At 50.1% G+C, this 57,671-nt stretch carries 52 protein-coding genes and 4 pseudogenes (2 of these 56 only partly in view); 45 read left to right on the top strand and 11 right to left on the bottom strand.

Annotated elements, in window-relative coordinates; all coding sequences use genetic code 11:
• From parC to ftsP, 3 genes are all read left to right on the top strand, one after another.
• On the top strand, window positions 1-239 hold the end of the coding sequence (parC, locus tag OGY33_RS14060) for a DNA topoisomerase IV subunit A (protein ID WP_003828391.1). The gene continues 2,020 nt to the left of window position 1, outside the view; 239 of the gene's 2,259 nt are visible here — the last part of the coding sequence; its start codon lies beyond the left edge, outside the window; it ends in the stop codon at window positions 237-239.
• A 195-nt stretch (window positions 240-434) separates the two neighbouring features.
• The gene (gene plsC, locus OGY33_RS14055) at window positions 435-1,172 is read left to right on the top strand and encodes a 1-acylglycerol-3-phosphate O-acyltransferase (protein ID WP_003024540.1); all 738 of its coding nucleotides are present in this window, start codon (window positions 435-437) and stop codon (window positions 1,170-1,172) included.
• Window positions 1,173-1,243: 71 nt separating this feature from the next.
• Window positions 1,244-2,656: a cell division protein FtsP gene (ftsP, locus tag OGY33_RS14050; RefSeq protein ID WP_032945022.1), complete on the top strand. Its 1,413-nt coding sequence runs from the start codon at window positions 1,244-1,246 to the stop codon at window positions 2,654-2,656.
• 16 nt (window positions 2,657-2,672) lie between these two features.
• Here ftsP and OGY33_RS14045 read toward each other — a convergent pair whose 3' ends face one another.
• A complete protein-coding gene (locus OGY33_RS14045; protein WP_020996330.1) occupies window positions 2,673-4,148 on the bottom strand; it encodes a TrkH family potassium uptake protein in 1,476 nt (491 codons plus the stop codon).
• A gap of 199 nt (window positions 4,149-4,347) precedes the next feature.
• Between OGY33_RS14045 and OGY33_RS14040 the strand changes: the two genes are divergently transcribed.
• Window positions 4,348-6,519: a YgiQ family radical SAM protein gene (locus tag OGY33_RS14040; protein WP_003024532.1), complete on the top strand. Its 2,172-nt coding sequence runs from the start codon at window positions 4,348-4,350 to the stop codon at window positions 6,517-6,519.
• Window positions 6,520-6,622: 103 nt separating this feature from the next.
• On the opposite strand, the gene OGY33_RS14035 is transcribed toward OGY33_RS14040, so the two are convergent.
• The 4 genes from OGY33_RS14035 to yqhD form a co-directional block, all read right to left on the bottom strand.
• Entirely contained in the window at window positions 6,623-7,078 is a 456-nt protein-coding gene (locus OGY33_RS14035) for an HIT family protein (RefSeq protein WP_008785817.1), read from the bottom strand.
• 44 nt (window positions 7,079-7,122) lie between these two features.
• Window positions 7,123-8,577: a DASS family sodium-coupled anion symporter gene (locus OGY33_RS14030; protein WP_003828381.1), complete on the bottom strand. Its 1,455-nt coding sequence runs from the start codon at window positions 8,575-8,577 to the stop codon at window positions 7,123-7,125.
• A 188-nt stretch (window positions 8,578-8,765) separates the two neighbouring features.
• Window positions 8,766-9,593 (bottom strand): 2,5-didehydrogluconate reductase DkgA, encoded by an 828-nt coding sequence (dkgA, locus tag OGY33_RS14025; protein WP_032945014.1) that lies wholly within the window; start codon window positions 9,591-9,593, stop codon window positions 8,766-8,768.
• Window positions 9,594-9,817: 224 nt separating this feature from the next.
• Window positions 9,818-10,993: an alcohol dehydrogenase gene (gene yqhD, locus OGY33_RS14020; RefSeq protein WP_286571857.1), complete on the bottom strand. Its 1,176-nt coding sequence runs from the start codon at window positions 10,991-10,993 to the stop codon at window positions 9,818-9,820.
• Window positions 10,994-11,187: 194 nt separating this feature from the next.
• Between yqhD and OGY33_RS14015 the strand changes: the two genes are divergently transcribed.
• Entirely contained in the window at window positions 11,188-12,087 is a 900-nt protein-coding gene (locus OGY33_RS14015) for an AraC family transcriptional regulator (protein ID WP_136392350.1), read from the top strand.
• A 93-nt stretch (window positions 12,088-12,180) separates the two neighbouring features.
• Here OGY33_RS14015 and yghB read toward each other — a convergent pair whose 3' ends face one another.
• A complete protein-coding gene (yghB, locus tag OGY33_RS14010) occupies window positions 12,181-12,840 on the bottom strand; it encodes a DedA family general envelope maintenance protein YghB (protein ID WP_003024510.1) in 660 nt (219 codons plus the stop codon).
• Window positions 12,841-12,971: 131 nt separating this feature from the next.
• Window positions 12,972-14,159, bottom strand: coding sequence for a cystathionine beta-lyase (metC, locus tag OGY33_RS14005; RefSeq protein WP_149608030.1), 1,188 nt, complete (start codon window positions 14,157-14,159; stop codon window positions 12,972-12,974).
• Between the two features lie 250 nt (window positions 14,160-14,409).
• Here metC and exbB point away from each other — a divergent pair, with 250 nt between their 5' ends.
• Window positions 14,410-15,144, top strand: a complete 735-nt coding sequence (exbB, locus tag OGY33_RS14000) for a tol-pal system-associated acyl-CoA thioesterase (protein WP_003024507.1) — start codon at window positions 14,410-14,412, stop codon at window positions 15,142-15,144.
• Window positions 15,145-15,150: 6 nt separating this feature from the next.
• Entirely contained in the window at window positions 15,151-15,576 is a 426-nt protein-coding gene (gene exbD, locus OGY33_RS13995) for a TonB system transport protein ExbD (protein ID WP_008785812.1), read from the top strand.
• A gap of 77 nt (window positions 15,577-15,653) precedes the next feature.
• Here the strand turns inward: exbD and OGY33_RS13990 are convergent, their stop codons facing one another.
• Together OGY33_RS13990 and OGY33_RS13985 are read right to left on the bottom strand one after the other, a co-directional pair.
• Window positions 15,654-16,061, bottom strand: coding sequence for a hypothetical protein (locus tag OGY33_RS13990; protein ID WP_008785811.1), 408 nt, complete (start codon window positions 16,059-16,061; stop codon window positions 15,654-15,656).
• Between the two features lies 1 nt (window position 16,062).
• A complete protein-coding gene (locus OGY33_RS13985) occupies window positions 16,063-16,467 on the bottom strand; it encodes a hypothetical protein (protein WP_048215539.1) in 405 nt (134 codons plus the stop codon).
• A gap of 104 nt (window positions 16,468-16,571) precedes the next feature.
• Between OGY33_RS13985 and OGY33_RS13980 the strand changes: the two genes are divergently transcribed.
• A complete protein-coding gene (locus OGY33_RS13980; protein ID WP_008785809.1) occupies window positions 16,572-17,075 on the top strand; it encodes an ESA_00282 family adhesion-associated protein in 504 nt (167 codons plus the stop codon).
• Between the two features lie 68 nt (window positions 17,076-17,143).
• Here OGY33_RS13980 and OGY33_RS13975 read toward each other — a convergent pair whose 3' ends face one another.
• Complete coding sequence (locus OGY33_RS13975) at window positions 17,144-18,184, bottom strand: aldo/keto reductase (protein WP_048215540.1); 1,041 nt, start codon at window positions 18,182-18,184, stop codon at window positions 17,144-17,146.
• 155 nt (window positions 18,185-18,339) lie between these two features.
• Between OGY33_RS13975 and yghX the strand changes: the two genes are divergently transcribed.
• The 11 genes from yghX to hybG all read left to right on the top strand — a co-directional run bounded on the left by yghX (window position 18,340) and on the right by hybG (window position 28,207).
• On the top strand, window positions 18,340-19,227 hold the full coding sequence (gene yghX / locus OGY33_RS13970; RefSeq protein ID WP_191238999.1) for a YghX family hydrolase: 888 nt from the start codon (window positions 18,340-18,342) through the stop codon (window positions 19,225-19,227).
• 215 nt (window positions 19,228-19,442) lie between these two features.
• Complete coding sequence (locus OGY33_RS13965) at window positions 19,443-21,083, top strand: methyl-accepting chemotaxis protein (protein WP_048215542.1); 1,641 nt, start codon at window positions 19,443-19,445, stop codon at window positions 21,081-21,083.
• A gap of 84 nt (window positions 21,084-21,167) precedes the next feature.
• The gene (locus OGY33_RS13960; protein ID WP_048215543.1) at window positions 21,168-21,455 is read left to right on the top strand and encodes a DUF2623 family protein; all 288 of its coding nucleotides are present in this window, start codon (window positions 21,168-21,170) and stop codon (window positions 21,453-21,455) included.
• A gap of 188 nt (window positions 21,456-21,643) precedes the next feature.
• The gene (hybO, locus tag OGY33_RS13955; protein ID WP_003024486.1) at window positions 21,644-22,762 is read left to right on the top strand and encodes a hydrogenase 2 small subunit; all 1,119 of its coding nucleotides are present in this window, start codon (window positions 21,644-21,646) and stop codon (window positions 22,760-22,762) included.
• Between the two features lie 2 nt (window positions 22,763-22,764).
• A complete protein-coding gene (gene hybA, locus OGY33_RS13950; protein WP_003828357.1) occupies window positions 22,765-23,751 on the top strand; it encodes a hydrogenase 2 operon protein HybA in 987 nt (328 codons plus the stop codon).
• A complete protein-coding gene (hybB, locus tag OGY33_RS13945; protein ID WP_003828354.1) occupies window positions 23,741-24,919 on the top strand; it encodes a Ni/Fe-hydrogenase cytochrome b subunit in 1,179 nt (392 codons plus the stop codon). Before hybA ends, hybB begins: the two co-directional genes overlap by 11 nt.
• Entirely contained in the window at window positions 24,916-26,619 is a 1,704-nt protein-coding gene (hybC, locus tag OGY33_RS13940; RefSeq protein ID WP_003828353.1) for a hydrogenase 2 large subunit, read from the top strand. The genes hybB and hybC overlap by 4 nt, the downstream gene beginning before the upstream one ends.
• Window positions 26,619-27,113, top strand: a complete 495-nt coding sequence (locus OGY33_RS13935) for a HyaD/HybD family hydrogenase maturation endopeptidase (protein ID WP_191238118.1) — start codon at window positions 26,619-26,621, stop codon at window positions 27,111-27,113. The genes hybC and OGY33_RS13935 overlap by 1 nt, the downstream gene beginning before the upstream one ends.
• Window positions 27,106-27,594, top strand: coding sequence for a hydrogenase-2 assembly chaperone (gene hybE, locus OGY33_RS13930; RefSeq protein WP_008785804.1), 489 nt, complete (start codon window positions 27,106-27,108; stop codon window positions 27,592-27,594). The genes OGY33_RS13935 and hybE overlap by 8 nt, the downstream gene beginning before the upstream one ends.
• Window positions 27,587-27,928: a hydrogenase maturation nickel metallochaperone HypA gene (gene hypA, locus OGY33_RS13925; protein ID WP_003828349.1), complete on the top strand. Its 342-nt coding sequence runs from the start codon at window positions 27,587-27,589 to the stop codon at window positions 27,926-27,928. Before hybE ends, hypA begins: the two co-directional genes overlap by 8 nt.
• 30 nt (window positions 27,929-27,958) lie before the next feature.
• Window positions 27,959-28,207 carry a hydrogenase maturation factor HybG gene (gene hybG / locus OGY33_RS13920; RefSeq protein WP_003024459.1) on the top strand — a complete coding sequence of 83 codons (249 nt, stop codon included), beginning with the start codon at window positions 27,959-27,961 and terminating at the stop codon, window positions 28,205-28,207.
• A 94-nt stretch (window positions 28,208-28,301) separates the two neighbouring features.
• Here the strand turns inward: hybG and yghU are convergent, their stop codons facing one another.
• Entirely contained in the window at window positions 28,302-29,168 is an 867-nt protein-coding gene (gene yghU / locus OGY33_RS13915) for a glutathione-dependent disulfide-bond oxidoreductase (protein WP_191238119.1), read from the bottom strand.
• A 218-nt stretch (window positions 29,169-29,386) separates the two neighbouring features.
• Here yghU and OGY33_RS13910 point away from each other — a divergent pair, with 218 nt between their 5' ends.
• The 26 genes and pseudogenes from OGY33_RS13910 to OGY33_RS13785 form a co-directional block, all read left to right on the top strand.
• The gene (locus tag OGY33_RS13910) at window positions 29,387-31,675 is read left to right on the top strand and encodes an FdhF/YdeP family oxidoreductase (RefSeq protein WP_128316963.1); all 2,289 of its coding nucleotides are present in this window, start codon (window positions 29,387-29,389) and stop codon (window positions 31,673-31,675) included.
• Between the two features lie 153 nt (window positions 31,676-31,828).
• A complete protein-coding gene (gss, locus tag OGY33_RS13905) occupies window positions 31,829-33,691 on the top strand; it encodes a bifunctional glutathionylspermidine amidase/synthase (protein WP_079934132.1) in 1,863 nt (620 codons plus the stop codon).
• 467 nt (window positions 33,692-34,158) lie between these two features.
• Window positions 34,159-34,656, top strand: a complete 498-nt coding sequence (gene tssB / locus OGY33_RS13900; protein ID WP_191238120.1) for a type VI secretion system contractile sheath small subunit — start codon at window positions 34,159-34,161, stop codon at window positions 34,654-34,656.
• A 65-nt stretch (window positions 34,657-34,721) separates the two neighbouring features.
• Entirely contained in the window at window positions 34,722-36,251 is a 1,530-nt protein-coding gene (gene tssC / locus OGY33_RS13895) for a type VI secretion system contractile sheath large subunit (RefSeq protein WP_048225521.1), read from the top strand.
• 23 nt (window positions 36,252-36,274) lie between these two features.
• On the top strand, window positions 36,275-37,612 hold the full coding sequence (gene tssK, locus OGY33_RS13890; protein WP_137378082.1) for a type VI secretion system baseplate subunit TssK: 1,338 nt from the start codon (window positions 36,275-36,277) through the stop codon (window positions 37,610-37,612).
• A gap of 5 nt (window positions 37,613-37,617) precedes the next feature.
• Window positions 37,618-38,259 (top strand): type VI secretion system protein TssL, short form, encoded by a 642-nt coding sequence (tssL, locus tag OGY33_RS13885; RefSeq protein WP_003828335.1) that lies wholly within the window; start codon window positions 37,618-37,620, stop codon window positions 38,257-38,259.
• Between the two features lie 3 nt (window positions 38,260-38,262).
• On the top strand, window positions 38,263-39,927 hold the full coding sequence (locus OGY33_RS13880) for an OmpA family protein (RefSeq protein ID WP_191238121.1): 1,665 nt from the start codon (window positions 38,263-38,265) through the stop codon (window positions 39,925-39,927).
• Between the two features lie 16 nt (window positions 39,928-39,943).
• Window positions 39,944-40,435: a type VI secretion system tube protein TssD gene (tssD, locus tag OGY33_RS13875; RefSeq protein WP_003024437.1), complete on the top strand. Its 492-nt coding sequence runs from the start codon at window positions 39,944-39,946 to the stop codon at window positions 40,433-40,435.
• Window positions 40,436-40,596: 161 nt separating this feature from the next.
• Window positions 40,597-43,221, top strand: a complete 2,625-nt coding sequence (tssH, locus tag OGY33_RS13870; RefSeq protein ID WP_191238122.1) for a type VI secretion system ATPase TssH — start codon at window positions 40,597-40,599, stop codon at window positions 43,219-43,221.
• Between the two features lie 76 nt (window positions 43,222-43,297).
• A complete protein-coding gene (locus OGY33_RS13865; protein ID WP_191238123.1) occupies window positions 43,298-43,945 on the top strand; it encodes an Ssp6 family T6SS pore-forming effector in 648 nt (215 codons plus the stop codon).
• 491 nt (window positions 43,946-44,436) lie between these two features.
• The gene (locus tag OGY33_RS13860) at window positions 44,437-45,129 is read left to right on the top strand and encodes a hypothetical protein (RefSeq protein WP_191239000.1); all 693 of its coding nucleotides are present in this window, start codon (window positions 44,437-44,439) and stop codon (window positions 45,127-45,129) included.
• Window positions 45,130-45,135: 6 nt separating this feature from the next.
• Entirely contained in the window at window positions 45,136-45,537 is a 402-nt protein-coding gene (locus OGY33_RS13855; RefSeq protein WP_191238124.1) for a hypothetical protein, read from the top strand.
• A gap of 272 nt (window positions 45,538-45,809) precedes the next feature.
• Window positions 45,810-45,959: pseudogene (locus OGY33_RS13850) on the top strand (S-type Pyocin family protein); the annotation flags it as partial.
• An 87-nt stretch (window positions 45,960-46,046) separates the two neighbouring features.
• A pseudogene (locus OGY33_RS13845) lies at window positions 46,047-46,483 on the top strand (DUF6392 family protein).
• Window positions 46,484-46,589: 106 nt separating this feature from the next.
• The gene (locus tag OGY33_RS13840) at window positions 46,590-49,079 is read left to right on the top strand and encodes a type VI secretion system Vgr family protein (RefSeq protein ID WP_191238125.1); all 2,490 of its coding nucleotides are present in this window, start codon (window positions 46,590-46,592) and stop codon (window positions 49,077-49,079) included.
• 28 nt (window positions 49,080-49,107) lie between these two features.
• The gene (locus OGY33_RS13835) at window positions 49,108-51,387 is read left to right on the top strand and encodes a hypothetical protein (protein ID WP_262411164.1); all 2,280 of its coding nucleotides are present in this window, start codon (window positions 49,108-49,110) and stop codon (window positions 51,385-51,387) included.
• A 14-nt stretch (window positions 51,388-51,401) separates the two neighbouring features.
• Complete coding sequence (locus OGY33_RS13830; protein ID WP_191238126.1) at window positions 51,402-52,283, top strand: formylglycine-generating enzyme family protein; 882 nt, start codon at window positions 51,402-51,404, stop codon at window positions 52,281-52,283.
• Window positions 52,280-52,516 (top strand): annotated as a pseudogene (locus tag OGY33_RS13825) (hypothetical protein); the annotation flags it as partial. The gene OGY33_RS13830 and the pseudogene OGY33_RS13825, both read left to right, overlap by 4 nt.
• A gap of 175 nt (window positions 52,517-52,691) precedes the next feature.
• Window positions 52,692-53,126, top strand: a complete 435-nt coding sequence (locus OGY33_RS13820; RefSeq protein WP_149608020.1) for a hypothetical protein — start codon at window positions 52,692-52,694, stop codon at window positions 53,124-53,126.
• A complete protein-coding gene (locus OGY33_RS13815) occupies window positions 53,123-53,875 on the top strand; it encodes a hypothetical protein (RefSeq protein WP_149608019.1) in 753 nt (250 codons plus the stop codon). The genes OGY33_RS13820 and OGY33_RS13815 overlap by 4 nt, the downstream gene beginning before the upstream one ends.
• A gap of 223 nt (window positions 53,876-54,098) precedes the next feature.
• Window positions 54,099-54,419, top strand: a complete 321-nt coding sequence (locus tag OGY33_RS13810) for a hypothetical protein (RefSeq protein WP_188110111.1) — start codon at window positions 54,099-54,101, stop codon at window positions 54,417-54,419.
• Between the two features lie 14 nt (window positions 54,420-54,433).
• Window positions 54,434-55,315, top strand: coding sequence for a formylglycine-generating enzyme family protein (locus tag OGY33_RS13805; RefSeq protein WP_191238127.1), 882 nt, complete (start codon window positions 54,434-54,436; stop codon window positions 55,313-55,315).
• A pseudogene (locus tag OGY33_RS13800) lies at window positions 55,312-55,620 on the top strand (SUMF1/EgtB/PvdO family nonheme iron enzyme); the annotation flags it as partial. The gene OGY33_RS13805 and the pseudogene OGY33_RS13800, both read left to right, overlap by 4 nt.
• A 121-nt stretch (window positions 55,621-55,741) precedes the next feature.
• The gene (locus OGY33_RS13795) at window positions 55,742-56,008 is read left to right on the top strand and encodes a PAAR domain-containing protein (protein ID WP_079934142.1); all 267 of its coding nucleotides are present in this window, start codon (window positions 55,742-55,744) and stop codon (window positions 56,006-56,008) included.
• Between the two features lie 4 nt (window positions 56,009-56,012).
• Window positions 56,013-57,197: a KPHS_23130 family T6SS system protein gene (locus tag OGY33_RS13790; RefSeq protein WP_149608017.1), complete on the top strand. Its 1,185-nt coding sequence runs from the start codon at window positions 56,013-56,015 to the stop codon at window positions 57,195-57,197.
• Window positions 57,169-57,671 carry the 5' end (the start) of an ImcF-related family protein gene (locus OGY33_RS13785; RefSeq protein WP_191238129.1) on the top strand. Its footprint extends 2,884 nt past the window's final position, so 503 of the gene's 3,387 nt are visible here — the first part of the coding sequence; the start codon lies at window positions 57,169-57,171; the stop codon falls past the right edge of the window. Before OGY33_RS13790 ends, OGY33_RS13785 begins: the two co-directional genes overlap by 29 nt.

The following is a 57,671-nucleotide window of genomic DNA, read 5'->3' as shown; positions in this document are numbered from 1 at the left end:
TCCCTTCAGCGGAAGCGGCGAAAGGCGAGGATGGCCTGGCGCAACTTTACGTGCTGCCGCCGCAGAGCACGCTGACCATCCACGTCGGTAAGCGCAAAATCAAACTGCGTCCTGAAGAGTTGCAGAAAGTGACCGGAGAGCGCGGCCGTCGCGGCACGCTAATGCGTGGTCTGCAGCGTATCGACAGCATTGAGATTGACTCGCCTCGACGCGCCAGTCACGGCGACAGCGAAGAATAACGCTACCGTCCGGCTCTCCCTGTTAAAGCCCAGGGAGAGCCAACGTTAAAAATTCCCGTGAAACCGTTGTTTATTCGTGCGTTGCGATTAACAATACGCTTTTCCAGAGAGCCGCCCTTAACAAAGCCCTAACCTGATACCGCGTGATGAATCAGGTGACGTAAAATGCCAGGCTCTTAGGCCTTAGAGGTTGTTATGCTATATATTTTTCGTTTAATTATTACTGTTATTTACTGCGTTCTGGTCTGTATTTTCGGTTGCATATACTGTCTGTTCAGCCCACGAAATCCAAAACACGTTGCAACGTTCGGCCATATGTTTGGCCGCCTGGCTCCCCTTTATGGCCTGAAGGTCGAGTGCCGCATGCCGGCAGACGCGCAGAACTATGGTAATGCTATCTATATTTGTAACCATCAGAACAACTATGACATGGTTACCGCTGCGAATATCGTTCAGCCGCCGACGGTGACGGTAGGTAAAAAAAGCCTGCTGTGGATCCCTTTCTTCGGGCAGCTGTACTGGTTAACCGGTAACCTGTTGATTGACAGAAACAACCGCGCTAAAGCGCACAGCACCATTGCTGCCGTGGTGAATCATTTCAAAAAACGTCGCATTTCTATCTGGATGTTCCCTGAAGGGACGCGTAGCCGCGGTCGCGGTCTGCTGCCGTTTAAAACCGGCGCGTTCCATGCAGCGATTGCTGCTGGTGTCCCGGTCATTCCGGTGTGCGTTTCCACAACCTCGAACAAAATAAAACTCAATCGACTCAATAATGGTCTGGCAATTGTCGAGATGTTGCCACCGGTGGATATTAGCCACTTTGGGAAAGATCAGGTTCGTGAACTGGCAGCGCATTGCCGCACGCTGATGGAACAAAAAATCGCAGAACTCGATAAAGAAGTTGCTGAGCGGGAAGCCGCCGGTAAGGTTTAATCCGCGCAATTCGGGTTTTTTACAGGAAATGACTTCCTGCGTGTTAATAGCCAGTTTTTTATGGAGTTTATATGTCATTCAGTCGGCGTCAGTTCATTCAGGCATCGGGGATCGCACTGTGTGCAGGTGCTGTTCCGCTGAAGGCTAATGCTGCCGGTCAGCAACAACCCTTACCCGTGCCTCCGCTGCTGGAATCCCGCCGGGGGCAGCCGCTATTTATGACGCTGCAACGTGCGCACTGGTCCTTTACACAAGGCACGCGCGCACCTGTATGGGGAATTAACGGCCGCTATCTGGGACCGACAATCCGTGTCTGGAAAGGGGATGACGTCAAGCTTATCTACAGCAACCGTCTGACTGAAAATGTCTCGATGACCGTCGCCGGGTTGCAGGTACCAGGCCCGCTGATGGGCGGCCCGGCGCGTATGATGTCTCCTAATGCGGACTGGGCGCCAGTGCTACCGATTCGCCAGAATGCCGCCACGTTGTGGTATCACGCCAATACGCCAAATCGTACCGCCCAGCAGGTTTACAACGGTCTTGCCGGGATGTGGCTGGTTGAAGATGAAGTGAGTAAGTCACTGTCTATTCCAAACCACTATGGCGTGGATGATTTTCCGATCATTATCCAGGACAAGCGCCTGGACAACTTTGGCACGCCGGAATACAGCGAGCCCGGTAGCGGTGGTTTTGTTGGCGATACGTTACTGGTCAACGGGGCGCAAAGCCCGTATGTCGAAGTCTCCCGCGGCTGGGTGCGCTTGCGTTTGCTGAACGCGTCAAACTCGCGTCGTTACCAGCTGCAAATGAGCGATGGCCGTCCGCTGCATGTGATTTCCAGCGATCAGGGTTTTTTACCTGCGCCTGTTTCGGTGAAGCAGCTCTCGTTGGCTCCGGGCGAGCGTCGTGAGATCCTGGTGGATATGACGAATGGTAATGAGGTCTCTATCACCTGTGGTGAAGCGGCCAGTATTGTCGACAGGATCCGCGGGTTCTTTGAGCCTTCCAGTATTCTCATCTCCACGCTGGTGCTGACTCTGCGTCCAACGGGCCTTCTGCCGCTGGTGACCGATAGCCTGCCAATGCGCCTGCTGCCAACGGAAATCCTCAGCGGTTCGCCGATTCGCAGCCGTGATATCAGCCTGGACGACGATCCTGGCATCAACGGTCAGCTGTGGGACGTCAATCGTATGGATATTACTGCCCAGCAGGGCTCCTGGGAGCGCTGGACGGTGCGGGCGGATATGCCCCAGTCCTTCCATATTGAAGGTGTTTCGTTCCTGATCCGTAATGTGAATGGCGCGATGCCGTTCCCGGAAGACAGAGGCTGGAAAGATACTGTCTGGGTTGATGGCCAGGTTGAATTACTGGTTTATTACGGACAGCCTTCCTGGGCCCATTTCCCGTTCTACTTTAATAGCCAGACGCTGGAAATGGCGGATCGTGGCTCAATCGGACAGATGTTGGTGAACCCGGCGCCGTAATGCGCCGGGGTATTCGTTACGCCCGCCAGAACATGCGCGAGAACAGGATCAGAATGGGGTAAATCTCCAGACGCCCCATGATCATGGCCGCGCACATCAGTAGCTTTGCTTCCTCGTTTAAGGTGCCAAATGTCGTGGCGGTGACGCCAAATCCCAGCCCCATATTGTTGATGCAGGCGGCGACGGTGGCGAAAGAGGAGAAGAGATCGTAGCCCATCAGATTGAGCGCCCAGATAAAAAAGCTGGTGAACAAAACGTAGAGAAAGAAAAAGCTCCATACCGAACGCACCACCCGATCGCTTACCACGCTATTGCCCACTTTGATGTTAAGCAGGGCACGGGGATGCGCGAGCTGGTGTAACTCCTGACGGCACTGCTTGAACATAATCAAAAAGCGTAGCACCTTAATCCCCCCGCAGGTCGAACCCACACAACCGCCGAAGAAACTGGCGCTGAGCAGCATGAAGATCGTGTGCGAAGGCCACTGCGCGTAATCCGCCGTCGACAGGCCATTATCTGTCAGCATCGAACTGGCCAGAAAAAAAGCATGCACCAGGCTGTCCGTTAATCCGTACATGCCTGCCCGCCAAACTTGCCAGGTGGCGATCAGAGTGACAACCAGAGCGATAAGCAAAAAGAAACGCAATTCGGCATTGCGACGAAAGGGTTTGAAGGTACGTTTCACGATAGCAACGTACCAGAGGGTGAAGTTAAACGCAGACAGCAGTGAAAATATCCCGGCGACAAGCTCAATGGCATGGCTGTTATAAAAGCCGATGCTCTCGCTGCGAGTGGAAAATCCGCCGAGAGAGACCGTCGACAGCCCGTGGCATAAGGCGTCGAAAAACGACATCCCGGCAGCCCAGTAGGCCAGAGTACAAATAAGACCCAGAATGACATAGGTCATCCACAGCGTGCGTGCAGTATCAGCAAGTCTTGGCGTGAGGCGTTCTTCTTTAAAAGGGCCCGGCATTTCAGACTGATACAGCTTCATGCCACCAATACCCAGCAGCGGCAATACCGCCACGGCGAGGACGATAACACCCAGACCGCCAATAAAATTGAGCTGAGCCCGATAGTACAGATACGACTTCGGCAAGGCGCTGACGTCATCAATCACCGTTGCGCCTGTAGTGGTAATCCCAGAAACTCCTTCAAACAGGGCATCCGCAAAAGAGAGGTTTAAGCCATCGTCCATCCACATCGGCATCGCGCTGATAAACGAAAACAACAGCCAGAACAGGACGATAATGACGAAACCATCCCGGGTGCGCAGTTGAATCCCCGCATGTTTGGTTGCCAACCACGCCCCGCCGCCGAGGGTGAAGAAAGTCATAAACGTGCTGAAAAAGGCGAACAAGCTCCGCTCTTTGTTTAACAAAGCGATGAGCATCGGTGGCAGCATAGAAAAGCTGTAGAGAAGAACCAGAAATCCGCACAGGTGAACAACAACCCGTAACTGGGAAATATGCAGTGAATCGTTGAGTCGCAATGAAAAATCCCCCGCCGAAAAAGAGTTATCTCAGCTGGCCGGCATGGTCTTAATTATGATTGATAAAAATGATCGTCGTAAAATTTAACAATTTATATAACTTTCTACTGGTCTGGTTCAGACTCCACTTCATTTCTTGCCGACATACAGCGTATAATCCTCGGCCTTTGATTATTTTTTTACCATTTTTGGAAGCATTATGAGCGCAATATCCCTGATCCAGCCGGACAGAGACCTTTTCTCCTGGCCGCAGTACTGGGCTGCCTGTTTTGGCCCGGCACCGTTTTTGCCGATGTCACGCGACGAAATGGACCAACTTGGCTGGGATAGCTGCGACATCATTCTGGTTACCGGCGATGCATACGTCGATCATCCCAGCTTTGGCATGGCAATTTGCGGACGTATGCTGGAAGCACAAGGCTTTCGCGTAGGGATTATCGCCCAGCCGGAGTGGAACAACAAAGACGATTTTATGCGTTTGGGTAAACCGAACCTGTTCTTTGGTGTGACCGCAGGCAACATGGACTCGATGATCAACCGTTACACCGCCGATCGCCGACTGCGCCATGACGATGCCTACACACCGGACAACGTTGCGGGCAAACGTCCGGACCGCGCCACGCTGGTCTATACCCAGCGCTGTAAAGAAGCATGGAAAGATGTGCCGGTTATTCTCGGCGGTATTGAGGCCAGCCTGCGCCGTACCGCGCACTATGACTACTGGTCCGATACCGTTCGTCGCTCTGTTCTGGTGGATTCCAAAGCCGACATGCTGATGTTCGGCAACGGCGAACGTCCGCTGGTGGAAGTGGCGCATCGTCTGGCGATGGGCGAAACCATCGATCAGATCCGCGACGTGCGTAACACTGCGATTATGGTTAAAGAAGCGCTGCCGGGCTGGAGTGGGGTGGATTCCACGCGCCTCGACACGCCGGGTAAGATTGACCCGATCCCGCATCCGTATGGTGAAGATCTGCCGTGTGCTGACAACAAGCCGGTCGCACCGAAAAAGCAGGAAGCGAAAGCGGTAACCGTACAGCCGCCGCGCCCGAAACCGTGGGAAAAAACCTACGTGCTGCTGCCGTCCTTCGAAAAAGTGAAGGGCGATAAAGTGCTGTATGCGCATGCGTCGCGTATCCTGCACCACGAAACCAACCCAGGCTGTGCGCGTGCGCTGATGCAAAAGCACGGCGATCGCTACATCTGGATCAACCCGCCAGCCATTCCGCTCTCTACCGAAGAGATGGATAGCGTTTTTGCGCTGCCGTACAAACGCGTGCCGCATCCGGCGTATGGCGACAGCCGCATTCCGGCCTATGAGATGATCCGTTTCTCGATCAACATTATGCGTGGCTGCTTTGGCGGCTGTTCGTTCTGTTCGATCACCGAGCACGAAGGCCGCATCATCCAGAGCCGCTCTGAAGACTCGATCATCAATGAAATCGAAGCCATTCGCGACACCGTTCCAGGTTTTACCGGCGTGATTTCCGACCTCGGCGGCCCAACGGCGAACATGTATATGCTGCGCTGTAAGTCACCGCGCGCGGAGCAAACTTGCCGTCGTCTGTCATGCGTTTACCCGGATATCTGTCCGCATATGGACACCAACCACGAACCGACGATTAACCTTTATCGTCGTGCGCGTGATTTGAAAGGCATTAAAAAGATCCTCATCGCTTCGGGCGTGCGTTACGACATCGCGGTTGAAGACCCGCGTTATATCAAAGAGCTGGCGACCCACCACGTTGGCGGCTACCTGAAGATTGCGCCAGAGCATACCGAAGAAGGCCCGCTGTCGAAGATGATGAAGCCGGGGATGGGCAGCTACGATCGCTTTAAGGAATTGTTCGATACCTACTCTAAGCAAGCGGGTAAAGAGCAATACCTGATCCCGTACTTTATTTCCGCGCACCCGGGTACGCGTGACGAAGATATGGTGAATCTGGCGTTGTGGTTGAAGCAACGTCGTTTCCGTCTGGATCAGGTGCAGAACTTCTATCCATCGCCGTTGGCGAACTCCACAACCATGTATTACACCGGGAAAAACCCGCTGGGTAAAATTGGTTATAAGAGTGAAGACGTGGTGGTGCCGAAAGGTGATAAGCAGCGTCGTTTGCATAAAGCCCTGCTGCGTTACCACGATCCAGCCAACTGGCCGTTAATCCGCCAGGCGCTGGAAGATATGGGTAAAAAGCATCTGATCGGCGGTCGTCGCGAATGTCTGGTCCCGGCGCCTACGCTGGAAGAGATGCGCGAAGCGCGTCGCCAAAACCGTCATACTCGCCCGGCATTGACCAAGCACACACCGGTGGCGCATCAGCGCCAGACGCCTGCCGCAAACAAAAAACGCGGGAAAGTGGCAGGGCGCTAATCTGCCTTGCCCGGTGGTGAAACGCTTATCAGGCCTACGAATAGCACGATTTTGTAGGCCGGATAAGGTGCTTGAACCGCCATCCGGCAGAGAGACTCAGTATTTATGCTTCACGAATTCTGGCCGCTAATGCGGCCAGTTTTGCATCATCCGCTCGTTCATGATCGTGTGACGAAAGATATCCTTCATACTGCTCGAAAAATTTGTTCTGCCGCGCTTCAATCGGTTTCCAGTGGGTTAGATCGCCAGTACCGTGCATGGGGCTTAATTTGCTGTGCACATGGTCTACGCCGAAACCTTCGAAGAACATCCCCGTACGACTGACATCCGGGAAAGCTTTATCCAGTTTCTTAGCCACTTTTTGGGTCGCCAGCATCAGATCAGCCAGTGCCTGCGGCGGCATATCGAAGGCATAGCTGGGATAATGCTTTTTCGGGATCACCACGGTGAAACCGTCGGTGTTCGGGAAAATCGACAGAAAAGCCAGATGATGCTCGTCTTCCCAGACCTTATGGCAGGGTGCTTTACCTTCAACTATTTGACAGAAAATACAGGTCATTCCTTTTCTCCGCAGGTAAGGTGATTCGTCAGGACGCAGTCAGTTTAGTACAGACCCAACACCTTCCACCACATCAGACCCACGGTGATAAACACCGCCTGGTTAAACAAGCTGATGATAAATCCTGTACGCCACCAGACGCCTGTTGGAACGTACCCGGCACCAAACAGGATTGGACCGCGAGCGTGGGTGTACTGGGTGAGCGAGCAGTACAAACTGCTGGTGAAGGCCAGCATTAATGCCGTGGGGGCTGCGGGAATATTCAGATGCAGGCCGACACCAAGGAAAACGGCGTACAGCGCGGCAATCTGTGCATTACCGCTGGCAAAAAAGTAGTGGGTATAGAAGTAGGCAGCGTTCAGCAGCAGCAGGACGATCACCCAACTGGTACCGTGCATAGTACTGCTCAGGCTATCGCCGATCAGATTGCCAAACCAGGTGGTGAAGCCCAGTTTTTTCAGTTGGTTCGCCATCATCAACAGCGCGGCAAACCAAATCAGTGTGTCCCATGCGCCTTTCTCGCTCTTCACATCTTCCCAGCTCAGAACGCCGCTTAGCAATAAAATGGACAGTCCCACGAACGAGGCAGTGGTGGCGTCGACGCCTAACGTATCGCCAAAAATCCACAGCACCAGCAGTACGCCGACGGTAGCCAGCATCAGCCATTCGCCGCGAGACATACTGCCCATTTCCGCCAGCTCTTTGCGCGCCAGGTTAGGGGCGTCCGGCGTGTGTTTAATTTCCGGGCGCACGATCCAGTAGACCAGCAGTGGAACCAGCAGTAATGACACAAGGCATGGCAGCAGAGCCGCCATAAACCAGCCGCCCCAGGTCAGCGTGACGCCCGCATTGGCCGCCAGTTTCACCGCCAACAGGTTGCCGGTATAGCCGGTCATAAAGAGCGCGGCGGTGACGTCGTTGACGTTGCCAATACAGGTGATAAGAAAGGTACCGATTTTACTGCGGGACTCATCTTCCGGGTTCGAATGGAAACTGCGTGCCAGAGAGTCAGCAATCGGATAGATGACGCCGCCGCAGCGTGCTGTATTACTCGGCATTGCCGGGGAGAGGATCAGATCGGCAAAAGCCAGACCATAGGCGAGTCCCAGCGTGCGCTTGCCGAGCAGACGGATCATCTGCAGCGCAATGCGTCGTCCGAGGCCTGTTTTGATAAACCCGCGGGCAATCATAAAAGCCACGACAATAAGCCAGATAAGTGAACTGTTCAGCTCACTCAGTGCCGTGGTGATAGCGCCGCTGGCGGTTTTATCCCCGGCAGCATAGGCGAGTGCAAAAACCGTAATCCCAATAATGCCGACCGCGCCGATGGGTAAAACTTTTGCCACGATAGAGGCAATAGTCGCGACGAAAATAATTGCTGAATGCCAGGCTGGCGCACTTAACCCGGAAGGTGGAGTAAGCTGCCACAGTCCGGCAGAAATGAATATTATAAGAATTAATGGGAGCCATTTGACTCCGCTACTTTTTTTCTCAGTCACGTTTACGCACCTATGGATATGGTGAATGTATTCATCAAATAAATATATTTATTTAATAATTAACAGGTTATGTTGCGTAATGCTGCTCCAGCGACTGCAAGAAATACATCAATATATGTGTGTGAATTGTTTCCTGATATTTCAAATCAGTAAAGGCCCGACGAGAGTGTCGGGCTGGAGGGAAGGGGTTAACCGCCGAACTGATCCGGGTCTGGCCCCAGACGTTTGCCCTGATCGAGTTTCGCGATTTCGCCTAATTCGTCTTTATCCAGGCGGAAGTCCCAGACGTTAAAGTTTTCTGCGATACGCGCAGGGGTGACCGATTTTGGAATCACCACCAGCCCGCTATCCAGGTGCCAGCGGATGACAATCTGCGCCGGTGATTTGCCATATTTCTCAGCGAGGTCACGGATGATCTTTTGATCAAAGACGTCTTTGCCGCCCTGCGCCAGCGGGCTCCAGGATTCGGTCTGGATTTTATGCGTTGCGTTCCAGGCGTGCAGTTGGCGCTGTTGCATAAGCGGATGAAGTTCGATCTGGTTAATCACCGGAGGTACGCCGGTTTCATCCATCAACCGCTGGAGATGATTGATCTGAAAGTTGCACACGCCGATGCTCTTAATCAGCCCTTCTTTTTGCAGGTCGATCATGTTTTCCCACGCTTCAACGTAGTGGTCGATCGCCGGAACCGGCCAGTGCATCAGGTATAGATCGAGGTAATCAAGCTGGAGTTTTTCCATGCTTTCGAGCAAGGCTTCCCGGGGGCGTTTTTGGTCATCATTCCACAGCTTGGTGGTGATGAATAACTCGTCCCGTGGTACACCAGCATCGCGTATTGCTTTGCCGACACCTTCTTCGTTTTTGTACGCCGCAGCGGTATCAATTGAGCGATAGCCCACTTCCAGCGCTTTATGAATGGCGGTGATGACTTCTTCGTTGCTTGCCTTCCAGACCCCCAGGCCCAGTTGTGGCATGACGTTACCATCCTGTAGCTTGATAATGGTTGGACTGGTCATAATTCCCCCCCACACTTAATCCTTCAGGCTGCCTCTTTGTTGGCTGCTTGCGTTTACCCCGGTCACGTACTTATGTACGCTCCCGGGGATTCACTTAATTGCCGCCTCGATGCATCATGAATGATTGGGTGTAAATTGAGTTCACCGGGGCAGCCCCCGGTGAGTTAGGTGTGACTTAAGCCTGGTATAAATACCCAAAAACGAAAGGCGGAGGTTAAAAAACCTTAGCGGGCAGCTTCGTAAATCCGACGGCTGACTTCAAGCGTAATGTCCTGATGTTCGCCCAGTTGCGTACCGCCGTGTGCTTCCAGTTTTTCCAGCAATGCCGGGATGGAGCTACCGTCCAGGCCATAGTCAGACAGGCGAGTGGGTACGCCCATTTGTTCGAAGAAAGCGCGGGTAGCGGCAATGGCGGCGTCGATGCGCTGGTCGTCGGAACCTTCGGTGATATTCCAGATACGCTCTGCGTATTGCAGCAGTTTGGCACGCTTGGTATCACGTTTTTCATTCCACAGCGCTGGCAGAACGATGGCCAGCGTTTGAGCATGATCCAGACCGTGCATTGCGGTCAGTTCATGGCCCAGCATATGCGTTGCCCAGTCCTGCGGTACGCCTGCGCCAATCAGGCCGTTCAGCGCCTGGGTTGCCGCCCACATGACGTTCGCACGCACGTTGTAGTTTTCCGGCTCCTGCAAGGCTTTCGGACCTTCTTCTACCAGCGTGAGCAGAATGCCTTCGGCAAAGCGATCCTGAATTTTCCCGTCTACCGGATAAGTCACATACTGTTCCACGGTATGCACGAAGGCATCCACGAAGGCATCCACAACGCCGTTTGCAACCTGACGCGGCGGCAGGGTGTAGGTGTAAACCGGATCCAGAACGGCAAATACTGGCTGCACAAACGGGGTCATAAAGGCCAGTTTATCGCCGGTGGTTTTACGCGAAATTACCGCGCCGGAGTTAGATTCAGAGCCGGTTGCAGGCAGGGTTAATACGGAGCCCATCGGGATGGCGCTTGTTACGTCGTTGCCGTGGGTTTCCAGAATGCGCCATGGATCGATGCCATCAGCGTACTGTGCCGCTGCCGCGATGAATTTGGTGCCGTCCAGCACTGAACCGCCACCTACCGCCAGCAGAAACGTCACGTTCTCATCACGCACGATTTTTACCGCGTCCATCAGCGTTTCATAAGACGGGTTTGGCTCGATACCGCCAAACTCCAGCACATCCAGGCCTTTCAGCGCGTCCTGAACCTGCGCCAGGACGCCAGTTTTTTTCACGCTGCCGCCGCCATAGGTAACCAGTACGCGAGCGTCCTGAGGAATTTGATCGCGCAGCTCAGCAATCGCGCCTTTACCAAACAAAATACGTGTTGGGGTATGGAGATTAAAGTTGTTCATTGCTCGTTCCCTTTGGTGGGTAATAAAAGAGGGCAGGTGAGTGTCTGCCGGATGATGAACATTGTGGTCGCCCGCCGCGCTGCTCTCAATGCTCATTTCTGCCGATGTCTTGCCCATTTCTACAGACTGCTGGAGAAAACGGATAAATCTGCGCATTATGTCAGGGTCGAAAACCGATGATGAAATGGTGTCCCATGAACCGTGATGAGATCTGTCTTCTGCTGACAGATAAAATTAAGCAGCTGAAAAACAATGAAAATAGACTTAACGAACTGCTGCCAGATGTCCGCCTGCTACACGGTACGGAGCCGGCGGCGCGTACACCGGTCATGTATCAGCCAGGCATCATATTTCTCTTTTCGGGACATAAAATTGGTTACATCAATGAGCGCGTATTTCGCTATGACGCCAACGAATACCTGCTGCTAACCGTACCTTTACCCTTTGAATGTGAAACCTATGCGACGCCGGAGGTTCCTCTGGCCGGTATTTATCTGAATGTCGATATCCTGCAATTGCAGGAGCTGCTGATGGACATTGGGGAAGACGAGCTGTTCCAGCCCGCCATGGCGGCCAGCGGGATTAACTCTGCAACGCTCTCTGACGAAATTCTCTGCGCTGCTGAGCGCCTGCTGGATGTGATGGAGCGACCGCTGGATGCGCGTATTCTGGGGAAACAGATTATTCGCGAGATCCTCTACCATGTGCTGACCGGACCGCGCGGCGGCGCGTTACTTGCTCTGGTCAGTCGCCAGACGCATTTCAGTTTGATAAGCCGGGTACTGAAGCGGATTGAAACCAAATACACTGAAAACCTCAATGTAGAACAGCTGGCGGCAGAGGCGAACATGAGCGTGTCGGCGTTTCATCATAATTTTAAAGCGGTGACCAGCACGTCGCCGCTGCAATATCTTAAGAGCTATCGCCTGCATAAAGCACGGATGATGATGATTCACGATGGAATGAAGGCCAGTGCGGCTGCCATGCGCGTCGGCTATGAGAGCGCATCGCAATTCAGTCGGGAGTTCAAACGTTTCTTTGGCGTAACGCCGGGGGAAGATGCGGCAAGAATTCGTATGATGCAGGGGAGTTGATTTCTTGTAGTAGGCCTGACAGGTATACCGTAGGCCTTAAAGCCGCGCGCCATCAGGCATAATGCCGGGAATTACCCCGGCTACGGATAATACTCAGGCGCTACAGTATTTTTTTTTAATCACCACGAACAATGTTCCCAACAATCCTGCGGTTAACAGGGCAATCGGCAGGATCATTAGAAAGGTCATCACCTGATCTTCATGGCGTTTAACGAACGGGATCATGCTCAGCGCATAGCCGAAACTGGTGACGACGGTGACCCACAGCAGGCCACTCAGCCAGTTAAAAAACTGGAACCGACGGTTAGGAAGCCCTGAAATGCCCGCCATCGTTGGCAGTAAGGTGCGAACAAACGCCAGGAAACGCCCTGCCAGCAGCGCCATCAGACCGTGTTGGTCAAACATGCAGGTCGCGCGCTGATGGTATTTTTCCGGTAATTGCGCCAACCAGCCTTTCACCGTGCGCGTGTTGCCTAGCCAGCGTCCCTGAATATAACTCAGCCAGCAGCCCAGACTGGCTGCGGCCGTCAGAATAGCTATGGTAGGTAAAAAACTCATCACGTCCTGAGCGATCAGCGCTCCTGCCAGTAATAACAGGCTGTCTCCGGGTAAAAAGGAGGCGGGCAGCAGGCCATTTTCTAAAAACAGCGTGGCGAACATGACGAAGTACACCACGCTCACAACGTGCGGATCCGCCAGTGCGGCAAAATCGTGTTGCCAGAGCGCGGAGACAATATCTTGAATGACTACCATGGACTTTCCTGTGGAACAGCGTTTATGTGTGGATTGTACTCCTGAATTGCCCGGGATGCCTTGATCCCGGACGCAACAATTGCAGACTTTTCCACCAGAAGTGTCTGCTTATATGTCCATCTGTGGCAATTTTACTCGATTCGGGCAAATCCTGCGGCCAAATCGGCAATCAGATCGTCAACATTCTCTAAACCGATATGTAAACGGATGAGCGTTCCGCTGAAATCCACCTCGCCTTGCGGACGGATTGCCGCAATGTGTTCCGGCTGGTTGGCGAGAATCAGCGACTCAAAACCGCCCCAGGAGTAGGCCATGCTGAACAGGCTGAAGTGATCCAGATACGCAGCAAGCTCCTCATTATTGAGCTTCTTGTTCAATACAAAGGAGAACAGGCCGCTACTACCGGTAAAATCACGCTTCCAGAATTCATGCCCTTTACTGCCGGGCAGTGCCGGGTGGTTCACGCGGGCGACCTGCGGATGGCTGGCCAGCCACTCGGCGACCTTTAAGCTGCTTTCATGGTGCTGACGCAGGCGAACGCTCAGCGTACGCAGTCCACGGCTGGTCATATAGGCGGTATCGGCGTCCAGCATTTGCCCCATCAGATAGGCATTTTCGCGCAGTTGATCCCAGCAGCGGGCATTAGATACCGCCGTGCCGACCATGCCGTCAGAATGACCAATCAGATATTTGGTGCCTGCCTGAATAGAGATATCGATGCCAAAATCCAACGCTTTGAACAGCACCCCGGCAGCCCAGGTGTTATCAATCATGATGATTGCATCCGGCGCGACGCTTCTGACGGCGGCAACAATAGCGGGAACATCATGCACTTCCATAGTGACAGAACCGGGAGATTCCAGAAATACGACTTTCGTGTTCGGCTGTATGTGCTTAACGATATTGGCGCCAACCAGCGGATCGAACCAGCCGGTGGACACGCCGAGCTTACCGAGAATTTTGGTGCAGAAATCCTGACTGGGTTCATAGGCGGTATTGGTCATCAGCACATGATCCCCTTGCTCCACAAAGGCAAGGATGGTGTTGGCAACGGCCGCCGCACCGCAGGGGAACAGCGCGCAACCCGCGCCGCCTTCCAGTTCGCACATCGCTTCCTGCAGAGAGAAATGCGTCAGGGTTCCGCGACGCCCATAGAAAAGCGCACCGTTCGCCCGGTTGTGCGTGGCCTGTTTTTTGGCCTCTACGGTGTCAAAAACCAGCGAAGAAGCGCGCTGGATCACGCTATTTACCGAGCCCAGCGTGTACTTTTTACTGCGTCCTGCGTGAACGAGTTTGGTTTCAAGTTGCTTATCTGCCATGTTGTCTTACCTGTTTTTATACGTCTGGATGTCTAAACTACCATGAATCAAAGATGACGCATCCTGCAGAACGGTCATACAGTAGAAAATAATCTCAAAATGCTTCTGGTGACTTTTTTACTGCGTAAGCGCAAGGAAAAGAAACCAAAGGTGCGGCAATATGTAAATAGTAATGAGAACGACTATCAATTCGACGTCGTTTTGATATGATTACGCTCAGATTTTGTGATTTGCGTCCTGGAGATACAGAGTGGGTAATAATTTGATGCAGACGGATCTTTCCGTCTGGGGTATGTATCAGCACGCCGATATCGTGGTTAAGTGCGTGATGATTGGGCTGATTTTGGCGTCAGTGGTCACCTGGGCTATCTTCTTTAGTAAGAGCCTTGAGTTCTTTACTCAGAAACGCCGCCTTAAGCGTGAACAGCAACTGCTGGCGGAAGCCCGCTCTTTAGATCAGGCAAGTGAAATTGCCGCAGGATTCGATGGCAAAAGCCTGGGCGCACAGTTGATTAATGAAGCGCAGAACGAGCTGGAACTGTCAGAAGGCAGCGACGATAACGAAGGCATTAAAGAGCGTACCGGCTTCCGTCTGGAGCGTCGTGTGGCGGCGGTAGGTCGTCATATGGGCCGCGGTAACGGATACCTGGCCACCATCGGGGCTATCTCTCCATTCGTCGGTCTGTTCGGTACCGTATGGGGCATCATGAATAGCTTCATCGGGATTGCACAAACTCAAACGACCAACCTGGCCGTTGTTGCGCCGGGTATCGCAGAAGCGCTGTTAGCGACCGCAATTGGTCTGGTTGCAGCAATTCCAGCGGTTGTTATCTACAACATTTTCGCACGTCAGATTGGCAGCTATAAAGCGATGCTGGGTGACGTCGCGGCACAGGTGCTGTTGCTGCAAAGTCGCGATCTGGACCTGAATGCAAGCGCATCCGCGCATCCGGTACGTGCAGCGCAGAAATTACGTGTAGGATAATGTTCCATGGCAATGAGCTTTAATGAAAACCTGGACGACAACGGTGAAATGCATGAAATCAACGTGACGCCGTTTATCGACGTTATGTTGGTTTTATTGATCATCTTTATGGTTGCCGCGCCGTTGGCAACCGTAGATGTGAAGGTGAATCTCCCTGCCTCCACCAGCACGCCGCAGCCGCGTCCGGAAAAACCGGTTTACCTGTCAGTTAAAGCCGATAAGAGTATGTTTATTGGCAACAATCAGGTGACGGATGAAACCATGATTAACGAGCTAAATGCGTTAACTGACGGGAAGAAAGACACCACGATTTTCTTCCGGGCAGATAAAACCGTTGATTATGAGACCATGATGAAGGTGATGGATACGCTGCATCAGGCGGGCTTCCTGAAGATTGGTCTGGTTGGCGAAGAGACTGTGAAAGCGAAGTAATCCTCATCATTGCCGGGTAATGGTTGCCGCCTTACCCGGCGTGTCTCTCCTGATTCAACTCCCTTGCACACTTGTTCTTATCTGTTCTCATCTAACGCGACCGTGGTTATCCTGGTGGGTTCGTAGTTCCCTTCAGACAGCTTTCGCGTCAGGCGTAAGGTGGCCGTTTCCCGCGCGAGTATATGCTGGTAGGTGCTTTCCAGTCGGGCCATGATTTTGTCCCGCAGTTCTGGTTGCTGCTCCATAATGGCTTCGATCGCGGCACCGTAGATCTCTTCTTTAGCCTGTAGCGAGTAAATTTCACGGCGATTTTGCCATTTCATCCGCACCAGTGCAGCGGGAATAGAGACTATCTCCTGAGCAACGCTTTCCAGTGTCGCGTTTTTATTGGCAATCAACACGGCTAAATTTTGCTTTAAGACAAACTCATCGCTTTTATGGTTATCTAAAGCCAAATAAACATTATTATCCTCAACATCTTTCATTTTATTTCTCTTCCAGAGAATAAAAAATAGGGTCGCTGGTTTCACGGGTAATTAAATTAAGCCAAATTTTGTTGCCCTGTTCATTTATGATGGCTGTTTTTTGAGTCAAAATTTTACTTAATTCTTGTGCATTAATGTCGCCTTCTGCCTGTAGTGAATTGAGTAGACGAGAGAATGACTCAATTTTTGCTGCACGAAATAGACGCTCTTTTAAATGGCGGTCGCACTCTTCAAATAGCATATTTCGTGACTGACCGGTAGCGGTTGAGCTAATCAAAATATCGGATTCGTAATCGCTTAATGTTATCTTCCCCTGAGTCAAATTTTCACTATTATCTGTGGAGGTGGTATTGTCAGGTGAGTTGGATAAGTGAAAACACGAGGGAACAAGATGCTCGGGAAGCATGTTGAAATATCCTTTGATGCCAATGATATGTTGTTTTAAATAAACCATGCCGCGTTGACAATAGCATGGCGTAATTTTAAAATCAAAAAAAATGGAGCCAGTATATGAACAGTATATTTTATTCTGTTATTACCCTGCTATTGCTGACCTGCGGGGTACTTTTGTTGATGCGCAGTGCAAATAAAAACCGTAATGCAGAAAATGGATACGCTGAAAACCAGCCGGAAATACTGAGTAAAGAAGAGGGTGAAGATCATTTCTCGGTACTGATGAATTCGATTACTCCGGTTTGGTATTGGCGCGTCAATCACGAATATATCGATTTTATCCACTCGACGATCAAACGGATGACAATGGTGGAGCTGAATGAGACGCCAGGGCTATTTGATGCACAGCGGCGTTGCAGCGATCTCAACTCTGCAGTGTATAAATATTACGACAATATTAAAAAACGCTGTCTGAGTGGCGAGAAAGTCCCGCATGCCGATCTGGACGTGCTTAACTTACGTCAGTGCTTCAGGGAGTTCAGCCTGGAAGCCTACCCTGCACTTGTCGCGCTGGTGTGGCCGGAATATCAGCGCCCAGAAATCAAAGCAGAAGAGGTGTGAGGGACTGGCTGGCCCGTATTACGTGCCGGGAAGAACAACGTTGCTACCCGGCACGGTGTTACCTACGGTTATTTGTCAGATGAGGCCTGCCACAGGTTCAGCTTACCGTCCGCGACGTGCTTATCGATCTGCGCCAGTTCTTCGGCGCTGAACGTCAGATTCGCCAGCGCCTGAACGTTTTCTTCCAGTTGCTCCGGTCGACTGGCGCCAATCAATACCGACGTTACCCTGTTGTCTTTTAGCAGCCAGCTTAAGGCCATTTGTGCCATCGACTGTCCACGCTGTTGCGCCATCTCATTAAGCAAACGCAGGCTGGTAAGGTTTTCTTCCGTCAGCATGTTTTCCGTTAACCCACGAACCTTTTTCCCTTCACGCTGCATGCGTGAACCTTCCGGAATACCGTTGAGGTATTTCCCCGTCAGCAGTCCCTGAGCCAGCGGCGTAAATGCGATGCAGCCCATGCCGTTGGATTCCAGCGTATCCAGCAGGCCGCTGCTGTCTACCCAGCGGTTAAGCAGGTTGTAAGACGGCTGATGGATCAGCAATGGAATTTTCCATTCCCGCATCAGCTCGGCCATTTTCTGCGTACGTTCCGGAGAATAGGATGAGATGCCGACATACAGCGCTTTACCGCTTTGCACGGCGTGGGCCAGCGCCGAGGCGGTCTCTTCCATTGGCGTATTTTCGTCAACGCGGTGAGAGTAGAAGATATCGACATAGTCGAGACCCATGCGTTTCAGACTCTGGTCGAGGCTGGCGAGCAGGTATTTGCGCGAACCGCCAGAACCGTATGGCCCAGGCCACATGTCATAGCCTGCCTTGGTGGAGATAATCAGTTCATCGCGATAGTGTGCAAAATCCTCGCGCAGCAATCGGCCAAAATTCTCTTCTGCGCTGCCCGGTGGCGGCCCATAGTTATTGGCTAAATCAAAATGCGTGATGCCTAAATCAAATGCTTTACGCAACAGGGCGCGCTGTGAATCCAGCGCCTGAACGTTCCCAAAACTGTGCCATAAACCCAGCGATAGCGCGGGTAAACGCAAACCGCTGCGCCCACAGTAGCGATAGAGCATCTGCTCGTAACGTTCAGGATTGGCAAACCAGGCCATGAGATCTCCTTAGTGCAGGTGAATTTCGAAACAACGTTTCTATTCTAGCGGGTTCACGGTGAATATCCCGTTCACCAGGTCACACTGAGATGAAAAACTGGGCAAAAACAGGTCACTGTGCTTTGCTTAAAAAAACATCAATCAGGAGTGCGACGATGCCGCGTTTGACTGCCAAAGACTTTCCGCAAGAGCTGCTCGACTACTATGACTATTACGCGCATGGCAAAATAACGAAACGCGAGTTTCTCAATCTGGCAGCGAAATATGCAGTGGGTGGCATGACGGCGTTGGCCTTATTCAATTTATTGAAACCCAACTATGCCCTCGCAACGCAGGTAGAATTTACCGATCCCGATATTCTGGCGGAATATATTACCTATCCTTCGCCTGAAGGGCATGGTGATGTGCGGGGGTATTTAGTTAAACCTGCGAAGGTGACAGGGAAAGTTCCGGCGATGGTGGTAGTGCATGAGAATCGTGGGCTGAATCCGTATATTGAAGATGTGGCGAGACGGGTGGCGAAGGCGGGCTTTATGGCACTTGCGCCGGATGGATTAAGTTCGGTAGGGGGATATCCTGGCAATGATGATAAAGGTCGGGAATTGCAGCAGCAGGTTGATCCCGTAAAGTTGATGAATGATTTTTTTGCCGCCATTGAATTTATGCAACATTATTCAGGGACGACGGGAAAGGTAGGTATCACCGGATTTTGCTACGGTGGTGGTGTGTCGAATGCCGCTGCTGTGGCTTTCCCTGAACTGGCCTGCGCGGTGCCTTTTTATGGGCGGCAGGTTCCTGCATCAGATGTCCCTAAAATAAACGCGCCTTTATTACTGCACTATGCGCAATTAGACACACGTATTAATGAGGGATGGCCTGCCTATGAAGCGGCGCTTAAGGCCAATAAGAAAGTCTATGAAGCCTATATCTATCCCGGCGTTAATCATGGCTTTCACAACGATTCGACCCCCCGTTATGATAAAGCTGCCGCTGATTTAGCCTGGGAACGTACTCTTGCGTGGTTTAACAAATATTTGCGATAGAAAACAATAGATTATTTAATGCTTATAACTAATCATCTGAATAATAATGCTACCTAATTTCATTAGCATTCATATTGATATAGTGTGAAGAGATAGAGGATGTACTTAAGAAAGTAAAAAAATAAAGAACGCATTATATCTTCTCTACTGCCTGCCGATAACAAGGATAAGTATCGCCTGATGGCGAATTCCTCATCAACGGCAAGGAAATTATTATGCGTTTGCTGAAAAACTTCACTATTCGTATTGTCATGTTGGCAATACTGGGACTTTTTTGCCTGCTCTGGTCGGGCGTGGGTTTATTCAGTCTTCATTCGTTATCAAAAATATCTGAAGGCAATGATATTGACCGTCATCTTGTCCATCAGATGACGGTTCTCAGTCAGGGCAACGATCAGTACTTTCGCTTCGTAACGCGCTTAAGTCGCGCCATGGATGTCAAAATGAGTGGCGGAACGCCTGATTTTGCGCCAGCGCAACAGTCCCTGGAGAATATGAGCAAAAAACTCCAGGAGATGAAAACATTATCTCCGGGCCCTATGGACCCTGACGTCGCTAACGCAGTACTGACGAAGTGGCAGGCGCTGCTGGACAACGGCGTGATCCCGCAAATGCAGCTGGCGCAGCAGGGCACGCTTACGGCCTTTGCGGAGCATGCCAGCACTATTACACCCGCGTTGAGCCGTGAATTTGGCGCCAGTGCCGAGCGTTTTAACGCCACGGCAGGTGAGCGACTCGATACCACCCGCGTGATGGTCGATGGCAAAACCTCTATCATCCGGACGCTAATTATCACCGCCGTTATTCTTGGGATTGCCCTCCTTTTCTTTACCGACCGCTACCTTGTTTCCATGATGGTGAAACCGCTGGGACGTATTCGCCAACAGTTCCAGCAGATTGCGCAGGGCGATCTCAGCCATCCCATCGAAGATTTTGGTCGTAACTGTGTGGGTCAACTGGTGCCGTTATTGTGCGCGATGCAGGATAGCCTGCGTGAAGCCGTCAGTACCATCCGTTCAGGTAGTGACAACATCTGGCGAGGGGCGACGGAAATTTCCACCGGGAACAACGATCTCTCCTCACGTACTGAAGAGCAGGCTGCGGCACTGGAAGAGACCGCTGCCAGCATGGAGCAACTGACCGCAACGGTAAAACTGAACGCAGAAAATGCGCGTGAAGCCAGCCAACTTGCCGATACGGCCACAGAAACGGCAGGCAAAGGGAGCACGCTGGTTTCGGAAGTGGTAGAGACGATGGACGGCATTGCCGCCAGCTCTAAACAGATCGCGGAAATCACGTCAGTTATTAATAGCATTGCTTTCCAGACCAACATTCTGGCGCTGAACGCGGCGGTTGAAGCAGCCAGGGCAGGCGAGCAGGGGCGCGGTTTTGCCGTCGTCGCCGGTGAAGTACGCAACCTTGCCAGTCGCAGCGCCGGGGCGGCGAAAGAGATTGAGACGCTGATTGGCGAGTCATCGCGTCGTGTTGATCAGGGCGCTCGTCTGGTTAAAGAAACAGGATTAACCATGGAGGCGATTCTGCGCGGCGCCACCGAAGTGACTGTCATCATGAAGCAAATTGCCTCTGCCTCGGAAGAACAGAATAAGGGTATCTCGCAGGTGAGCGTGGCGATCACGCAGATGGACAGCGTAACGCAACAGAACGCTGCATTGGTAGAACAAGTTTCCGCCGCGGCAGTGGCGTTGGAACGACAAACAGAGGAGCTGCAACGCTCGGTGCAACAGTTCCGCCTTTCCGCTAATGATGTGCAATACGCAGCCAGTCAAACCGCTTCCTCTTCAGCAGACAGCAAAACGTCTGCGGCCGCTAAAACGGATGAGTGGGTGTCCTTTTAAGCCGTTATAAAAAGTTCGTGATACCTCTGGTCTTTGCTTAAAAAATCGCTATATAATTTATTATATAGCGATTGGAGGTTATGCATGGACAACCATTTTGGTAAAGGTCTGATGGCCGGATTAAACGCCTCAAGTGCGAACAGTGCACGCTCAGTGGCGAATTTTTGTGCGGATTATAAGCGTGGTTTTGTGCTGGGATTTTCACATCGAATGTTTGAAAAAACGGGCGATCGACAGCTCAGCGCGTGGGAAGCGGGGATCCTGACGCGCCGTTATGGGCTGGATAAAGAGATGGTGATGGATTTCTTTAAAGAGAACCAGTCCAGTACAACAATTCGGTTTTTCATGGCCGGCTATCGACTCGAAGCTTGATCCGAAAGGGGTATTATCTTGCTTTAATTAATTACACTATTGACCTACGCCTTCGTTTTGTTGCTCCGCCGAAGTATTATAATGCACATAACCATATAAAAAGTGTGGTAATGGCGCGCCGATCGCAATATGCAACATGCGAATGGTGCAAAATAAAAGCCAGGTCTTCGCAACGGAATAACTATAAAATGACTGGAGATAACTCTCTCATCAATTCGAGCGGCATTAATCGCCGTGATTTCATGAAGCTTTGTGCAGCACTGGCCGCTACCATGGGGCTCAGTAGCAAAGCCGCCGCAGAAATGGCCGAATCAGTTTCTCGTCCTCAGCGCCCACCGGTTATCTGGATTGGAGCTCAGGAGTGTACGGGTTGTACTGAATCGCTGCTTCGCGCGACACACCCTACAGTGGAAAACCTCGTTCTGGAGACAATCTCTCTGGAATACCATGAGGTGCTCTCTGCCGCCTTCGGCCATCAGGTCGAAGAGAACAAACATAACGCTCTGGAGAAGTATAAAGGGCAATATGTTCTGGTAGTAGATGGTTCTATCCCACTGAAAGATAATGGTATTTACTGCATGGTTGCCGGTGAGCCGATCGTGGATCACATCCGCCGGGCCGCAGAAGGCGCAGCCGCTATCATTGCCATCGGCTCTTGCGCCGCGTGGGGTGGTGTTGCTGCCGCTGGCGTTAACCCAACGGGTGCCGTCGGCCTGCAAGAAGTTCTGCCAGGCAAAACCATCATCAACATCCCCGGCTGTCCGCCGAACCCGCATAACTTCCTCGCAACGGTCGCGCATATCATCACTTATGGTAAGCCGCCGAAGCTGGATACCAAAAACCGTCCGACATTCGCCTATGGCCGTTTGATTCACGAACACTGCGAACGCCGCCCGCACTTCGATGCTGGTCGCTTTGCTAAAGAGTTTGGCGATGAAGGCCACCGTGAAGGTTGGTGCCTCTACCATCTGGGCTGTAAAGGACCAGAAACCTACGGCAACTGCTCAACGCTGCAATTCTGCGATGTGGGCGGCGTGTGGCCGGTGGCTATTGGTCACCCTTGCTACGGCTGTAACGAAGAAGGCGTCGGCTTCCATAAAGGTATTCACCAGCTTGCTCACGTGGAAAACCAAACGCCGCGTTCCGAGAAACCTGATGTCAACATGAAAGAAGGCGGCAATGTTTCTGCCGGAGCGATTGGACTGCTGGGTGGCGTAGTAGGACTGGTTGCCGGTGTCAGCGTGATGGCGGTTCGTGAACTGGGGCGTCAGCAGAAGAAAGATAACGCTGACTCACGGGGAGAATAACCGTGAACAGACGTAACTTTATTAAAGCAGCCTCCAGCGGGGCATTGCTGTTGGGCGCAGCGCCGTCCATCAGCCATGCGGCTGCAGAAAACCGTCCGCCGATCCCTGGTTCTCTTGGGATGCTCTATGACTCGACGCTGTGCGTAGGCTGCCAGGCCTGTGTCACCAAGTGTCAGGATATCAACTTCCCGGCGCGTAACCCAGAAGGCGAGCAAACCTGGTCGAACAACGACAAACTGTCGCCGTATACCAATAACATCATTCAGGTGTGGCGTAGCGGAACAGGTGTTAACAAAGACCAGGAAGAAAATGGCTATGCATACATCAAGAAACAGTGCATGCACTGTGTTGATCCGAACTGCGTTTCCGTTTGCCCGGTCTCCGCGCTGAAGAAAGATCCGAAAACCGGCATCGTCCATTATGACAAAGATGTCTGCACGGGCTGTCGTTACTGCATGGTCGCCTGCCCGTACAACGTGCCTAAGTACGACTACAACAACCCGTTTGGTGCGCTTCACAAATGTGAACTGTGTAACCAGAAAGGCGTTGAGCGTCTGGACAAAGGTGGTTTACCGGGTTGTGTTGAAGTGTGCCCAGCCGGTGCGGTGATTTTTGGTACGCGTGAAGAGCTGATGGCTGAGGCGAAAAAACGTCTCGCGCTGAAGCCAGGTAGCGAATACCACTATCCGCGTCAGACGGTGAAAGCAGGCGATACCTATCTGCATACGGTACCGAAGTACTACCCGCACCTGTACGGTGAGAAAGAAGGTGGTGGTACGCAGGTTATGGTACTGACGGGTGTTCCTTACGAGGATTTGGATCTGCCGAAGCTGGATGATCTTTCAACTGGTGCGCGTTCCGAACATGTTCAACATTCCCTGTACAAGGGCATGATATTACCCCTGGCTGCGCTGGCGGGCTTAACCGTGCTGGTTCGTCGTAACACGAAAAACGACCATCACGATGGAGGAGACGATCATGAGTCATGATCCTAAACCGCTGGGCGGAAAAATAATCAGCAAACCGGTCATTATTTTTGGGCCGCTTATCGTCCTGTGTATGCTCCTGATCGTGAAACGTCTGGTCTTCGGACTGGGCTCAGTCTCCGATCTGAACGGCGGTTTCCCATGGGGTGTATGGATCGCGTTTGACCTGTTGATTGGTACTGGCTTCGCGTGCGGCGGTTGGGCGCTGGCGTGGGCGGTGTATGTTTTCAACAGAGGCCAATACCATCCGTTGGTTCGTCCGGCGCTGCTGGCGAGCCTGTTTGGCTACTCGTTGGGTGGTCTGTCGATCACCATTGACGTCGGTCGTTACTGGAACCTGCCGTATTTCTACATTCCGGGCCACTTCAACGTGAACTCGGTACTGTTCGAAACGGCGGTCTGTATGACCATCTATATCGGCATCATGGCGCTGGAATTTGCTCCGGCTCTGTTTGAACGCTTGGGGTGGAAAGTTTCCCTCAAACGTTTGAATAAAGTGATGTTCTTTATTATTGCCCTCGGCGCGCTGCTGCCAACCATGCACCAGTCTTCAATGGGTTCATTGATGATTTCTGCGGGTTATAAGGTGCATCCGCTATGGCAAGCTTATGAAATGCTGCCGCTTTTCTCGGTATTAACCGCCTTTATTATGGGCTTTTCGATCGTCATCTTTGAAGGCTCGTTGGTACAAGCCGGTCTGAAAGGTAACGGTCCGGACGAGAAAAGTTTGTTCATCAAGCTGACGAATACCATCAGCGTGCTGCTGGCGATTTTCGTCGTCCTGCGCTTTGGCGAACTGATCTATCGCGACAAGCTGTCCTATGCGTTCTCAGGCGATCTTTACTCCCTGATGTTCTGGCTTGAAGTCGTGCTGATGGTCTTCCCGCTGGTGGTGCTGCGCGTCACTAAGCTGCGTAATGACTCGCGCATGCTGTATCTGTCTGCGCTGAGCGCATTGCTGGGTTGTGCAACATGGCGTCTGTCCTATTCGCTGGTGGCGTTCAATCCTGGTGGTGGCTACCACTACTTCCCGACCTGGGAAGAGCTGTTGATTTCTATTGGTTTTGTGGCTATTGAGATTTGTGCATACATCGTACTCATTCGTCTACTGCCGATACTTCCTCCTTTAAAACAAAACGATCAAAATCGTCATGAGGCGAGCAAAGCATGAGCCAGAGAATTACTATTGATCCGGTAACCCGTATTGAGGGTCATTTACGCATCGACTGCGAAATCGAAAATGGCGTGGTATCTAAAGCATGGGCTTCCGGTACCATGTGGCGCGGCATGGAAGAGATCGTGAAAAACCGCGATCCGCGCGATGCCTGGATGATTGTGCAGCGTATCTGTGGTGTTTGTACGACCACTCACGCTATCTCTTCCGTTCGTGCAGCAGAAAGTGCGCTGAATATTGATGTTCCGGTGAACGCACAGTATATCCGTAACATCATTCTGGCCGCGCACACCACGCATGACCACATTGTTCACTTCTATCAGCTGTCTGCGCTGGACTGGGTGGATATCACTTCTGCACTGAAAGCTGACCCAGCGAAAGCGTCTGCCATGCTGAACGGCGTGTCCTCCTGGCACCTGAACAGCGCAGAAGAGTTCACCAAGGTTCAGAACAAGATCAAAGACCTTGTTGCCAGCGGTCAGTTAGGCATTTTTGCTAACGGTTGCTGGGGTCATCCGGCAATGCAGTTGCCGCCGGAAGTGAACCTGATTGCGGTCGCACACTACCTGCAAGCGCTGGAATGCCAGCGTGATGCCAACCGCGTTGTGGCACTGTTGGGCGGTAAAACTCCGCACATCCAGAACCTGGCGGTAGGTGGGGTTGCTAACCCAATTAACCTTGACGGCCTCGGTGTGCTGAACCTTGAACGCCTGATGTACATCAAGTCCTTCATCGATAAGCTGAGCGACTTCGTTGAGCAGGTGTACAAGGTTGATACCGCGGTTATTGCTGCGTTCTATCCTGAGTGGCTGGAACGTGGTCAGGGTGCGGTTAACTACCTGAGTGCGCCAGAATTCCCGACAGACGGTAAAAACGGCAGCTTCCTGTTCCCGGGCGGTTACATCACCGATGCCGATCTGTCGACCTATCGTCCGATCACCTCTCACTCCGATGAGTACCTGATCAAAGGGATTCAGGAGAGTGCGAAACACGCGTGGTACAAAGACGAAGCGCCGCAGGCTCCGTGGGAAGGCACAACGGTTCCTGATTACACCGGTTGGTCAGACGACGGCAAATACTCCTGGGTTAAAGCACCGACCTTCTACGGTAAAACGGTTGAAGTGGGTCCGCTGGCCAACATGCTGTGTAAACTGGCGGCCAAACGCGAGTCTACCCATGCCAAGCTGAATGAAATCATCGCGATTTACACCAAGCTGACCGGTAAAACTATCGAAGTGTCGCAGTTGCACTCTACGCTGGGCCGTATTATTGGCCGTACTGTTCACTGCTGTGAACTGCAGAACGTTCTGCAGGATCAGTACAACGCGCTGATTGTGAACATCGGTAAAGGCGACCACACCACCTTCGTGAAACCGGATATTCCGGCAACAGGAGAATTCAAAGGTGTTGGTTTCCTCGAAGCGCCACGCGGTATGCTGTCTCACTGGATGGTGATTAAAGACGGCATTATCAGCAACTACCAGGCGGTTGTACCGTCAACCTGGAACTCTGGCCCACGTAACTTTAATGATGAAGTGGGACCGTATGAGCGCTCGCTGGTAGGTACGCCGATTGCCGATCCAAACAAACCGCTGGAAGTGGTTCGTACCATTCACTCCTTCGACCCTTGTATGTCATGTGCGGTGCATGTGGTGGACGTTGACGGGAACGAAGTGGTCTCAGTTAAGGTTCTGTAATGCGGATATTAGTCTTAGGGGTCGGCAATATTTTGCTGACCGACGAAGCCATCGGGGTACGTATCGTTGAGGCATTAGAGCAACGATACATCCTGCCAGACTTTGTTGATGTTCTGGACGGTGGTACGGCTGGGATGGAGCTTCTCGGCGATATGGCGAACAGAGATCATCTGATCATTGCTGACGCCATTGTGTCGAAGAAAAACACGCCAGGAACGATGATGGTCCTGCGGGATGAAGAGATCCCGGCGCTGTTTACCAACAAAATCTCACCGCACCAGCTTGGCCTGGCCGACGTATTGTCGGCCCTGCGTTTTACCGGCGAGTTTCCGAAAAAGCTGACCTTAGTCGGCGTTATTCCGAAATCGTTGGAACCGCATATCGGGCTAACGCCAACGGTTGAAGCGATGATTGAACCTGCGCTGGAGCAGGTTCTTGCCGCGCTTCGCGAATCAGGCGTTGAAGCGATCCCTCGGGAGGCGGCTCATGTCTGAGGAGTTTGTCGGTTTTCAGACGGCCCCGAAGACGCAGATTCAGGCAGCGTTTGAAGAGGTTGCCCGGCGTTCGATGCACGATCTCTCTTTCTTGCATCCGAATATGCCGGTGTATGTCTCTGATTTTACGCTGTTTGAAGGACAGTGGACGGGGTGTGTTATCACCCCCTGGATGCTCAGCGCACTGATTTTCCCCGGACCGGACCAGATCTGGCCGGTGCGTAAAGTCAGTGAAAAAATCGGGTTGCGTCTGCCGTACGGCGAGATGACCTTTACCGTTGGTGAACTGGAGGGCGTATCGCAATACCTTTCCTGTTCACTGATGTCGCCGCTTTCGCACAGTATGTCGGCGCAAGAAGGTGTGCGTCTGACTGACGATTGCGCGCGCATGCTGTTATCGCTGCCGGTGAGCGATCCGAATGCGCCGCAGCTAAATCGCCGCGCGCTGCTGCTGGGTCGTCGGAACTGCGAAAATGCATGAGCTGTCCCTTTGTCAGAGCGCGGTTGAGATTGTTCAACAGCAGGCAGAGCAGCACGGTGTCAAACGTGTAACCGGCGTTTGGCTGGAAATCGGAGCGCTCTCGTGCGTTGAAGAGAGCGCCGTCCGTTTCAGTTTCGACATCGTCTGTCAGGGCACGCTGGCGCAAGGGTGTGAGCTGCATATTGATTACAAACCAGCCCAGGCATGGTGCTGGGATTGCAGTCAGGTTGTGGAAATCACCCAGCATGATGCGCAGTGTCCACTATGTCAGGGCGATCGTCTGCGGGTTGATGCAGGCGATTCACTGAAAGTGAAAAGTATTGAAGTCGAATAACCCATAGGTTGCTATGGGGCGGAGTCAGATATGTGTATTGGAGTCCCTGGTCAGGTTCTGGCCGTTGGTGAAGATATTCACCAGCTTGCGCAGGTTGAAGTGTGCGGCATCAAACGTGATGTCAATATTGCCCTGATTTGTGAAGGTGATACCGCTGAGCTGGTCGGGCAATGGGTGCTGGTGCACGTAGGGTTCGCCATGAGCATCATTGATGAAGATGAAGCTAAAGCCACGTTAGACGCACTTCGCCGCATGGAGTACGACGTCACCAGCGCGTGACAATCGGTTAGTGCCTGATGGCGTTACGCTTATCAGGCCTACGCCTTCTATGTAGGCCGGATAAGGCATTTATGCCGCCATCCGGCATCTTGCGTTAACCCTGGCGCTTATCTTCGGTATTGGTGTCGAAGTCGCTGGCGTCATGACGTTCATGAAGCTGTTCGCTCAGCGGCCCGTTAGTGCGGTTTACAATACGACCTCGCTTAACTGCCGGACGCGCGGCAACCTCTTTTGCCCAGCGCTGTACGTGCTTGTAACTTCCTGCATCGAGGAACTCTGCCGCGTCGTACACGTTGCCCAGCACCACATTGCCAAACCACGGCCAAACCGCCATATCGGCAATGGTGTATTCATCTCCTGCCACAAACTGATGCTGTGCTAACTGCTTATCCAGTACGTCGAGTAAGCGTTTGGCTTCCATCGTGAAGCGGTTAATGGCGTACTCAATTTTTACCGGCGCATAGTTATAGAAGTGACCAAAACCACCGCCGAGGAACGGCGCCGCACCCTGTAACCAGAACAACCAGTTCAGTGTTTCAGTACGTTTTGCCAAATCCTGCGGCAGGAAATAACCGTATTTTTCCGCCAGATAGAGCAGGATTGCGCCAGATTCGAATACGCGAACCGGTGGGTTTTGCGAGTGGTCGCGCAGTGCCGGGATCTTCGAGTTCGGATTCACCTCAACAAAGCCGCTGGAAAACTGATCTCCATCGCCAATGCGAATAATCCAGGCATCGTATTCCGCGCCCTTCACGCCCTGCGCCAGCAGCTCCTCCAGCATAATCGTCACTTTCTGCCCGTTTGGTGTACCCAGCGAATAGAGCTGCAGCGGATGCTTGCCAACCGGCAGCGTTTTTTCGTGGGTGGCGCCGGAAATCGGGCGGTTGATATTGGCGAATGCGCCGCCGTTCGATTTTTCCCACGTCCAGACTTTCGCGGGCTGATAGGTATTGTCTGACATATTGACCTGCCTTCTGAGTGGTTGTGTTGATGCAGTGTAGCAGTTAGGTAGAACTCAATTTAACAGATTGGGACTTTATGTCGCTTTGTGCTGAAAGGGGAAGATAAATCTAACCCGTTCATTGTACCTGGCCCGTACTCCATGAAGAGGAAATCAATGTTGGACGGAAATTGCTACCGTATTCACCATCAAAAATTGGCGGTGAATAAGCAGTAATAATGAAAAATGGTGTTCCAGGAGTAAGCGGTTATCAGGGCCCTGCGGGTGGGTGGGGTGCGGTAAAAGCCGTCACTGCTTCGGTGTTTTCGCAAAAGGCTGTCGCGCGCGACATTATCGCGATGTTCAAAATGAACCAGGTGAAAGGGTTCGATTGTCCGGGCTGTGCGTGGCCGGACCCCGGGCATCGTGCGCCAATGGAGCTGTGCGAAAATGGCGTTAAGGCGGTTTCCTGGGAGACAACCAGTAAGAAAGCGTCACCGGAATTTTTCAGTCGTCACCCGGTTTCCACACTCTGGCACTACAGCGATTATGAACTGGAAAACATTGGTCGTTTGACGCATCCAATGAAATACGATGCAGTGTCAGACACCTGGCAGGCGGTGGATTGGGATATCGCCTTTCGGGAGATCGGCGAGCGTCTGCGCAGCTATGACTCAGCACAACAGGTTGAGTTTTATACCTCCGGCAGAACGTCAAATGAGGCGGCGTTCCTGTATCAGCTGTTTGCCCGCGAATATGGTAGCAGCAACTTTCCTGATTGCTCAAACATGTGCCACGGACCGACCAGCGCAGGGCTAACGCCGGCCATTGGCCTTGGGAAAGGGACCGTTGAACTTGATGATTTTGACCACTGCGATCTGGTGATTTGTATCGGGCATAACCCTGGTACTAACCATCCACGCATGCTGACCACCTTACGCGACGTTGCCAAACGTGGAGCCAAAATTATCTCCATCAACCCGCTGAACGAAAGGGGGCTTGAGCGCTTTAGCTTCCCGCAAAGTGCGAAAGAGATGTTCACCGGTCAGGCGACGGAGCTGAGCAACGACTACTACCAGGTAAAAATGGGCGGTGACGCCTCGTTGCTCAAAGGCATAATGAAGGCGCTGATCGAAATGGACGAAGCGCGGATCCTACTGGATCAGCAGCCGACGCTCGATCATGCGTTTATCGACCAACATACCGCGGGATATGCAGCGCTGTATGACGACTTACGTCAGCATAACTGGGCGGAGCTGGAACAGGACTCGGGTCTGACGCGTAGTCAGATGGAAGATCTGGCGCACAGCTACAGTAAATCCAGCGCCACGATTGTTTGTTATGGTCTGGGCATCACTCAGCATAAAAACGGCACCGAGAACGTCCAGCAGCTGGTAAATCTGTTGTTGCTGAAAGGCAATATGGGTAAGCCGGGGGCGGGGATCTGCCCGTTACGCGGCCATTCTAACGTGCAGGGCGATCGTTCTGTGGGGATCAACGAAGCGGCGTCCGAAGACTTCCTGCAACGCCTTGAGAAGCATTTTTCTATCCGCGTTCCGCGCAAACATGGACGCTCCAGCGTGGAGAGCATTCGGGCCATCGAGCGGGGAGACGCAAAAGCGCTCATCTGCATGGGCGGCAATCTGGCGGTAGCGATGCCCCAGCCGCAGCGTACCTTTGCGGCGATGAAAAATCTGGATCTGCAGGTCCATGTGGCGACCAAACTGAACAGATCGCATCTGCTGCTGGCAAAGCATAACTACCTGCTACCTGCATTAGGCCGAACGGAGCGCGACATGCAGGCGACGGGGATCCAGTCGGTGACCGTCGAAGATTCTATGTCGATGGTCCACGCTTCCTGTGGCGCGCTGAAGCCGGCTTCCCGCTGGCTAAAATCGGAGCCCGCGATTGTGGCGGGCATGGCGCGTGCCACGCTGCCGCATTCTCCGATCAGCTGGGAAGCATTTACCGGGGACTACGCGTTGATCCGTGACGCCATTGAAGCCGTGATCCCGGCGTTCCACGATTACAACGCACGTATTGCCGAGCCGGGCGGATTTCGTATGGATACGCCTGCTTCGCGCCGTGAATGGCGAACGGAGAATGGCAAAGCCAACTTTATCGTCAGCCATCAGCGGGCGGTAGAGCGGGAACATCAGCCTGCTGATGCACTGGTTCTGGCGACGCTGCGTAGCCACGATCAGTACAACACCACGATTTATGGGATGAACGATCGCTATCGTGGCATTACTGGCCGTCGGGATGTGGTGTTTTTAAGCGCCGAAGAAGCGACGAGCCGCGGTCTGAGCCAGGGTGATGTGGTCAACGTTCAGGCGCTGGACGACAACGGTCAGCCCTGCGCGGATCGCATCATGTACGGCTTAACGGTGGTGATTTACAACATGGCGGCTGGCTCAATTGGCGCTTATCTGCCTGAAGCGAATGTCCTGCTTTCGCTGGATGCAGTAGATACACAAAGTTTGACTCCGGCGTATAAAAGCATACCGGTCACCCTGACTAAAGCGTAGTTCCTGCTGTGAATTTTTCGCCTCTGAGCGCCAGCCGCTGCGTTGAGGTGTATGATGATGTCGACCTCTGTCCGGTTAGTGTCGCAGAGCAGGCAATCAGAGCGAAAAATTCACGCCAACCTGCTCAGGCTGTATTGTTTTGAGGTAAGGTGCATGAGCAAAGGAACGACCAGTCAGGATGCCCCATTCGGGACATTATTGGGCTATGCCCCAGGTGGCGTAGCAATCTACTCTTCAGATTACAGCTCCCTCGACCCACGGGACTACGACGATGATGCAGCATTTCGCAGCTATATCGACGATGAATACATGGGCCACAAATGGCAGTGCGTAGAGTTCGCACGCCGCTTTCTCTTCCTTAACTATGGCATGGTCTTCACCGATGTGGGCATGGCCTGGGAGATCTTCTCCTTACGCTTCCTGCGCGAAGTAGTGAATGACAACATCCTACCGTTACAGGCATTTCCGAATGGTTCGCCCCGCGCGCCGGTAGCAGGCGCACTGCTTATCTGGCAAAAAGGCGGCGAATTTAAAGATACCGGGCATGTGGCGGTCGTCACCCAGTTGCTGGAAAACAAAATCCGTATTGCCGAACAGAACGTGCTCCATACGCCGCTGCCTCCCGGACAGCAGTGGACCCGCGAACTGGAGATGGTGGTTGAGAACGGTTGTTACACCCTGCGTGATACCTTTGACGACACGACCATTCTTGGTTGGATGATCCAGACCGATGATACCCGTTTCAGCCTACCGCAGCCGGAGATCGCCAATGACTCGCTGAAAATTGGCGGCGCGCGACTGGAAGATAACGGGCAATTTGATGGTAAATGGCTGAATGAGCAGGACCCGCTGCAAAAAGCCTACGTGCTGGCGAACGGCCATGTGATTAATCAGGACCCGCATCAATACTTCACCATTACCGAGAGCGCCGAGCAGGAGCTGATTAAAGCCACCAACGAACTGCACTTGATGTATCTGCATGCGACCGACAAGGTGCTGAAAGACGACAACCTGCTGGCGCTGTTTGATATCCCGAAAATCCTCTGGCCGCGCCTGCGCCTTTCCTGGCAGCGTCGTCGGCATCATATGATTACGGGGCGTATGGATTTCTGTATGGATGAACGTGGACTGAAGGTGTATGAGTACAACGCCGATTCCGCATCGTGTCATACCGAAGCCGGTTTGATTCTCGAAAGATGGGCCGAGCGTGGTTACACAGGGCAGGGACACAACCCGGCTGAAGGGTTGATCAACGAACTGGCTGGTGCCTGGAAGCACAGCCGTGCACGTCCGTTTGTCCACATCATGCAGGATAAGGATATCGAAGAAAACTATCATGCGCAGTTTATGCAGCAGGCGCTGCGTCAGGCCGGGTTTGACAGCAAAATTCTGCGAGGTCTGGATGAACTGCGCTGGGATGATGCCGGTCAATTGATTGACGGGGACGGCCGTCTGGTGAACTGCGTCTGGAAGACCTGGGCGTGGGAAACTGCAATTGAACAGGTGCGCGAGGTCAGCGAAACGGAGTACGCCGCGGTGCCAATTCGTACCGGGCATACGAATCAGGAAGTGCGTTTAATCGACGTGCTGCTGCGCCCGGAAGTGCTGGTCTTCGAACCTCTGTGGACGGTTATCCCTGGCAACAAAGCGATTCTGCCGATCCTCTGGCAACTGTTCCCGCACCACCGTTATCTGCTTGATACGGATTTCACTGTTAATGAAGAGCTGGCGCAAACCGGTTATGCGGTGAAACCTATTGCAGGACGTTGTGGCAGCAACATCGATCTGGTGAGTCATCAGGAAGAGCTACTGGATAAAACCAGCGGTAAGTTTGCCGAGCAGAAGAACATTTATCAGCAGCTTTGGTGTCTGCCAAAAGTTGCCGGTAAATATATCCAGGTTTGTACCTTTACCGTAGGTGGTAACTATGGCGGTACCTGCCTGCGTGGTGACGAGTCGCTGGTGATTAAAAAAGAGAGCGATATCGAACCGCTGATTGTGGTGAAGGAAGACTAATCTTTCTGCTCGCTCACGAGTGAGATATGAAAAGCCGGAGTATATCTCCGGTTTTTTTATTTATGATTAGATTGATAGCACTTATATTTAAATGAGTGTCTATATTTATATAAATGACAGTAAATATTCTCATGGTAAATGATATTTAATGATTAATGCATTCGTTAAATGAATGCATCAATCATTAAATAATTATTTTCGTTTGTATTAGATAAATATTTTCTTGGTTGTCATTTTAAATATAAAAACATAATGTGTTATTCGATTAATTAATGACATTGATCATGTTTTTACCTATGGAATATATCGGATTGCATTATCGTGATAATTATAATAGTTAATTGTCATCAACAGCCATTGTTAACTGCCTGCAGAAATGACGTTGTAAGAAACATGTTGAGCGATTGGAACGTGCTCCATTAGGAAACGCAAAATACCGGCAGGAGTCGCCGGTCTGAGAGGGACGTATGGGTGACAGTTTTCAGAATGAAGTGCCGACGGCACGCGTTAATATTAAGTTAGATTTACACACCGGAGGCGTTCAAAAGAAAGTTGAATTGCCTTTAAAACTACTAACTGTCGGTGATTTCAGTAATGGCAGAGAGCAGCGACCATTATCTGAGCGTGAAAAGATAGATATTAATAAAAATAACTTTAACGATGTGCTGGCCAAGTTTTCACCAGTGGTTAATTTAAGTGTTAAAAATACGTTAGCTGATGATGACAGAAAGGACGATATTAACCTTACCTTTAAGAATATCCGCGATTTTGAACCTGAGCAGATCGCACGAAATATCCCACAATTACGTGTTCTGTTGGCTATGCGTAACTTACTACGTGACCTGAAATCTAACTTACTCGATAACGCTGCTTTTCGTCGCGAGCTGGAAACAATCCTTAAGGATCCAGCTCTGAGTCAGGAATTGCGTAATGAGCTGGCAACTATGATGCCAGAAGAGATTTAACGCTCTACAGGGTTTCCTCCGCTAAATCGGCAGGAATAGTAAAGGAACATAAAAGGAATATGTTGATGTCTGTTCAGGAACATACCTCTTCAGCCGCGACCACCACGACCAGTGAACGCAGTGTTTATCAGTCCCTCTTTGACAAAATTAATCTTTCCCCCGTCGCGTCATTAAAAAATGTAGATGCGTGGCAGAGTGATGAAGCGCTTTCTGATGCCGCTCCGGCGGAGCGTGTGACCGCTGCTATTCAGGTTCTGGTCTCATGTCTGGCGGATGCCGCACAACCCTTAGAACGCCTGGATAAAACGCTACTCGATGAGCAGATTGCTCGTCTGGATAAGCAGATTAGCGATCAGGTTAATGAAGTTATGCATCATGCTGAATTTCAAAAACAAGAATCGCTCTGGCGTGGTTTGCATTCAATGATCTCTGGTATCGATTTTCGCCGAAATGTCCGTGTCGAAATGATGGATGTCAGTAAGGATGCGCTGCGTGATGATTTTGATGACGCGCCGGAACTTATCCAGAGTGGGTTATATCGTCATGTTTATATTGAAGAATATGACCAGCCAGGTGGCGAACCTATTGCGGCAATGATTTCAGCGTACGAATTTGATAACAGCCCGCAGGATATCGCGCTACTGCGCAATATTTCTGGCGTATCGGCAGCCTGCCATATGCCATTTATTGGTTCAGTTGGGCCGAAATTCTTCCTGAAAGAAAATATGGAAGAGGTCGCGGCCATAAAAGATATCAATGATTATTTCGAACGTGCTGAATACATCAAATGGAAAGCATTTCGTGATAGTGATGATTCACGCTATATCGGATTAACTATGCCGCGTGTACTCGGGCGTTTGCCGTACGGCCCTGATACCATTCCTGTGCGCAGCTTTAACTATGTCGAGGAAGTTAAGGGCCCGGATCACGAAAAATATCTGTGGACCAGCGCATCTTTCTCTTTCGCTGTGAATATGGTGAAAAGTTTTATCAAGAATGGTTGGTGCGTCCAGATCCGTGGACCACAGGCGGGTGGCGCGGTTAAAGATTTACCTATCCATTTGTACGATCTGGGGACGGGTAATCAGGTGAAAATCCCGTCTGAAGTGATGATCCCGGAAACTCGTGAATTTGAATTCGCCAACCTCGGTTTTATTCCGCTTTCTTATTATAAGAATCGTGATTACGCCTGCTTCTTCTCTGCTAACTCGGCTCAAAAACCTGCGCAGTTTGATACCCCGGAAGCAACAGCTAATAGTCGAATTAACTCACGTTTGCCGTATATCTTCCTGCTTTCTCGTATTGCTCATTACCTGAAAATCTTGCAGCGAGAAAACATTGGTACGACCAAAGATCGCCGCCTGCTTGAGCTTGAACTAAACAACTGGTTACGCAGTCTGGTAACCGAAATGACCGATCCTGGCGATGATTTGCAGGCTTCACATCCGCTTCGTGATGGGCGTGTCGTGGTGGAGGACATTGAGGATAACCCGGGTTTCTTCCGCGTGCGCCTGTACGCCATCCCGCATTTCCAGGTTGAAGGTATGGATGTCAGCTTGTCGTTAGTTTCACAGATGCCTAAGTCGAAATCTTAACGGCGTAATGCACAGGAGGTGCGATGAAGATCTATCGTCCGTTATGGAGCGAGGGGGCTTTTCTGGCTCCCCAACAGTTTCAGCAACAGACACGTTGGGATGCTTACGTTGCTGACGTTGTTGCTCACATGTCACTTTCATCACCGTGGGGCGTCATCAGCGCGGAGTTTGATGAAAGTGCGCTAACGGTTTCCCGTTTGAATCCCGTTAATCTGGTTGTGCGCTTTCCTGACGGTACGTTAGTGGATACAGGTATTTCAGATAACCTGCCTCCAGCGTGTGATTTATCGCATCTTACTGGCTACAACAGCGTTGATATCGTGCTGGCATTGCCGCTGCTTTCAGCTAATGGCGGCAATCTTTCATCAGGCAACGGTGTCAGCCGTCCGTGTCGCTGGCAGCAGGAATGGCTGCCAGTTCAGGATCTCTCCGGTCAGGAACGGACTGATATGGCAGTGCTGCGGCATGCTATCACCCTCCGGTATGCCCATGACGATAACAGCGCTTACCTGACTTGTCCGGTAGCTTGCCTTATTCGTAATGCTCAGGGGCAATGGGAGCTGGGACGTGATTTTTTACCCCCCTCGCTTTCACTCTCAGCCAGCCCCTTATTAATCAACTCGCTCAGTGATTTGGTGCATCGTATCCAGGCTCGTTGTCGCCGCCTGATGTCCTTGCGCCGAGAAAGTAACGAACGAATGGCGGATTTTGCAGTAGCAGATGTTTCGTTGTTTTGGCTGCTGAATGCGCTTAATAGTTCGGAACCTGTTCTGAAAGAAATGCTGCAAAACCCAGGCCGTCATCCCGAACTTTTGTGGCGTGAGCTGGCGCGGTTAGCGGGCAGCCTGCTGACTTTCTCGTTAGAAAATGATGTCAGCGTTGTACCTCCATATCAGCATGCAAATCCGCAGCAGGTATTCCCGCCGCTGTTTGCTCTGCTGGTGGAACTGCTGGAAGCCAGCCTGCCGTCTCGTGTTGTCGCTATTGAACTGACGCAGGAGCGACAGTTCTGGTATGGGGTTCTGTCGGATGCCCGACTGCGTGAAGGTGCTGATTTTTACCTGTCCGTTCGCTCGGGTCTCCCCGCACATGTCCTCCTGGCGCAATTTCCACAGCTCTGTAAAGCGGGGAGCCGGGCGGATGTGTCAGATGTCGTCAATGTGGCACTCAGCGGTATTCCATTAAAACCGCTGACACATGTACCCGCAGCCATCCCGTTACGACTGGAAAATCAATACTTTGCTCTTGAAATTAATCATCCAGCAGCCCAGGCCATGTTGGACGCCGGTAATTGTGCTTTCTATGTGCCGGGAACGCTGGGAGAGATTCAACTTGAGCTGTTTGCAGTATTAAGGGATTGAAATAAATGAATAAGGAAATTGATCAGGTTTTCTGGCCAACATGGCTTGCTGTAAGCCAGCTACGTGACGGGGCAGAAGTCGACGACGGAGCTGTTCTTTATCGTCGGGCCAGCCAATGGGTTGAATCTGCACGTGAGGCATTGCGTGATATGGGGTACAGCGAACACAGCGTTGAACATATGCTCTACACGCAATGTGCGTTACTGGATGAAAGCGTGTTGAACCGCAACCGGCAGGATAGCGGTTATATCACCTGGCTTGCGACACCCTTACAGGCCCGTTATTTCAATACCACCAACGCAGGGGAAGAGTTCTGGGAACGCATCCGGTCTGTGCTGCGTGAGCCCGTTCCTGATACCGCCGTAATAACCTGCTTTTATCGCGCAATCACGCTCGGTTTTGTTGGGCGCTATCGTGAGCAAGGTGACGAACGTCGTGAAGATGTTCTTGAGGCGCTGGCGGCTCAGGCGAAGCCTTTTAAGTTAACGCACGATGCGCCCGTAATCATGCAGGCGTCCGGTTTCTCTGGCAGTAAGCGTCGCTGGTGGCAGGCATGGATTGTCGGCGCGGTGGCGTTGGGGGCTTTATGGTTAACATTTTCTCATGTCTTACAAGGGCTGGTTGCTCAGCTTATTGGGCAGGGCTAAAACATGGCTCAGTTGCGAGGGATCGTTAACTATGTGCTGACAGCTGTGCTGGCTTTGTTGCTGGTTTGGGGATTCAGTCCGTTAAGTACGGGTGTCCGGGGCGGCCTGACCGTCTTTATTTTATTGTTTTCCATTCCAGGGATCGTTTACGGCTGGCGTCAATATGGCCAGTTGAGATCAGCGCATTCCGAGCATGAAGTTCCGCTCCCTCCGGAGAGTTTCAGTGGGCCAGTTGTGCTCGTGTGTGGCGATAATGTCCCCTTGTTTGCCGGACGCAGCGGTTCTTGCGAGAGCTCGCAGGGCTGGTATTTATCTGTCCAGTCCCCTGAGCATTACATTGCTCTGGTTCGTCAGATAGCTGCTCAGCGTCCTGGGCTTCTTATGCGCGTCTCCGTAATGCTGGCATTAACTCCGGAACGGCATACTGATGAAGATGCGCTTAAGCACATACTGCTCAGTTGGCGGCGAGTGGTGACCCAGAGTCGGCGTTGGTTATCAGGTGTACCGCCGTTTTGGTTGTGTTGTTGGCTGAATTCTCCTCAATGTAATGAGGCTGTTCGCTGGTTTATTCGAACCCCTCAGGATGCAGAAGTGCAGTCGGCTACGGGATTAGACGACTTTGCTCCTTTCTCTTCGCAAGAGAGCCCAGCCCGCCATTTTCATCTTACACATGCAGTGTGGTTAGATAATTTACTGGGCTGGCTGAAGAAGGTACAAGGCGATACTGAACACCATGCTCTGCCTGTTTTCTTTGCATTACGGGTTGTGTGTTTCACCTCATCAGCGGTCTGCGAAAATAACCTCTGGCAACGGCATATCATTGCTCAAACAACGCTTTCCCCTGCGGCGTCAGCAGCGCCCGCACTGCTGCCTTTTCCAGATTTAGCATTGCCATTCTTATCCCGCCGTCGGGCGTTGACAGCATTTCAACGGACGGTGGGCGTAAGTGGTCTGTTATGCGGCATTTTCATCGGAATGGCGATGGCATGCAGTTTTATCAATAACCAACATCTCATCAGGATCACAAACGATCACCTGATGCTATACCGCCAACTTAGCGGTAATCCTGCCGAGCCAAAGATCCTGGCCCAGGATCAACTTCGTCGTGATGCACAACTCCTTGAGCGCTGGTATCAGCGTGGCGAACCACTTTCTCTTTCAATGGGACTGTATCAAGGAATGAGATTGATCCCCCCTTTGCAGGTTGCCATAAGTGACTGGGGGTCACCCGAAAAACCGAAAGTGACTGCCCCGCAAACTGTACGTCTCGACAGTATGTCGCTGTTTGATACGGGTAAGTGGGCGCTAAAAGCGGGTTCAACAAAAGTACTCATTGGGGCTTTGGTCAATATCAAAGCCAAACCCGGGTGGCTGATAGTCATCGCCGGACATACCGATGATGTGGGTGACGATAAATCTAATCAGCTGCTTTCTCTCAAACGCGCGGAATCTGTTCGTGACTGGATGCGAGATACCGGTGATGTCGCGGAGAGCTGTTTTGCCGTTCAGGGATACGGCGAATTACGCCCCTACAAAAACAACGATACGCCGGAGGGGCGGGCAGCCAACCGCCGTGTAGAGATCAGTCTGGTACCGCAGGCTGATGCCTGTCGGGTGCCGGGCATGAAGGAACCGTCACCGCAAGGTGGTGACGCATTAGCGAAGTAAAAATGGAGAAAGAATTATGGCAATTCCAGTCTACCTTTGGCTGAAAGATGATGGCGGCGCGGATATTAAAGGTTCTGTTGACGTAAAAGACCGTGTAGGCAGTATCGAAGTGGTGGCACAGGAACATAACCTGTACATCCCTACCGATAACAATACAGGTAAGTTGACCGGTACGCGCATCCATACCCCGTTCCTTTTCACTAAGGAAATCGATGCCTCCAGTCCATATCTGTACAAGGCTGTAACCACCGGTCAGACCCTGCGTCAGGCAGAGTTCAAATGGTATCGCATCAATGACGCGGGTCAGGAAGTGGAATACTTCAACACCACGTTACACAACGTGAAAGTGGTGAAAGTAAACCCTGTGATGTACGACATCAAAGATCCCGCAAAAGAGAAGCATAACCACCTGGAACAAATTGAACTGCGCTACGAGAAGATCGTCTGGACGTATAAGGATGGCAACATTATCCATTCTGACGCCTGGAACGAGCGTACCACCGCGTAATGCGCTAACGGATGAGGATTTCCTCATCCGTTTTTTTATGCCCTCTGCTGAGCTTCCGGGGCGGGGGTTAAGCAGAGAGTATCAACATCACTATTACCTTATGGGCATTGGATTACGGCTACGGGCGGTAGCGTGCCTGAAGACAGGGAGTCAGGAAGCAAATGGAACACCATTCAGCAGTGCTATTACGACGTCTCAACCCCTATTGTGCTCAGGCGCTTGAAGCAGCGGCATCGTTATGTCAGACGCGCGCGCATGCAGAAATCACTCCAGAACACTGGTTGCTGAAGCTGTTGGAGCAGGGGGAGGGCGATATTACTGTCATTGCTCGTCGTTATGAATGGGATATCGATAATCTCTGGCAATCGCTGCTGAAGCATCTGGATGTTCAGCCGCGTTCCGTGAAAAGCCGCCCCCAGTTGTCTGATGCGCTCCTTTCTTTAATGCAACAAGCGTGGCTGTGTGCCGCAACGGATGAAAATTCGCAGATACGTGGTGTGCATCTACTGATGGCGCTGGTGGGAAAGCCTTCGCTGCTGAAGTGTGACGGTCTGTGGCCGCTTCTGAGTACCGGACATACTCAACTGGAAAGACTCCTGCCGCTATTAAATTCCCAGTCGGATGAACGTCCGGAAAGGCAGCAAGAAGCCTCTCTGGTGCAGGTTTCCCCTGATGATGAACCGCGTCCGGGTCAGGTTGAGTCGACGTTGTCGCCAGCATTACAAGGCGTGCTCGATAAATTTACGCTGGATGTAACCGCGAAAGCGCGTGTCGGCGATATCGACCCGGTATTTGGTCGCGATAATGAAATTCGGCAAATGGTGGATGTGTTGTCCCGTCGGCGAAAAAATAATCCCATTCTGGTCGGGGAACCCGGTGTCGGCAAAACCGCTCTGGTGGAAGGTCTGGCGCTGCGTATTGCTGAAGGTAACGTGCCGGATAGCCTGAAATCAGTAACATTACGCACGCTGGATCTTGGGCTGTTACAGGCAGGTGCCGGGGTGAAAGGTGAGTTTGAGCAGCGGTTAAAAAATATCATTGATGCCGTTCAACAATCGCCAACGCCTGTTCTGCTCTTCATCGATGAAGCACACACCATCATTGGGGCCGGTAATCAGGCGGGAGGCGCTGATGCAGCCAATCTGCTAAAACCCGCTCTGGCCAGAGGTGAATTACGAACTATCGCGGCGACCACATGGAGTGAATATAAACAGTATTTTGAGCGTGATGCTGCGCTGGAGCGGCGTTTTCAGATGGTTAAAGTGGATGAGCCGGATGATGACACTGCCTGCTTAATGCTGCGTGGTCTGAAATCACGCTATGCAGAACACCATGGCGTTCACATCACCGACGAAGCGGTTAAAACTGCTGTTACGCTCTCTCGCCGCTATCTTACCGGGCGACAATTACCCGACAAAGCCGTCGATCTGCTGGACACCGCAGGTGCAAGAGTGCGGATGAGCCTTGATACCGTTCCGGAACCACTGACGCGTTTGAAGTCAGAGATCACCGCGCTTGAAATTGAAAAGCAGGCGTTGCTTGCAGATCTCGCGGTAGGAAATGGTCAGCATGGTGAAAGGCTGTCCAGCATTGAACAGCGTGAAAATCGTCTGCTTGTCGAACTGGATGAACGAGAAACTCAGTATGGTCAGGAATTAGCGCTCACAGAGCAATTGCTGGCCAGCCGCCGTGATATTTCTCGTCAGGCGGAAACGGTTGAATTGCAGCAGCAGCTTAGTGTGCTTCAGCAGGGCCATCCGCTACTGTTTCCGGATGTAGACGCGCGCACCGTGGCTACGGTGATTGCCGACTGGACCGGTGTACCATTGTCATCATTAATGAAGGACTCCCAGGCAGACTTACTGACGCTTGAAACCCAGATGGGAAACCGGGTTGTCGGGCAGGATTACGCGCTGAATGCGATCGCACAGCGGTTGCGGGCATCAAAAACAGGACTGACGCCGGAAAACGGCCCACAGGGTGTGTTCCTGCTTACTGGACCAAGTGGAACCGGCAAAACGGAGACGGCGTTGGCCCTGGCTGACATTCTGTTTGGCGGTGAAAAATCGCTGATCACGATTAATTTGTCTGAATATCAGGAACCGCACACTGTGAGCCAGCTAAAGGGCTCACCTCCGGGATACGTTGGTTATGGCCAGGGAGGGATCCTGACCGAGGCGGTGCGAAAACGCCCCTATAGCGTGGTACTGTTGGATGAAGTAGAAAAAGCGCATCGCGACGTCATGAATCTGTTTTACCAGGTATTTGACCGTGGTTTCATGCGTGACGGCGAAGGCCGTGAAATTGATTTTCGCAATACTGTTATTTTGATGACCTCCAATCTTGGCGGCGACGCAGTGATGCAACTGCTGGAAGAACAGCCGGAAACCACAGAGTCTGAGTTGCACGAACTGCTGCGCCCACTTTTGCGCGATCACTTCCAGCCAGCGTTACTGGCCCGCTTCCAGACGATTATCTACCATCCGCTCTGTGAATCTGCGTTACGTACGATTGTACAAATGAAACTGGATCAGGTTAGCCAGCGATTACTGCGTCACTACGGCATAACCACGACGATATCCGAGAGCCTTTTTGATGCCCTGACCGCCGCTTGCCTGCTACCGGATACGGGGGCGAGGAATATCGATAGTCTGCTGAATCAACAAATCTTGCCTGTGCTTAGCCAGCAGTTATTAACGTATCTTTCCCGGCAGCAAAAACCTCAGCAACTCACTTTAAGTTGGAGTGATGAAGAGGGAATTGAACTGATAATTGATAGCGAGTGAAAAATAAAACTCAGTGATAATACTAGCGCTGGGTTTTACTTTGTATCGGGATATGCTTTGCGCTAAAGGACTAAATATGGATGGTGCTAAAGATCTTGCAAAAGATATGCTCGAAGCTATTAACGTTGATGATTCTGGGTTTATAGCTGCTTTGGCTAAAGGGCTTATATCATTTCCTGTGAGTATGGGATATCTGGCCTACGATTTTATGGATACAGAACATCGCAGAACGAATGAAGATGATAAATACAGGTTTGCCAGGCTTCTTAATAAAGCAAAGCTAAATAAGGAGTTGATAGGTCAGGTTATTGATATCTTTATTAGTGATTTTTCTTCGCGACTGGACGTTGCTTTAATGACGGAGAAAATTGTTGGGAGTAGTGCTGGAAGGATAATTTTCTCAGAGCTAACTGGCGTCAACATTGGGGCTGTTATTTCTAATCGGTTAGTCACAGCATTTTTTTCAGGTGCTCTTATAGGCTCGCTTCTTACGTTGGGAGCGGAAGTATCCAGAGCAATCTATACATCTCGCTATCTGGCTGCAAGGAGTCCGGGTAATTATCAGAAATTGAAAGATATGGGGGATCTGGATCTGCTTTATTTTCTGATAGAAGATCTTGTTTCACCTTTTGAAAAAGCAATTGAACTTCACAAAGCAAATGAAGTGTTTTTTAATGAGGTTTGCCAATGTTTTCTGGACGGTTTGGGAAGTTTAGAGAAATAGCTATATATTTAATGTATTATTTTTCATATCTGCTAGGGAATATCTTATGCATGTTTGGCATTGCCTTTTCTATTTGGTTTTTCTTCATTTCTGACGATGGGTTTAGATATTTATGGGGCATGGGAAATTTTTTATTGATCGTTTTAGGGTATTTTGTGATGAAATTTGGCTGGCCTCATGTGCGTAGTAATTGGGATGATTATCTGTAATTTTTTATTTAATGGGAAACTGTGCCGATCAGTTTTTATTATGATTTTATAAGCGCGTAAATATAGTTTATTAAATAGCGTTAACTCTATGAATATGGAACTAACAACATCAGGACCTACGCTTAACCGCTACAGCTTAACGATCCCTTCATGCCCGTATGCACTGGATGTGTTGCGTTTTGAGGGACTGTAGCAGTTAAGCGTTCTCTACCATTATTCAGTCCGTTTCATCAGTAGTATTGAGTTTGAGTTATGAAGAGCGAATTACTCTGGAGTTTAATGATGAGTAAACGTAACGATATTATTGAACCTTCCGAGTGGACATTGGATCGTAAAACAGGGCTTGTTTACAGCGAAATATTGGGATGGATAGATATAGGCCATGCACAGGGAAGTGATATTAAAAACCTACTGATAGATATAAAACGAGGTGAATCAGACCGTGATGGTTATTATGAAGTCATTTATAGCCAAAAGATGTTTGTATATCATCGCCAGTTTGGTACAGGAAAGTTTGTTAAGTGGCGTATCAAAAAAGGTTTATCTGCATGTGAGAAAAACAGCGTTGCGTTAGCCATTATGATGACGACGGCACGCTTGTTTGAAAGTTTGCAATCTAATTTGTGTTTTAGTTGGTATACCGACAGTGGTTTTAGCGGAGAGGACCTTACCTCCGATCTTTTAGGCTTCTATCGGGCAATTCTTCCCTCAGACTACCAGTCAAGACTGAGGCTCGTCAGTAAAGAACAGGCCCTGAGTAGATGGGATTTTTATGGGCCGATAGGCAATTATAAGAATAAAGGATTTTTACCATTACTGTTTCCAGAACCCATGGATAACTGTGCTGTGCATAAACCCTATAAGGGAAGCTTACCTTCGTTTATGACATGGGTGCAACCGTGGAGTGATTTCACTTCTGGTCGGGTAGAAGTTATCACCGGGGATGGCGGTTATTATTCATTTTTGTCGAGGTGAATGGTAATGAGCTACTATAAAATAATATTGATGACGATTGTTTTGATTTTCTTGTCACCGTTGTTAATACCCTGGCCAGATAAATTAGAATATCGGGAAAGCGATCTTTTTAACTATTATTTCTACACCGATGTTGATATCAAGCAGGCTCCAAGGATATCAAATAATTATCGCTTTGAATATATTTCTCCTGATGGGAGTACACGAGAAACAAATCTTATTATTTTTCGCGGTGGTGATGTAGGCATTATTCGTAATTATCTAACAGGTCTTGGTTTTCATTTTTATGATTATAGTAATAATGGAAGGGAAGAGCTTTGGATATCAAATGATAATCGTCAATTTACGTTTTCTATTGTCACTAATGAGAAAACGGATTTGGTTAGTCTGATAAAAACAATGCGTTGAGCGCAGTTTTTATTATCTGAAAAATAGCTCTTTATAAAATAACAAGGGTTAAATATATGGGAATGTCTGAATCACTGGGTGGCGGGATTTCATTTATAAATGAAAATACATTAAACCGTTATCAATTGTATATCCCTTCATGCAAATCTGTACTGGATGTTATTAGCTTTAATGGTACAGAGGAAATGAGTTCATTGTATCGATACGTAGTAAATTTTTCCAGCCAGGATAGCGTGAAAAATAATCGACAGGTTGATATGAAAAGTGGTGATGTGATAACACAAAAGGAACTGGACGCAATTAATCTGGAAGCCGCGGTTAATGCCAACTGGGATGCTAACTCAGAATGTCTCAAGAATGACTATGGAGTGAGTAATGAAAAGCTCGAAGAGATCAGAGTCAGACTGCACGAATTAAACTGACAAACGGGGTTATATTATATGAATATTGATGTGGGGACATTAGTACAGCGACTTGGTAAACCGTATCGATAAATTTATAGCCAAGGTTTGATTTATTATAAAGCAAAGCCTTATGGTCCTATTGATGATGGTGAGGCCGAATTAAATATGAAACTAGAAGGGATGCTTTTAGTTTTAATGAATGATTCGGATAAGGTATTAACCGAAATAACTTTAAGGTTAGAGGATAAAGGTAAACAGACTGGGTATTTCCCAATCCGATGCCATTTGGCCTGGAACCAGTGATGAGTCAGCAGTGGGTACGAAAACGTTTTGGATTGCCTATTATTTATGCTGATGCGGAAATAATTATGACTATCTATATAGGAGTGACAGAAATTTACACATTACCAATTCCAGATCAAAATATTGCTATATCGTTTACTTATAACAAAGATTTATTTGTAGAAACAGTGACTTTTTATTCTTTAGAACGTGCTAGAGAAATTCACGCTGCACTTGAGAAAAAGCGGCTGGGTGGATAATGAGTGTGAGTGCTGAGATGTTTTATTAACCCCAGGCGTTAATGAATTTTGATGTACTAATTAAGCATGTTAGATGGGATTCTATTTATTAAACGGAGTTAACGCTATGAATATGAAACTAACAACATCAGGGCCTACGCTTAACCGCTACAGCTTAACGATCCCTTCATGCCCGCATAAACTGGATGTGGAGCGTTTTGAGGGACTGGAGCAGTTAAGCGTCCGTTACCATTATTCAGTCCTTTTTACTTGCAGTGCTTCAGAGCTGACAGCCGGTATGTTCCTGAACCAGCCGGCATTGCTGACCATGAAAGGCGGGGAATTACTGCATGCTCTGCCCGTCAAGTTCGTCCACGGCGTGGTGACCCATTTCCGGCGTCTGACGGGGTCGCGCGACCAGGTCAGCTATGAAATCATCATTGAGCCTTATCTCTCCCTGCTGGATAAACAGTTCCGTACGCACCGCTTTTTTATTAATAAATCGGTCCCGGAAGTGGTGGGTGAAATCCTGCAGGAGCACGCCCTGCATGGCTGGGAGTATGAATTCACGCTGACGCAGACTTATCCGAAGCGTGAACAGATAAATCAGTATCAGGAGAGTGACCTGGCGTTTATTGAGCGTCTGCTGGCGGAAGTGGGGATATTTTACTTCTTCACGCTGCAGCCGGATACCCGGACGGAAGTGGTGCATTTTGCAGACCAGCAGAGCGCCTATGAGTTTGATAAACGGCTGGCGCTGAACAGCCCGTCAGGAATGAGCGACAGCGGGGCGGACTCCGTCTGGGGACTGAACATTCTGCACCGGGTGGCACCGGCGGGAGTGACCACAAAAGACTATAACCACCGCGAAGCGCAGAAGGTGCTGCAGTCGGCGAGGGCGGATATCACCGGCGGCGAAGGCGAGGAAATGCGCTATGGCGAGGTGTATCACTACAAACCGCGCCATCTTGAAACCGGGGATGCATTCGATCCGGCGCCGGAAACCGGGAACTTCTGGGCGCGACTGGACCACGAGCGTTTTCTGGCGGAGCAGACGCTGATAACGGGTGCCAGCACGGATGCGGGGTTACGTCCGGGACAGGTGCTGACGATAACGGACAGCAGCGTGCCGTCGACGCTGCCGGACGAGCTGCAGCAGCCGGTGGTGGTCATCCGGGCCGGTTTCCGGGGTAGCAGGAAGGATGCGCTGAAAGTGTCGCTGGCGGCGGTCCCGTACAGTGAGACGCAGTGCTGGCGTCCGGCACTGAAGGCAAGGCCGAAGGTCAGCGGCACGCTGACAGCACGGGTCAGCAGCCCGAAGAGCGGGGATATCTACGCGCATCAGACGGCGGAGGGGCTGTACCGGGTGAAGTTTGATGCAGACCAGGACAGCAAACAGCAGGGTTACGAGAGCATGCTGCTGCGCCTTGCCAAACCCTACGGCGGCGACACTTACGGTATTCACTTCCCACTGATACAGGGCACAGAAGTGGCGGTGGCGTTCCATGAAGGGGACCCGGACCGGCCCTATATCGCCCATGCGCTGCATGACTCCCGGCATCCGGACCACGTGACACAGGCAAACCATACCCGCAACGTCATCCGCACGCCCGCGAACAACAAGCTGCGCATGGAAGACAAACGGGGTGAGGAGCACGTCAAACTCAGTACCGAGTATGGCGGGAAAACGCAGCTGAACCTGGGGCATAACGTGGATGCGGGGCGTGCGCTGCGGGGAGAGGGGGCCGAGCTGCGCACAGACGACTGGGTGGCGGTACGCGGCGGTAAAGGGGTTTTTATCACTTCGGACAGGCAGAGTGAAGCTTCGGACAGGATGCTGGAGATGAAAAATGCTGCCGCGCAAATGGTTCAGGCGCTGTCTGTGAGTGATGCCCTGGCGAATGCTGCCGATATCGCACAGGCGTGGCCGGCAGACTCAGATACAGCAAAGGCACTGAATACAGCGTTAAACAATCTTACTCAGCCAGGGATTGTGCTCAATGCACCGGAGCACATAAGCATCAGTAGTCCGAAGTCGGTGCGTCTGTCCTCAGGCAGTGAAAGCGTGGGGCTGGTCGCGGGTGGTAATACAGATATCAGCGTGATGAAGAAATTTACTGCCGTGGCCGGGGAAGCCATCAGTCTGCTGGCCCTGAAGCTGGGTATACGTTTATTTGCCGCAAAGGGGAAGGTTGAAATCCAGGCCCAGGATGACGGGATAGATACCGTGGCGAAAAAGGACATTACCATCACAAGCGTGGAGGGCAAAGTGTTAGTGACGGCAGCCGACGAACTGGTGCTGAACTGCGGAGGAGCCTATATCAAACTCAGCGGAGGTAATGTGGAGATAGGCTGTCCGAAAAATATTCTGCTCAAATCTATCAGCGTGCAGAAATTAATGGCTGCTGATTATGATCTGCCAAAGCCAGAGCTACCGAAAGGATTTAATGATTTCTTTATCGCCAAAGATGAGGATTCTGGGGAGATTATGCCTTTCGTACCTTATCGAATTAAAACAGGAGAGGGAAACGTACATGAGGGGGTAACGGATGCTGAAGGTAAAACCATTACCGTATATACCGCACAGCCTGAATCTTTAGATATCGAATTACTTTGATTTTTTAATTTTAAACAGGGAGGTATTTATGGCAACAGGTGAAGAGAAAACTAAAACGTCTGCGCAAGGCTCAGGAAAAGTTGTTAAAGGTAAATACGATCCAGAAATTTATCTCCACCCTGGCAGCGCGACAGTACTTTGTGTTGATGCAACTGCTGAAAAAACAATTAAGGAGGAGCATTACTTTTTATCAGGGTTACTGGAAAAACAGCTAAAGGCACAGAAAGATCTTGATGAAGCCAATTATGCGGCAATTTTACAGGCTGATACTGTACCAGAAAGACAGCTTCAGAGTAAGATAACAGAAGCATACGCCGCACTCAATAAAGCCAATAAAGCATTTCGCCAGGAATTAATGACTCTCACGGCCAATGTCCCTGAAGGGGAACTTTTGGATGAAAAAATGAAGGAGAGTGCTATTGGCATTATGGAGTTAATTCCCCTTAATAAAAACTCTGTCACTGGATTCAAAAAAACTTATATTCGTTCTGAAAAGATCAAAGAAGATTGGCGTAGATATAAGCTTAGCAATGTTGACAAAAAAACAGGCGAAGCCAGCTTTATTAAGTACCATGACAAAAACATTTCCGTGCAAGATGAAAATGGTAAAACTGTTAATAAAACTGTACGTCAGGCGAAAATAGACCCCCAGGAGCTAAAAAAACAGCTGAAAGAAGCCTCTGTTAAGTTCAAGTTTGATATTTGTGAAGATAGCAACATTATTGTCAGCGATTGGGCAAAAGAGATGAATAAATCGCTGTCCTGGCCGAAGGGGGGGAATGCTGATGAGTCCGTCTATCATCAGTATGTTGATATTAGCGCTCAGGCCCAGCTCATGCGATTTAGCCATGGCGCAGGGATATCCGCGGAATTTAATCCACTAAAGGGTAAGGTTGAAGGGAAATTAGAGGGGCACGCCAGTTTTGCGTTAGGTGAAGCGAAAGCAGAAAGCACTTTATATGTTCCGGACAGGCTAGGCATCAGTCTGCTGTTTCCGGCAAAAGCCGATACCCCGCAAACGCCAGGCGGTATCTGTAATATGGGGGCGCTGCGTTTTGCCCTGAAAATGGTGTTGTCCGGCAGTGTCGGAGCCAGTGTGGCAGTTGAGGTTGGCGCAACGCTCGACTGGAGCGGTGAAATGGGCAAAGGTTACGGTATTAAAGGCCGTCCAGCGGAGCTTCCTCCCCCGCCGCTACCGGGCAAACGAACAATTAATTTACATACTCCGGAAACACCTGAAGCACAGGGCGGAGGAGAAATTGGCGCTTTTGTGGGTGCCCAGTTCGGGGGCAATATCAGCGGCGCCATAGAATGGTTCGACCCGCATCCTGACGACACGCCTCCCGCTAACGTCGGGAAGACGGACGATAAAACCATCGTCAGTAAAGAACGGAAATTTGCGGCAATTGCGAAGCTGGAAATGGGGGTATCGCTACAGGCGGGTGCCGGGGGAAGCGCGGTTTTCTACGTCACCTACATCCAGGGGCGTTTTCGTATTTATTGCAAAGCGGCATTTTGCTGGGGAGTCGGTGCAAAGGGGAGTCTGGGGTTTGAGGTTGATGGCGGCTGCTATTTAGCCTTTATGAAAAGCTTTATGTATATGCTGCGCAACGTTGATTATCAGAAGTTAGCCGACATGATGGAACTAGATGCCTTTCAGGCATTGTGCGCGATCCCCTTAATTATGGCGGCCCGTGGCGTCCATGCGGCGGTCGCTATGGTCGAAGAGACAAAGGATATCATTGCTCAATTAGCGTATGATTTAAAACATGAAAATAACCGGGTTAAGCTGATGGAAAGTGTGCTGAATAATCCGGAACAGTTTAAATACTCGCCACCGGAAACCAAAGGCGCGCTGATTGCGCAGCTAATGGATATCAGTTGGGCGGACCCTCTCGACCCGCGAAACCAAAATAATAACCCGCTCACGTTTAACTCCTGGAAGTTAGGGCCAATGAAACGCCGTAAGCAGGCCATCTTCCTGGCGTTGAAATGGGTGCAGAGTAAAGCGGATTACGACAATGTTATGCAGCATATTACTGAAAATCCGGGGGCGACAAAAGGTGACCGTAATAAAAATGAACAAGCAGTGATTACATTCCTCTCTGATGGTGAGAATGATTCGATATTTTTTACCCATTACGGTAAGAAGCTACCTGAGTTATATAACAATCTTCCGGAGAGGGTTTCACCAGTGGAACCGTTCAAGCCTATTCCCGATAAATTAATGGATCAGTATTTAGCGTTGATTGACCAGCAACAGACATATGACCCCATGAGTGATGACGGACAGACCAGAACGGTTTAATTAAGGATGTCATAATGAATAAGCAATACTGCGCCGCGCTATTAGTAACAATCAGTTTTTGTAATGGCTGTGATAGCAGCACCAGTACTGAACACCAGCAGCTCACCCAGGCGCTGGTGAAGCGTTCGCTGGATAATATGGTCCCGGTCGCGGGCGGTGAGTTTTTAATGGGGGACTTCGGTCCGCTGATTTGGGAAAAACTGCCCTTCAGCTCGAACCAGGATGATAAATACCTGCATAAGGTCAGGCTGAGTAACTTTATGATTGGCAAATATAAGGTCACGCATAAAGATTATAATGAGTATATTAAAATCACCCATGGAAAGAAGCTTACCTATGTATTTGGTGGGAAGTTACTGGCGGATGACGTTCCCGTCAGCGTCCCCTGGCAGATGGCCAAAGACTACTGCCTGTGGTTGGGTAAAATGTCGGGTAAACGGGTGGATTTACCCACCGAAGCGCAGTGGGAATACGCGGCCCGCTCCCGGGGACAGTATTTGCCCTATGCCACCAGTAACGGAAAAATAGAGCGCGGAGTCAACGTTCCCACCTTTGATGAAAGAGCAAAAATGAATGGTGTAGGGATATCGATTTACCCGGTCGGGAAATATCCCCCCAATCCACTGGGGTTGTATGACATGGGACTAAGCGGTGATGAATGGGCTAATGACTGGTATGCGGCGGACTACTATGCACACTCGCCGGTTGATAACCCGCAGGGACCGGGGACCGGCGACAGGAAGGTTATGAGGGGATATTCAGGAGGAGATTATCAGTATGCCCTGACCATGTTTCGCAAGTCGAACCTCCCTTCCCCACTTTTTGACGGGCATAAAGCAGAAGATGACCAATTTCCTCCCAATTTTGGCTTTCGCTGTGTGGTGAATAACGGATGACGGCGCATATTCTGAAACTTCTTACCCCGGGAATATTTTTTCTGGCGCTGACCGGTTGTGATAACAGCACCAGTGCGGAAAACCAGCAGCTCACCCAGGCGCTGGTGAAGCGTTCGCTGGATAATATGGTCCCGGTCGCGGGCGGTGAGTTTTTAATGGGGGACTTCGGCCCGCTGATTTGGGAAAAACTGCCCTTCAGCTCGAACCAGGATGATAAATACCTGCATAAGGTCAGTAGAACTCATGCCTTAGGCGCTAGAATTGAAGTTCTTGGAATGTTTTTGGCATCATGGAAGTATTGCCGTATTTTTTAACACCACCCAAACGACGGAATGGAAAGAGTGTAAGGTACCTAACAGTCCTTCTTCATGCCGCAGGATTCGTAAACGGCTTCCCATCGAGACCAGATTGTATTTGGTTCCTGAACTTATTTTAGAGGCCAGTCAAAAGGCGAATGAAGCACAAAAAAGATTCACTCAATTATTAACAAAGATGGATAAAGAAGACTGGTTTCCTCCTTATACTAACCCTGATTTAGATCATGCGACGAACGTTGGCAGGCATTCCATGCCAGATCAATATTTGAGTTATCTTAATAACCAACTAAAAGAATGTACTCAGCCAACATTGACCATGATGAGGAGAATCAACAGAGAGAAATTTTTAAAGCAAATGAAAACGTATGAGAGTAGTTCCCCGGTGGAAGAGTTTACAAGAAATAGTGCTTTCATTGAGATTCATGATGTAGTCGCATCGACGCTGGATATGACGCGTGGAGTTAAGGGAGGAAATGAAGCCTTGGAATATATAAAGCCACTTAACTTTGAGGAGTTTGAACTATGATTGAAAAATGCTTTATTTTAACCCTGGTGATTATGTTATCGGGCTGCGTTTCAGAGCGGAATCGAACATTATCTCCTCCAGAGGATACCCAATGGGTCACAGTAGGAGTCAATGTCCCTGAAGAACTTATGGTGCTTCCTTTGGCGGTAATTTATCGTTCAGAAATATGTAAACGCACTCGGCATAATTCGTCCGGGGAAGCTTATGAAGTTCCCGGGTATAACTCAATGGAATTTCCAGTATCCCAAAAAGATAGTACAAAGAATTTCTATGATGTGAAACTTGCCCGGCAAGGCGGAGGGCGTTGTCAATGGCATCTGTCTGTGGCTGATATACGGTTGCAATACAAAAATACCCTACAGTTTGGTCAGGGTACAGAGTCGGTAGAAAGTAGCATCAGGCTGGAATTTGATTACCTTGCGGCGAATCAAGGTGGTTGGCATCAAAGAATCAACAGTGATGGCTTGATTTCAAAAGATTATTTTCCATATTTAACTGAGGATTTTATTGGTGGTTATGAAAAAATTATATGGATATATAATGGAAAAATGGACGAGCGGTACTCTGCGTTAAATATAAATTCGATTACATTTTATCCCCTATTGCATTCAGATAAATTAATAAAGAGCATAGGCCCGAAAAAGAAAGAGAAAGGAGCTCATAGGACGTTGATTTATCCTGATGGTACGACGATTCCGATAACTGAAGCCTTTCCTGATATTGACGTATTGAAGAAATTTATAAAGTGATGAAGGACAGAGCAATCGCTCATATTATTATAAATACAAATCTCTTTATTCATTTCAACTGATTTAGGTTAACTAGTTGTTCATGGATTAAAAACTTTGTCGAGGGATTGGTATATGATATGGACATATTTTTTCGCACCGCTGGTAATGTTATCGGGCTGCGTTTCAGAGCGGAACTGGACATTATCTCTCCCAGAAGATACTCAATTGGGCACGGTGGTCGTTGAAATGGGTACAAAGCAAAGCCGATTACGACAATGTTATGCAGCATATTACTGAAAGTCCTGGAAAGGTGAAAGGTGACCGCATTAAAAATGAGCAGACGGTAATTACATTCCTTTCCGACGGTGAGAATGATTCTGTGTTTTTTACCCATTACGGTAAGAAGCTACCTGAGTTATATAACAATCTTCCGGAGAGGGTTTCACCAGAGGAACCGTTCAAGCCTATTCCCGATAAATTAATGGACCAGTATTTAGCGTTGATTGACCAGCAACAGACATATGACCCCATGAGTGATGATGGACAGACCAGAACGGCTTAATTAAGGATATCATAATGAATAGGCAATACTGCGCCGTGCTATTAGCAATAATAGCATTTTGTAATGGCTGTGATAACGGCACCAGTGCGGAAAGCCAGCAGCTCACCCAGGCGCTGGTGAAGCGTTCGCTGGATAATATGGTCCCGGTCTCGGGCGGTGAGTTTTTAATGGGGGACTTTGGTCCGCTGATTTGGGAAAAATTGCCCTTCAGCTCGAACCAGGATGATAAATACCTGCATAAGGTCAGGCTGAGTGACTTTATGATTGGCAAATATAAGGTCACGCATAAAGATTATAATGAGTATATTAAAATCACCCATCGGAAAAAACTCGTTTACCTGTGGGGGGGGAAACTACTGGCGGATGATGTGTCCGTCAGCGTCCCCTGGCAGATGGCCAAAGACTACTGCCTGTGGCTGGGTAAAATGTCGGGAAAACGGGTGGATTTGCCCACTGAAGCGCAGTGGGAATACGCGGCCCGCTCCCGGGGACAGTATTTGCCCTATGCCACCAGTAACGGAAAAATAGAAGAGGGAGTCAATGTCCCAACCTCTGATGAAATATTAAAAATGAATGATATGGGATTTCCTTTCTACCCGGTCGGGAAATATCCCCCTAATCCACTGGGATTGTATGACATGGGACTAAGTGGTCAGGAGTGGGCTAATGACTGGTATGCGGCGGACTACTATGCGCACTCGCCGGTTGATAACCCACAGGGACCGGAGAGCGGCGACAGGAAGGTACAGAGGGGCTATGCGGGAGGAGATTACCAGTATGCCCTGACCATGTTTCGAGAGTCAGACTTCCCTTCTCCACTACGGGATGGGTACAAGACAGAAGATGACTTGTTTTCAGCTAGTTTTGTTTTTCGTTGCGTGGTGAATAACGGATGACGGCGCATATTCTGAAATTTCTTACCCCGGGAATATTTTTGCTGGCGCTGACCGGCTGTGATAACAGCACCAGTGCGGAAAGCCAGCAGCTCACGCAGGCTCTGGTGAAGCGCTCGCTGGATAATATGGTCCCGGTCGCGGGCGGTGAGTTTTTAATGGGGGACTTCGGTCCGCTGATTTGGGAAAAATTGCCCTTCAGCATGAACCAGGATGATAAATATCTGCATAAGGTCAGGCTGAGTGATTTTATGATTGGCAAATATAAGGTCACGCATAAAGATTATAATGAGTATATTAAAATCACCCATCGAAAAAACTCGTTTATATTTATTAAGTGAAGGCTGTACTTTGAAGAAGAAAGTGACTGGATTTTTTTTGATATTTTTATTAATTGTCGATTTGTTTCCTTTTTTACTGGAGTGAAATATGTCAAAAGGTTTTGTTTTGCTTGGTGATAAAACGACTCATGGTGGAAGTGTAATATCTGCATCTTCAACCATGTTTGTTCAAGGGAAAAAAGTAGTTCTTCTGGGGGATATGGTCAGTTGCCCGATACCATTCCATGGCATTAATCCTATTATTGAAGGTTCGCCAGAATGGTTTTCTGATGGTAAGCCGATAGTTGTCGATGGATGCCACAGTTTGTGTGGATGTCAGGTTATTTCAAGTGCGCCGGAAGCATCAATAGGATGAAACCATGGGCTGGGAACGCCATAGAATTATCACGCCCATACCTCCTGAACCTCTTTCTCTCTGGCGATGGATACTGGCTGGTGTATTATCAGTAATAGTAAGTGTCTTATTTTTTGTATTGCATGCAACAGAGCATCTGTTTTTTATTAATGATGTCAATATCTGGCTGATTTCAATTTTTCCAGTTTTCCTGTGGTTAATAATTGCTAGTGTTAGAGCATATTTATATGGGCGGGCGCTTGAATATTATGAATTTTTGCAAAAAGAAATATTGATTTCTCAGCGTGAATGGCAGTCCTGGGGACAGCGCTCTATTGTCGTGATGAATAGCTGCATATTGTTACCAGAGAAAATTACCGTTTCGTTTATTGCAGGTAATCCCACAAATATTGAGAATAAATGTGGTTTAGCTCATCGTATTGACTATTTGCCTAATGTCAAAAATCAAGACAATGCAGTGACTGTTTTGCTGAACAGTATTGCTGAATCTCTGAGTATATTACCGATAGCCATTCCTTTGCATGTAACACTCATCACCGATGGTTCAACGGAAGAACGGCATTTACTGCAAAATAACTTTAATAGCATCTGGCAGATGACTTTCCCTGGCAGGCCACAACCTTCCTCTGTACGAGTAGAAATGGAGTTTCCTTTTTATCGACTGGAAACGAACCTGAAAAATGCAGAAGTCAGGAGCGATCTTGTTCTGGTTTTACAATTTAACGGGCATCAGAATTATTCTGATGGAATGGCAGTCTTTCTTTTAACCAGTGATGACGTAGCGCGTATTTATGGGTTCAACGGTAAGTGCCATTTTCTACGTCCAATGCCTCTGGATAAAGCGTGTTTACCTCAAGATTTAACCACTTTTTTTACTACTCAGGTAAGCGCGATAAATACAAAAAACATTGTGTCTGATGGTCAGTTAATTGATTTGTTGAGTGCGCAACTCTATCCAATTGGTCACAATCATGGCGCTCATTGGCAGGTTGAAAACAAAATTATTCTTGAAAGATTTATGGGGATCCCCGGTCCATTTTCCGGTTGGCTATGCGCTGGCGTGGCGGCTGATATGTCAAAGCATAACTTAGAGTCATATTTAGTCGTTTCTGTTCAGGAAGAACAATCATATATCTGCACCGTTTTACCCTGGAGTAATAATGAATACGACAAGCCATCTGTGGCGTAGGGGAAGTCTGCTTGTTTTAATTGTGGCATTTTTAGCGGGGCTGACATGGCTGATTAGGAGCTATGGTGATCTCCTGGGGGCTGATTCACTTACGAAAAAAGTCATCTTAGGTATATTGACGGTAATTTTGATTATTTTTGTTCGCTGGTATCCACTTATCAACATTTATGCCAAGGAGCACCTTTTTCGGGTAAAAGAGGAAAACGATAGAGTTTTTCCAGACAAGGAATCCCGAATAGAGGAACCGCCCTCCGGGAATATGCTGATAGGGGAAATTCGTGATGTACTCAAGGTATATTACAGTTATCGCTGGCGCGCCAAAACGCGTCTCCTGCTGGTGATGGGGGATGCCTCCCAGGTTGATCAATTAGTACCTAAACTCACCTCTCAACGCTGGGTTGAAGGGGATGGCGTGGTGTTAATCTGGGGAGGTACGCTCACTGAAGCGCCAGATGCCTCGTTGTTTGATGCGAT

It is taken from the genome of Citrobacter sp. Cpo032 (assembly GCF_030332975.1).
Lineage (GTDB): Bacteria > Pseudomonadota > Gammaproteobacteria > Enterobacterales > Enterobacteriaceae > Citrobacter > Citrobacter portucalensis.
The sequence above is the reverse complement of the archived record's forward strand: the minus strand, read 5'-3'. Positions and strand labels throughout refer to the sequence as shown.

Excerpts from the sequence above, each read along its gene's own strand:
- OGY33_RS13965 (WP_048215542.1), top strand. The coding sequence starts at position 19,443 with ATGCGTTTGCTGAAAAACTTCACTATTCGTATTGTCATGTTGGCAATA.
- OGY33_RS13790 (WP_149608017.1), top strand. The coding sequence starts at position 56,013 with ATGGGCTGGGAACGCCATAGAATTATCACGCCCATACCTCCTGAACCT.
- yqhD (WP_286571857.1), bottom strand. The coding sequence starts at position 10,993 with ATGAACAACTTTAATCTCCATACCCCAACACGTATTTTGTTTGGTAAA.
- plsC (WP_003024540.1), top strand. The coding sequence starts at position 435 with ATGCTATATATTTTTCGTTTAATTATTACTGTTATTTACTGCGTTCTG.
- tssL (WP_003828335.1), top strand. The coding sequence starts at position 37,618 with ATGAATAAGGAAATTGATCAGGTTTTCTGGCCAACATGGCTTGCTGTA.
- OGY33_RS13865 (WP_191238123.1), top strand. The coding sequence starts at position 43,298 with ATGGATGGTGCTAAAGATCTTGCAAAAGATATGCTCGAAGCTATTAAC.
- OGY33_RS13980 (WP_008785809.1), top strand. The coding sequence starts at position 16,572 with ATGAACAGTATATTTTATTCTGTTATTACCCTGCTATTGCTGACCTGC.
- tssC (WP_048225521.1), top strand. The coding sequence starts at position 34,722 with ATGTCTGTTCAGGAACATACCTCTTCAGCCGCGACCACCACGACCAGT.
- OGY33_RS13910 (WP_128316963.1), top strand. The coding sequence starts at position 29,387 with ATGAAAAATGGTGTTCCAGGAGTAAGCGGTTATCAGGGCCCTGCGGGT.
- OGY33_RS13975 (WP_048215540.1), bottom strand. The coding sequence starts at position 18,184 with ATGGCCTGGTTTGCCAATCCTGAACGTTACGAGCAGATGCTCTATCGC.
- gss (WP_079934132.1), top strand. The coding sequence starts at position 31,829 with ATGAGCAAAGGAACGACCAGTCAGGATGCCCCATTCGGGACATTATTG.
- OGY33_RS13805 (WP_191238127.1), top strand. The coding sequence starts at position 54,434 with ATGAATAGGCAATACTGCGCCGTGCTATTAGCAATAATAGCATTTTGT.
- OGY33_RS13795 (WP_079934142.1), top strand. The coding sequence starts at position 55,742 with ATGTCAAAAGGTTTTGTTTTGCTTGGTGATAAAACGACTCATGGTGGA.
- OGY33_RS13835 (WP_262411164.1), top strand. The coding sequence starts at position 49,108 with ATGGCAACAGGTGAAGAGAAAACTAAAACGTCTGCGCAAGGCTCAGGA.
- yghX (WP_191238999.1), top strand. The coding sequence starts at position 18,340 with ATGCCGCGTTTGACTGCCAAAGACTTTCCGCAAGAGCTGCTCGACTAC.
- OGY33_RS13880 (WP_191238121.1), top strand. The coding sequence starts at position 38,263 with ATGGCTCAGTTGCGAGGGATCGTTAACTATGTGCTGACAGCTGTGCTG.
- OGY33_RS14040 (WP_003024532.1), top strand. The coding sequence starts at position 4,348 with ATGAGCGCAATATCCCTGATCCAGCCGGACAGAGACCTTTTCTCCTGG.
- tssK (WP_137378082.1), top strand. The coding sequence starts at position 36,275 with ATGAAGATCTATCGTCCGTTATGGAGCGAGGGGGCTTTTCTGGCTCCC.
- OGY33_RS13985 (WP_048215539.1), bottom strand. The coding sequence starts at position 16,467 with ATGCTTCCCGAGCATCTTGTTCCCTCGTGTTTTCACTTATCCAACTCA.
- OGY33_RS13815 (WP_149608019.1), top strand. The coding sequence starts at position 53,123 with ATGATTGAAAAATGCTTTATTTTAACCCTGGTGATTATGTTATCGGGC.
- metC (WP_149608030.1), bottom strand. The coding sequence starts at position 14,159 with ATGGCAGATAAGCAACTTGAAACCAAACTCGTTCACGCAGGACGCAGT.
- hybB (WP_003828354.1), top strand. The coding sequence starts at position 23,741 with ATGAGTCATGATCCTAAACCGCTGGGCGGAAAAATAATCAGCAAACCG.
- OGY33_RS13840 (WP_191238125.1), top strand. The coding sequence starts at position 46,590 with ATGAATATGAAACTAACAACATCAGGGCCTACGCTTAACCGCTACAGC.
- OGY33_RS14015 (WP_136392350.1), top strand. The coding sequence starts at position 11,188 with ATGAACCGTGATGAGATCTGTCTTCTGCTGACAGATAAAATTAAGCAG.
- OGY33_RS13855 (WP_191238124.1), top strand. The coding sequence starts at position 45,136 with ATGAGCTACTATAAAATAATATTGATGACGATTGTTTTGATTTTCTTG.
- OGY33_RS13860 (WP_191239000.1), top strand. The coding sequence starts at position 44,437 with ATGAGTAAACGTAACGATATTATTGAACCTTCCGAGTGGACATTGGAT.
- OGY33_RS13830 (WP_191238126.1), top strand. The coding sequence starts at position 51,402 with ATGAATAAGCAATACTGCGCCGCGCTATTAGTAACAATCAGTTTTTGT.
- tssD (WP_003024437.1), top strand. The coding sequence starts at position 39,944 with ATGGCAATTCCAGTCTACCTTTGGCTGAAAGATGATGGCGGCGCGGAT.
- yghB (WP_003024510.1), bottom strand. The coding sequence starts at position 12,840 with ATGGTAGTCATTCAAGATATTGTCTCCGCGCTCTGGCAACACGATTTT.
- tssH (WP_191238122.1), top strand. The coding sequence starts at position 40,597 with ATGGAACACCATTCAGCAGTGCTATTACGACGTCTCAACCCCTATTGT.
- OGY33_RS13960 (WP_048215543.1), top strand. The coding sequence starts at position 21,168 with ATGGACAACCATTTTGGTAAAGGTCTGATGGCCGGATTAAACGCCTCA.
- exbD (WP_008785812.1), top strand. The coding sequence starts at position 15,151 with ATGGCAATGAGCTTTAATGAAAACCTGGACGACAACGGTGAAATGCAT.
- ftsP (WP_032945022.1), top strand. The coding sequence starts at position 1,244 with ATGTCATTCAGTCGGCGTCAGTTCATTCAGGCATCGGGGATCGCACTG.
- hybC (WP_003828353.1), top strand. The coding sequence starts at position 24,916 with ATGAGCCAGAGAATTACTATTGATCCGGTAACCCGTATTGAGGGTCAT.
- tssB (WP_191238120.1), top strand. The coding sequence starts at position 34,159 with ATGGGTGACAGTTTTCAGAATGAAGTGCCGACGGCACGCGTTAATATT.
- yghU (WP_191238119.1), bottom strand. The coding sequence starts at position 29,168 with ATGTCAGACAATACCTATCAGCCCGCGAAAGTCTGGACGTGGGAAAAA.
- dkgA (WP_032945014.1), bottom strand. The coding sequence starts at position 9,593 with ATGACCAGTCCAACCATTATCAAGCTACAGGATGGTAACGTCATGCCA.
- OGY33_RS13935 (WP_191238118.1), top strand. The coding sequence starts at position 26,619 with ATGCGGATATTAGTCTTAGGGGTCGGCAATATTTTGCTGACCGACGAA.
- hybG (WP_003024459.1), top strand. The coding sequence starts at position 27,959 with ATGTGTATTGGAGTCCCTGGTCAGGTTCTGGCCGTTGGTGAAGATATT.
- OGY33_RS14035 (WP_008785817.1), bottom strand. The coding sequence starts at position 7,078 with ATGACCTGTATTTTCTGTCAAATAGTTGAAGGTAAAGCACCCTGCCAT.
- hybO (WP_003024486.1), top strand. The coding sequence starts at position 21,644 with ATGACTGGAGATAACTCTCTCATCAATTCGAGCGGCATTAATCGCCGT.
- hybE (WP_008785804.1), top strand. The coding sequence starts at position 27,106 with ATGTCTGAGGAGTTTGTCGGTTTTCAGACGGCCCCGAAGACGCAGATT.
- hypA (WP_003828349.1), top strand. The coding sequence starts at position 27,587 with ATGCATGAGCTGTCCCTTTGTCAGAGCGCGGTTGAGATTGTTCAACAG.
- OGY33_RS13990 (WP_008785811.1), bottom strand. The coding sequence starts at position 16,061 with ATGAAAGATGTTGAGGATAATAATGTTTATTTGGCTTTAGATAACCAT.